The 48,074-nt window shown below is 62.0% G+C and carries 52 protein-coding genes and 3 tRNA genes; 29 read left to right on the top strand and 26 right to left on the bottom strand.

What is annotated here, in order from left to right:
- A partial coding sequence (locus tag NKI85_RS29360) for a GTP-binding protein (protein ID WP_245464554.1) occupies positions 1 to 103 on the bottom strand: 103 nt, incomplete at its 3' end.
- Positions 104 to 380: 277 nt separating this feature from the next.
- On the opposite strand from NKI85_RS29360, the gene NKI85_RS29355 reads away from it, so the two are divergent.
- The 4 genes from NKI85_RS29355 to NKI85_RS29340 all read left to right on the top strand — a co-directional run bounded on the left by NKI85_RS29355 (position 381) and on the right by NKI85_RS29340 (position 3,816).
- On the top strand, positions 381 to 1,580 hold the full coding sequence (locus tag NKI85_RS29355) for a glycosyltransferase family 87 protein (RefSeq protein WP_352526423.1): 1,200 nt from the start codon (positions 381 to 383) through the stop codon (positions 1,578 to 1,580).
- Positions 1,581 to 1,674: 94 nt separating this feature from the next.
- A complete protein-coding gene (locus NKI85_RS29350) occupies positions 1,675 to 2,562 on the top strand; it encodes a DMT family transporter (protein ID WP_352779656.1) in 888 nt (295 codons plus the stop codon).
- Between the two features lie 35 nt (positions 2,563 to 2,597).
- Positions 2,598 to 3,053: a GFA family protein gene (locus NKI85_RS29345; protein ID WP_352526427.1), complete on the top strand. Its 456-nt coding sequence runs from the start codon at positions 2,598 to 2,600 to the stop codon at positions 3,051 to 3,053.
- 103 nt (positions 3,054 to 3,156) lie between these two features.
- Positions 3,157 to 3,816 carry a peptidoglycan recognition protein family protein gene (locus tag NKI85_RS29340; RefSeq protein WP_352526429.1) on the top strand — a complete coding sequence of 220 codons (660 nt, stop codon included), beginning with the start codon at positions 3,157 to 3,159 and terminating at the stop codon, positions 3,814 to 3,816.
- Positions 3,817 to 3,865: 49 nt separating this feature from the next.
- Here NKI85_RS29340 and NKI85_RS29335 read toward each other — a convergent pair whose 3' ends face one another.
- On the bottom strand, positions 3,866 to 4,123 hold the full coding sequence (locus tag NKI85_RS29335) for a GlsB/YeaQ/YmgE family stress response membrane protein (RefSeq protein ID WP_352526431.1): 258 nt from the start codon (positions 4,121 to 4,123) through the stop codon (positions 3,866 to 3,868).
- A 160-nt stretch (positions 4,124 to 4,283) separates the two neighbouring features.
- On the opposite strand from NKI85_RS29335, the gene NKI85_RS29330 reads away from it, so the two are divergent.
- The gene (locus NKI85_RS29330) at positions 4,284 to 4,742 is read left to right on the top strand and encodes a YidB family protein (RefSeq protein ID WP_352526433.1); all 459 of its coding nucleotides are present in this window, start codon (positions 4,284 to 4,286) and stop codon (positions 4,740 to 4,742) included.
- A 79-nt stretch (positions 4,743 to 4,821) separates the two neighbouring features.
- Here NKI85_RS29330 and NKI85_RS29325 read toward each other — a convergent pair.
- A tRNA-Gly gene (locus tag NKI85_RS29325) sits at positions 4,822 to 4,895 on the bottom strand.
- Positions 4,896 to 4,962: 67 nt separating this feature from the next.
- Positions 4,963 to 5,047 (bottom strand) — tRNA-Tyr (locus tag NKI85_RS29320).
- A gap of 201 nt (positions 5,048 to 5,248) precedes the next feature.
- Here NKI85_RS29320 and NKI85_RS29315 point away from each other — a divergent pair.
- Positions 5,249 to 6,103, top strand: a complete 855-nt coding sequence (locus NKI85_RS29315) for a TrmH family RNA methyltransferase (protein WP_352779653.1) — start codon at positions 5,249 to 5,251, stop codon at positions 6,101 to 6,103.
- 13 nt (positions 6,104 to 6,116) lie between these two features.
- Complete coding sequence (locus tag NKI85_RS29310) at positions 6,117 to 6,533, top strand: hypothetical protein (protein ID WP_352526435.1); 417 nt, start codon at positions 6,117 to 6,119, stop codon at positions 6,531 to 6,533.
- On the opposite strand, the gene NKI85_RS29305 is transcribed toward NKI85_RS29310, so the two are convergent.
- The 3 genes from NKI85_RS29305 to gcl form a co-directional block, all read right to left on the bottom strand.
- Positions 6,530 to 7,453 carry a 2-hydroxy-3-oxopropionate reductase gene (locus NKI85_RS29305; RefSeq protein WP_502896007.1) on the bottom strand — a complete coding sequence of 308 codons (924 nt, stop codon included), beginning with the start codon at positions 7,451 to 7,453 and terminating at the stop codon, positions 6,530 to 6,532. The genes NKI85_RS29310 and NKI85_RS29305 overlap by 4 nt on opposite strands.
- A gap of 126 nt (positions 7,454 to 7,579) precedes the next feature.
- Positions 7,580 to 8,377, bottom strand: a complete 798-nt coding sequence (gene hyi, locus NKI85_RS29300) for a hydroxypyruvate isomerase (RefSeq protein WP_352526437.1) — start codon at positions 8,375 to 8,377, stop codon at positions 7,580 to 7,582.
- Between the two features lie 25 nt (positions 8,378 to 8,402).
- On the bottom strand, positions 8,403 to 10,184 hold the full coding sequence (gcl, locus tag NKI85_RS29295) for a glyoxylate carboligase (RefSeq protein WP_352779651.1): 1,782 nt from the start codon (positions 10,182 to 10,184) through the stop codon (positions 8,403 to 8,405).
- A 203-nt stretch (positions 10,185 to 10,387) separates the two neighbouring features.
- On the opposite strand from gcl, the gene bhcR reads away from it, so the two are divergent.
- Positions 10,388 to 11,209, top strand: a complete 822-nt coding sequence (bhcR, locus tag NKI85_RS29290) for an HTH-type transcriptional regulator BhcR (protein ID WP_352526441.1) — start codon at positions 10,388 to 10,390, stop codon at positions 11,207 to 11,209.
- Here bhcR and NKI85_RS29285 read toward each other — a convergent pair whose 3' ends face one another.
- The 3 genes from NKI85_RS29285 to NKI85_RS29275 form a co-directional block, all read right to left on the bottom strand.
- A complete protein-coding gene (locus NKI85_RS29285; protein WP_352526442.1) occupies positions 11,210 to 11,569 on the bottom strand; it encodes a hypothetical protein in 360 nt (119 codons plus the stop codon).
- 426 nt (positions 11,570 to 11,995) lie between these two features.
- Positions 11,996 to 12,301 (bottom strand): BA14K family protein, encoded by a 306-nt coding sequence (locus NKI85_RS29280; protein WP_352779648.1) that lies wholly within the window; start codon positions 12,299 to 12,301, stop codon positions 11,996 to 11,998.
- A gap of 197 nt (positions 12,302 to 12,498) precedes the next feature.
- Positions 12,499 to 12,666 carry a hypothetical protein gene (locus NKI85_RS29275; protein ID WP_352779646.1) on the bottom strand — a complete coding sequence of 56 codons (168 nt, stop codon included), beginning with the start codon at positions 12,664 to 12,666 and terminating at the stop codon, positions 12,499 to 12,501.
- A gap of 156 nt (positions 12,667 to 12,822) precedes the next feature.
- Between NKI85_RS29275 and NKI85_RS29270 the strand changes: the two genes are divergently transcribed.
- From NKI85_RS29270 to NKI85_RS29255, 4 genes are all read left to right on the top strand, one after another.
- A tRNA-Thr gene (locus NKI85_RS29270) sits at positions 12,823 to 12,898 on the top strand.
- A 143-nt stretch (positions 12,899 to 13,041) separates the two neighbouring features.
- On the top strand, positions 13,042 to 13,416 hold the full coding sequence (locus tag NKI85_RS29265; protein WP_352526444.1) for a YybH family protein: 375 nt from the start codon (positions 13,042 to 13,044) through the stop codon (positions 13,414 to 13,416).
- A gap of 124 nt (positions 13,417 to 13,540) precedes the next feature.
- Positions 13,541 to 13,780, top strand: a complete 240-nt coding sequence (locus NKI85_RS29260) for a hypothetical protein (protein WP_352526445.1) — start codon at positions 13,541 to 13,543, stop codon at positions 13,778 to 13,780.
- Positions 13,781 to 14,055: 275 nt separating this feature from the next.
- Complete coding sequence (locus tag NKI85_RS29255; protein ID WP_352526447.1) at positions 14,056 to 14,256, top strand: hypothetical protein; 201 nt, start codon at positions 14,056 to 14,058, stop codon at positions 14,254 to 14,256.
- Positions 14,257 to 14,377: 121 nt separating this feature from the next.
- On the opposite strand, the gene NKI85_RS29250 is transcribed toward NKI85_RS29255, so the two are convergent.
- Positions 14,378 to 14,944 (bottom strand): DUF2569 family protein, encoded by a 567-nt coding sequence (locus tag NKI85_RS29250; protein ID WP_352779644.1) that lies wholly within the window; start codon positions 14,942 to 14,944, stop codon positions 14,378 to 14,380.
- An 88-nt stretch (positions 14,945 to 15,032) separates the two neighbouring features.
- Positions 15,033 to 15,647 (bottom strand): TetR/AcrR family transcriptional regulator, encoded by a 615-nt coding sequence (locus NKI85_RS29245; protein ID WP_352779642.1) that lies wholly within the window; start codon positions 15,645 to 15,647, stop codon positions 15,033 to 15,035.
- 91 nt (positions 15,648 to 15,738) lie between these two features.
- Between NKI85_RS29245 and NKI85_RS29240 the strand changes: the two genes are divergently transcribed.
- Genes NKI85_RS29240 through NKI85_RS29220 form a run of 5 tightly spaced genes read left to right on the top strand, consistent with a single transcriptional unit; the run spans position 15,739 to position 20,305 of the window.
- Entirely contained in the window at positions 15,739 to 16,845 is a 1,107-nt protein-coding gene (locus NKI85_RS29240) for a polyamine ABC transporter substrate-binding protein (RefSeq protein ID WP_352526453.1), read from the top strand.
- Between the two features lie 13 nt (positions 16,846 to 16,858).
- On the top strand, positions 16,859 to 17,698 hold the full coding sequence (locus NKI85_RS29235; RefSeq protein WP_502896008.1) for an ABC transporter permease: 840 nt from the start codon (positions 16,859 to 16,861) through the stop codon (positions 17,696 to 17,698).
- Positions 17,699 to 17,700: 2 nt separating this feature from the next.
- Entirely contained in the window at positions 17,701 to 18,483 is a 783-nt protein-coding gene (locus NKI85_RS29230; protein WP_352526455.1) for an ABC transporter permease, read from the top strand.
- Positions 18,480 to 19,544, top strand: a complete 1,065-nt coding sequence (locus tag NKI85_RS29225) for an ABC transporter ATP-binding protein (protein WP_352779639.1) — start codon at positions 18,480 to 18,482, stop codon at positions 19,542 to 19,544. Before NKI85_RS29230 ends, NKI85_RS29225 begins: the two co-directional genes overlap by 4 nt.
- Before the next feature lie 2 nt (positions 19,545 to 19,546).
- Positions 19,547 to 20,305 carry an MBL fold metallo-hydrolase gene (locus tag NKI85_RS29220; protein ID WP_352526458.1) on the top strand — a complete coding sequence of 253 codons (759 nt, stop codon included), beginning with the start codon at positions 19,547 to 19,549 and terminating at the stop codon, positions 20,303 to 20,305.
- Between the two features lie 73 nt (positions 20,306 to 20,378).
- Here the strand turns inward: NKI85_RS29220 and NKI85_RS29215 are convergent, their stop codons facing one another.
- Positions 20,379 to 20,543: a hypothetical protein gene (locus tag NKI85_RS29215; RefSeq protein WP_352526460.1), complete on the bottom strand. Its 165-nt coding sequence runs from the start codon at positions 20,541 to 20,543 to the stop codon at positions 20,379 to 20,381.
- A 279-nt stretch (positions 20,544 to 20,822) separates the two neighbouring features.
- On the opposite strand from NKI85_RS29215, the gene NKI85_RS29210 reads away from it, so the two are divergent.
- Positions 20,823 to 21,596, top strand: a complete 774-nt coding sequence (locus tag NKI85_RS29210) for an NAD kinase (protein ID WP_352779637.1) — start codon at positions 20,823 to 20,825, stop codon at positions 21,594 to 21,596.
- A gap of 142 nt (positions 21,597 to 21,738) precedes the next feature.
- On the opposite strand, the gene NKI85_RS29205 is transcribed toward NKI85_RS29210, so the two are convergent.
- Positions 21,739 to 22,290 (bottom strand): outer membrane protein, encoded by a 552-nt coding sequence (locus NKI85_RS29205; RefSeq protein WP_352526462.1) that lies wholly within the window; start codon positions 22,288 to 22,290, stop codon positions 21,739 to 21,741.
- A gap of 296 nt (positions 22,291 to 22,586) precedes the next feature.
- Between NKI85_RS29205 and NKI85_RS29200 the strand changes: the two genes are divergently transcribed.
- Entirely contained in the window at positions 22,587 to 24,164 is a 1,578-nt protein-coding gene (locus NKI85_RS29200) for a DEAD/DEAH box helicase (protein WP_352526464.1), read from the top strand.
- Positions 24,165 to 24,254: 90 nt separating this feature from the next.
- Here the strand turns inward: NKI85_RS29200 and NKI85_RS29195 are convergent, their stop codons facing one another.
- Positions 24,255 to 25,148, bottom strand: coding sequence for a LysR family transcriptional regulator (locus NKI85_RS29195; protein ID WP_352526466.1), 894 nt, complete (start codon positions 25,146 to 25,148; stop codon positions 24,255 to 24,257).
- 123 nt (positions 25,149 to 25,271) lie between these two features.
- Between NKI85_RS29195 and NKI85_RS29190 the strand changes: the two genes are divergently transcribed.
- Positions 25,272 to 26,156 carry an NmrA family NAD(P)-binding protein gene (locus NKI85_RS29190; protein WP_352526467.1) on the top strand — a complete coding sequence of 295 codons (885 nt, stop codon included), beginning with the start codon at positions 25,272 to 25,274 and terminating at the stop codon, positions 26,154 to 26,156.
- Between the two features lie 48 nt (positions 26,157 to 26,204).
- Positions 26,205 to 26,477, top strand: a complete 273-nt coding sequence (locus tag NKI85_RS29185) for a DUF2798 domain-containing protein (RefSeq protein WP_352526469.1) — start codon at positions 26,205 to 26,207, stop codon at positions 26,475 to 26,477.
- Positions 26,478 to 26,567: 90 nt separating this feature from the next.
- On the opposite strand, the gene NKI85_RS29180 is transcribed toward NKI85_RS29185, so the two are convergent.
- The 6 genes from NKI85_RS29180 to NKI85_RS29155 all read right to left on the bottom strand — a co-directional run bounded on the left by NKI85_RS29180 (position 26,568) and on the right by NKI85_RS29155 (position 34,026).
- Positions 26,568 to 27,215: a YiaD family glycine zipper/OmpA-like lipoprotein gene (locus NKI85_RS29180; RefSeq protein WP_352526471.1), complete on the bottom strand. Its 648-nt coding sequence runs from the start codon at positions 27,213 to 27,215 to the stop codon at positions 26,568 to 26,570.
- A 174-nt stretch (positions 27,216 to 27,389) separates the two neighbouring features.
- A complete protein-coding gene (locus NKI85_RS29175) occupies positions 27,390 to 27,758 on the bottom strand; it encodes a GFA family protein (protein WP_352526473.1) in 369 nt (122 codons plus the stop codon).
- A gap of 185 nt (positions 27,759 to 27,943) precedes the next feature.
- Positions 27,944 to 28,330, bottom strand: a complete 387-nt coding sequence (locus NKI85_RS29170; RefSeq protein WP_352526475.1) for a hypothetical protein — start codon at positions 28,328 to 28,330, stop codon at positions 27,944 to 27,946.
- 480 nt (positions 28,331 to 28,810) lie between these two features.
- Positions 28,811 to 29,942, bottom strand: a protein-coding gene (prfB, locus tag NKI85_RS29165) for a peptide chain release factor 2 (protein ID WP_156948021.1) whose coding sequence is annotated in 2 segments (ribosomal slippage) — positions 28,811 to 29,875 and positions 29,877 to 29,942 — 1,131 coding nt in all. Because the reading frame shifts where the segments join, the coding sequence is not laid out codon by codon here.
- Positions 29,943 to 30,093: 151 nt separating this feature from the next.
- Positions 30,094 to 32,550 carry a penicillin-binding protein 1A gene (locus NKI85_RS29160; RefSeq protein WP_352526477.1) on the bottom strand — a complete coding sequence of 819 codons (2,457 nt, stop codon included), beginning with the start codon at positions 32,548 to 32,550 and terminating at the stop codon, positions 30,094 to 30,096.
- Between the two features lie 213 nt (positions 32,551 to 32,763).
- Positions 32,764 to 34,026, bottom strand: a complete 1,263-nt coding sequence (locus NKI85_RS29155; RefSeq protein WP_352526478.1) for an N-acetylmuramoyl-L-alanine amidase — start codon at positions 34,024 to 34,026, stop codon at positions 32,764 to 32,766.
- 648 nt (positions 34,027 to 34,674) lie between these two features.
- Here NKI85_RS29155 and NKI85_RS29150 point away from each other — a divergent pair.
- Positions 34,675 to 37,665 (top strand): ribonuclease E/G, encoded by a 2,991-nt coding sequence (locus NKI85_RS29150; protein ID WP_352779633.1) that lies wholly within the window; start codon positions 34,675 to 34,677, stop codon positions 37,663 to 37,665.
- A gap of 95 nt (positions 37,666 to 37,760) precedes the next feature.
- Here the strand turns inward: NKI85_RS29150 and NKI85_RS29145 are convergent, their stop codons facing one another.
- Both NKI85_RS29145 and NKI85_RS29140 read right to left on the bottom strand, forming a co-directional pair.
- Complete coding sequence (locus NKI85_RS29145) at positions 37,761 to 38,708, bottom strand: glutaminase (RefSeq protein WP_352526482.1); 948 nt, start codon at positions 38,706 to 38,708, stop codon at positions 37,761 to 37,763.
- An 11-nt stretch (positions 38,709 to 38,719) separates the two neighbouring features.
- Positions 38,720 to 39,868, bottom strand: a complete 1,149-nt coding sequence (locus NKI85_RS29140; protein WP_352526484.1) for a pyridoxal phosphate-dependent aminotransferase — start codon at positions 39,866 to 39,868, stop codon at positions 38,720 to 38,722.
- A 145-nt stretch (positions 39,869 to 40,013) separates the two neighbouring features.
- Between NKI85_RS29140 and NKI85_RS29135 the strand changes: the two genes are divergently transcribed.
- From NKI85_RS29135 to aat, 6 genes are all read left to right on the top strand, one after another.
- Positions 40,014 to 41,408, top strand: coding sequence for a M48 family metalloprotease (locus NKI85_RS29135; RefSeq protein ID WP_352779630.1), 1,395 nt, complete (start codon positions 40,014 to 40,016; stop codon positions 41,406 to 41,408).
- 70 nt (positions 41,409 to 41,478) lie between these two features.
- Positions 41,479 to 42,282 (top strand): DsbA family protein, encoded by an 804-nt coding sequence (locus tag NKI85_RS29130; RefSeq protein WP_352526487.1) that lies wholly within the window; start codon positions 41,479 to 41,481, stop codon positions 42,280 to 42,282.
- A 163-nt stretch (positions 42,283 to 42,445) separates the two neighbouring features.
- A complete protein-coding gene (gene aroQ, locus NKI85_RS29125) occupies positions 42,446 to 42,880 on the top strand; it encodes a type II 3-dehydroquinate dehydratase (protein WP_352526489.1) in 435 nt (144 codons plus the stop codon).
- Positions 42,881 to 42,906: 26 nt separating this feature from the next.
- Positions 42,907 to 43,365, top strand: a complete 459-nt coding sequence (accB, locus tag NKI85_RS29120; protein ID WP_352526490.1) for an acetyl-CoA carboxylase biotin carboxyl carrier protein — start codon at positions 42,907 to 42,909, stop codon at positions 43,363 to 43,365.
- 19 nt (positions 43,366 to 43,384) lie between these two features.
- A complete protein-coding gene (gene accC, locus NKI85_RS29115; protein WP_352526492.1) occupies positions 43,385 to 44,728 on the top strand; it encodes an acetyl-CoA carboxylase biotin carboxylase subunit in 1,344 nt (447 codons plus the stop codon).
- 15 nt (positions 44,729 to 44,743) lie between these two features.
- Entirely contained in the window at positions 44,744 to 45,361 is a 618-nt protein-coding gene (aat, locus tag NKI85_RS29110; RefSeq protein ID WP_352526493.1) for a leucyl/phenylalanyl-tRNA--protein transferase, read from the top strand.
- Positions 45,362 to 45,373: 12 nt separating this feature from the next.
- Here the strand turns inward: aat and NKI85_RS29105 are convergent, their stop codons facing one another.
- From NKI85_RS29105 to NKI85_RS29095, 3 genes are all read right to left on the bottom strand, one after another.
- Positions 45,374 to 45,742, bottom strand: a complete 369-nt coding sequence (locus tag NKI85_RS29105) for a hypothetical protein (RefSeq protein ID WP_352779627.1) — start codon at positions 45,740 to 45,742, stop codon at positions 45,374 to 45,376.
- Positions 45,743 to 45,833: 91 nt separating this feature from the next.
- A complete protein-coding gene (locus NKI85_RS29100) occupies positions 45,834 to 46,310 on the bottom strand; it encodes a DUF2155 domain-containing protein (RefSeq protein WP_352779625.1) in 477 nt (158 codons plus the stop codon).
- Positions 46,311 to 46,435: 125 nt separating this feature from the next.
- A complete protein-coding gene (locus NKI85_RS29095; RefSeq protein ID WP_352526498.1) occupies positions 46,436 to 46,834 on the bottom strand; it encodes an NADH:ubiquinone oxidoreductase subunit NDUFA12 in 399 nt (132 codons plus the stop codon).
- Positions 46,835 to 47,092: 258 nt separating this feature from the next.
- Here NKI85_RS29095 and NKI85_RS29090 point away from each other — a divergent pair, with 258 nt between their 5' ends.
- Positions 47,093 to 48,013, top strand: coding sequence for a PAS domain-containing protein (locus tag NKI85_RS29090; RefSeq protein ID WP_352779623.1), 921 nt, complete (start codon positions 47,093 to 47,095; stop codon positions 48,011 to 48,013).
- Positions 48,014 to 48,074 lie beyond the last annotated feature (61 nt).

The raw sequence follows: 48,074 nt of genomic DNA, 5'->3' as shown, positions 1-48,074 counted from the left end.
ACTTGGTGATCGCCGCCGTCAGCGACGTCTTGCCATGGTCAACGTGACCAATCGTGCCAATGTTCACATGAGGCTTAGTGCGCTCGAATTTACCTTTTGCCATAGTCTCTTTCCTTGGACGGCCTGGACCTTCAGTTCAGTCGAATGCGGGGCGATTACCGACTAAGGCCGAAAAACACAAGTGCCTTGTGGCTGAGCGCGGCTTACTCGATTCGAACCCATGATCCGATTTCGGGGATGTGGCGGGGATATGGGAATGGCAGGACGGAAATGTAAGACGGGCACGACCCAAGGCCAGTCGCACCACAAATCTTTAATGACACTCTCTTAATGACACTGGGGCAAAATGGCGCCTGGGCACTTGCGGGTAAATGAGCGTCATGCGGACTGCCACCATCACGACAGGACAAAACCTGCACCGTCTGATCTATCTGGCCATATGCGGCTTGATCTGCACTTACATCTGCGTGCTTGGCATTTCGATATTGATCGGCAACTGGCTGTTCGACGAAAACGGGCAGCCCCTGGCGACCGACTTCATCGCATTCTGGGGGGCTGGCAAGCTTGTCCTGCAAGGCCATGCCGCCGATGCCTATAATTGGGACCTGCACAAAAGCATCTCGACCGCCGAAAGCGGTGCTACCTTCGACGGCTATTTTTCATGGCAGTATCCTCCGACTTTCCTGATCGTGACCGCCGCATTGGCGTTGCTATCCTATCCCGCTGCATTGGTTTCATGGATGTCGATCGGGATAACGCTCTACACCGCCGCCATACGGCTGATCGGGGGCACGCGCGTTGCGATTCTGGCAGCCATGGCCTGGCCCCCCGTGCTTTGGAATACCGCGGTCGGCCAAAACGGCTTCATCACCGCTGCCTTGCTTGGCGCAGCCATCGCCTCGATCGAAAAACGCCCCGCGCTCGCCGGCCTCTGCTTCGGCCTGCTCACCTACAAGCCGCAATTCGGTCTGATGATCCCACTTGCCCTTATCGCTGGAGGCTTTTGGCGAGTCATCGGTTGGGCCGCTGTTTCCACCACCGTCATGATCGTGCTTTCCATCGCCCTCTTCGGCACCGAGATTTGGTCCGATTTCCTCGACACCGCCGCCAAGGTCAACAGCACCATTCTCGTCGATGGCAGGGCTGACTTTTCCAAGCTTCAAAGCCTCTACGGTTTTGTCCGTGCGCTTGGGTGGAGTTGGACGCTCGCATGGACCGCGCAGGGCTTGCTCATCGCAGTTCTGAGCGCCGGCATCATTTGGATATGGCGTCAAAAGGCGGCGTTCGACGTCAAGGCAGCAGCGCTCGCGACGGCGACGATTCTCGCTTCGCCCTACGCCTTCATCTATGATTTCGTGGCGCTCGCCATCCCGCTGGCGTTTCTGGGAAAATCAGGATTTTCGGCGAAAGAAAGCGCTGTCGTGATCGCTGCCGGCATTCTGCTCGTCTCGGGCCCCTCGGAACACCTGGCCACCGCCTTTCTCTCGGCGCTGCTTGTGTTGGGCCTGGTGGTCGGCCGCGCATGGCAGGCTTTTCCTCGCCCGACACCCTTGGCTTCGCAGCTGGAGCGCTCAGCGTGAATTGAAGTCATAAATCCGTTCGCTTGCCGTTGGAAATCCGTTCGCTTGCCGCTGGCCCATTGCCGCTGTGGGGCCGGTCTGATTTCGTGGGCCGATGCATTTCATCCCGACTGCCATCCGAGGCCCGCTGTTCATGGTCGTTTCGACCGGGTCCTACATCGTGAACGACACGATGATGAAACTCGCAACCGCGGGACTGCCGCCCTACGAGGTGCTGTTCCTGCGCGGGGCTGCCGCAACATTGTGGGGCATTCCGCTGCTGTTCATGCTGGGCTATGGCAAGCAGATCCCCCTGATCCTCGACGCGAAGGTGTTGCGCAGGAACCTGCTCGAACTGGGTGCTATCCTTTGCTACGTGGTGGCGCTTGCCAACATGCAGATCGCCGATTCGACCGCGCTCGGGCAGATCACGCCCTTGCTGATGCTGGTCGGCTCCTCGATCCTGTTTGGCGAACGGATCGGCGGGCTGCGTTTGGCGCTGATCGGCCTCGGTTTCATCGGCGCGGTGATGGTAGCACAACCGACGATGCAAGGGATTTCGGTCTACGCCCTGCTGGCGCTAGGCAACGCCGCTCTGTCCGCCGCGCGCGATCTGGCGGGACGCAAGGTCGCCGCCGACGTGCCGGGGATGGTCGTCGCCATTTCCGCGGTGGTTGTGGTGCTGACCGGCGCCGGCGTTGCGCATTTGGTTTCCGAGCATTGGGTGGTGCCTGAAACCCGTCACCTGCTGCTGATGGCGGGGGCCGGACTGTTCCTGATCTTCGGCCACTTTTTCATCTTCATGGCCTATCGCGTCGGGCCGACCAGCGTGGTGGCGCCGTTCTACTATTGCTTCACCGTCTGGGCGGTGATTTCAGGGCTGGTTGTATTCAGGCAGCTCCCGAATGCGCTGGCCATCTGTGGCATCCTGCTGGTGGTGGCCAGCGGGTTGACCATCGTCTCGCTCGACGAGCGCAAGCGCCGGTTGACCGTCGTCGCCTAGAGCGGAAAACGGCGCAGGGACAATCGGAGAAGCGCATGGCAAGCCCGGACAACGAAAACAACCAAAATGCAACCAACCGCACGCTCGCCGGAAAATGCTTGTGCGGCGCCGTTCAGTATGCGGTGGCGGACGCGTTCATCTATGCCGCGAACTGCCACTGCTCGAACTGCCGGCGCACCACCGGTTCGGCGTTCAAGCCGTTCGCCGGCATCGAGCGCGACAGGCTGAGCCTGACCAGGGGCGAGGACAATCTCACGAGCTTCGGCGACGAAACCGGCCATGACGCGCATTGCAGGACCTGCGGCTCGTTGCTCTATTCGGTGGTCCGCGACGGTGCCTTCGTGCATGTCGCCATGGGAACCCTCGTCGATGAGCCGACTATCCGCCCGACGCAGCACATCTTTGTCGGCTCGAAGGCGAAGTGGTTCACCATCACCGACGATCTGCCGCAATATCAAGAACACGTGGTCGCCGGAGATGCCAGCGAATAGCTGACCGTTAGAAACGCTCAACCAAATTATCGTTTCGTTTTCGCGTCCGCCGCCAAAGAACCTATACTGTGCTCCATCACTGAACTGTGTCGCGGGGATTTCTGTGGCATTGCCGCCCGACTGGTTGCCCAATGTTGCGATGAGGCGCGTCATTTGCCATTGGACGGCGGGCTCGCATTCGGCCGGTGATACCGACAAGGATGCGTATCACATTCTCGTCGAGGGGAATGGCCATCTGGTCAGGGGTCGGCCTTCGATCGGGCTCAATTCGGGTCGGGTAAAACCGGGATATGCCGCTCACACGCTCAACTGCAACCGCGGCTCGATCGGGGTTTCGCTCTGCTGCATGGCCGGGGCGGAGGAAAGGCCGTTCGATGCCGGCCGCTATCCGATGACGAGGACGCAGTGGGACGCGATGACTGCGGTCGTCGCCGAACTCTGCAAATATTACCGCATCAAGGTCACGCCCAAAACGGTGCTCTCGCATGCCGAGGTCGAAAGCAAACTGCGCATCGAGCAACGCGGAAAATGGGATTTCACCCGGCTGCCCTTCGATCCGGCGATCAGCGGCGCAAGCGCCTGCGGCGACCGGCTGCGCCAGGACGTGACGGCGGCAATGGGCTCGATGCCAAATCTGCCAGTGAGGATTGGACGCGATGCCATATGGCAGCGTTTGCTTGAGGAATTGTGGCCGATCATGGTGAGGGGGCTGGAAGCCGGCCTCAACACGCTGGTCCGCGAAATCCTCAAGAGGATCAGATAGGCGGTCGGCATTCGGGTGAATGCCGACGCAACTGCCGATCTGTCGGTTTCTAAAGAGTCCGGTTGCCGGTGAACTGGTGATAGGCCCACAGAACGATCACCGATCCCAGCACAGCGACAAGCAGGCTATAGATGTTGAGGCCGGTAACACCTGACGCGCCAAACGCACTGAAGATCAGTCCGCCGACAATGGCGCCGACGATTCCGAGCACGATATCGAGCACCAGGCCCTGACCAGTTTTATTGACGATCTTGCTGCCTATGAAGCCGGCTATGACGCCGAGAATAATCCAGCTTAATATTGACATTTTTCCTCTCCGTTCCCCGCGCCCCGATTACTTCCACATCATTAAGCAAAGCTCAAGCCAACTTGAAATTCATGATTACGGAAAGCTCAAACCGGCTTGAAATTCGCCATGGATGCGTCATTGTCGAGGACGGACGGGCAATTTGACATGGAGATCCACAATGGGACTGTTTGACAATGCCGTTCCCGGCGGCAACGTTACCAAGCCGCTGATGATCGCGCTCGGCGCGCTTCTTGTCGGAAAATTGCTGAGCGGCAGAAGCGCCGACCAGCCTGAGCAGGCACAAATCCCTGCGCCTGTCCCGCCCGATACAACCGCATCCGCCGATGGCGGCCTGCTCGGCGGACTGGGCGGCCTGCTCGACAGATTGAAAGATGCAGGCCACAGCAACGTCGCCAATTCGTGGGTCGGCACCGGGCAGAACCAGCCGATCAACCCCGGCGATCTGGGCAATGCGATCGGGCCGCAGGTCATCCAGGAGATCGCGCAAAGGACCGGCCTCGATCAGCAGGAGCTGCTCAAGCAATTGTCGGCGGCTTTGCCCGGCATCGTCGACAGGCTGACGCCGAACGGGCAAGTGCCGCCGCAGCACCAGGTCGCGTCGCTGTTCAACAGCTAAGGCAGTCGGAGCGCTGCACGTTCTCGGAACGCACGGCGCTCCACTTGATCTCTTGGAATCATTTGATCTCTTGGAAATCTGGAGCGGGTAGCGGGAATCGAACCCGCATATTCAGCTTGGAAGGCTGCTGCTCTACCACTGAGCTATACCCGCGCCTTTCAGTTAAGCATCGGATCCGCTCCGACGCTCGCTCTGCGTTTCAGGGCTTCCGGGCCGGCAGTGGTGGAGAGGGTTGGATTTGAACCAACGTAGGCATAGCCAACGGATTTACAGTCCGTCCCCTTTAACCACTCGGGCACCTCTCCAGTCTGCCGCCGGAGCCATGCAACGAGGCATCGACGCGTTGCGGCTGCCTGAGCAGCCCTTCCGCGAAGCGCCTTATGGCGGCAGCGCCCAAAACTGTCAACCGCAACATCCCGGCAAAAAGCGCTGAATTTCACACCTCGCCTGACAAGCAGCTTGTACGGCTGTATCCATGGCCGGACGACACGGCTATAGAACCGGCCATGAGCAACGACAACAAACCGAAGACCCCGAAAGACACCCACTACGCCAAGCTGCGCCGTGCGCATCGCGACGAGAAGAGCGGCGGCGCGCCGGCGTTCAGGCCACGCCAGCCGCTGCCGCCCGGCGAGACCGCCGCGGATGGGCTGGTGCGGCTCTACGGGCTGCACACGGTGCGGGCGGCGCTCGACAATCCGCGCCGCAAGATCAAAAAAATGCTGGTGACGCGCAACGCTGCCGAGCGCCTGGCAATCGCCGATCTTGCCGCTTTGCCCTTCAAGGCGGAGCTGGTCGAGCCGAAGGACATCGACAAGGTCACCGGCTCGGATGCCGTGCATCAGGGCGTGCTGATCGAGGCCGAGCCGCTGAAACCCAAGCGGCTCGATGCGCTCGGCGACACCAGGCTGGTGCTGGTGCTCGATCAGATCACCGATCCGCACAATGTCGGCGCGATCCTGCGCTCGGCCGTGGCTTTCGGCGCCGGCGCGCTGATCACCACAGCGCGCCACAGCCCGCATGAGTCCGGTGTGCTGGCGAAATCGGCCTCCGGCGCGCTGGAGCATATCGATCAGATCGAGGTGAAGAACCTCGCCGATGCGCTCGGCCAGCTGCACGAGGCCGGCTTTCAGACCATCGGGCTGGATTCGGATGGACCGGCGGAACTCGAAAACAGCTTTGCCGGCGACAAGATCGCTCTGGTACTCGGCGCCGAGGGCAAGGGCCTGCGCCAGAAGACGCGCGAGACGGTGACGACACTCGCCCGGCTCGACATGCCCGGCGCCATCCACTCGCTCAACGTGTCGAACGCCGCGGCGGTGGCGCTTTATGCGGCGAGGAAATTTCTTTCGGCGGATTGATCGAGCGATCGGTATGTTCAAAGCGTTCTCAAACCAGGGAGAATGGCTCGCGCTTCTCGCGAGTACAATCGGCACATTAAGAACACTCACTCCATCGGAGTTCTACGACGAGGCGAACGACCGCTACCACGCCGTTAGAGATGACATATTGCAGCTTGTCTACGGCCTTGAGAATCCAGCCGATTTTGGAAAATTTCTCGACGTCAACGCCGGCCCGGAGAGTTGGTTGCCGGAGAACGCCGAAGCCCTGACCTCCATGGACGTCACAGAGATCCATTATCGGGTCGCCAGCAACTTGGCCGATGAAAGGTGGGTTGACGGAGCTCTTGGCAAAGCGTTCGAGAACGGCACGCTTGTCCCAGCCCTTGAGCAGATAGCTGCCAATATCGGTAAGTTCAAATTGACTGGCAGCAGCCAGCAAACTCTCTAACCAATCTGGAAGTTCGCCATTCTTTCCAAAGCCCTGACGAGCGCCGAGTGATCTTCCTTAGCGCCGCCGTTGGCGGCACAGGAGTTGAACAATTGTTGCGTGTTTGAGGTATTCGGCAACGATACCCCAAGTGCCTTCGCGCCTTCCAGCGCCAAGTTGAGATCCTTCTGGTGGAGTTCGATGCGGAAGCCGGGCGCGAAGCTGCGCTTGATCATGCGCTCGCCATGCACTTCCAGAATGCGCGAGGCGGCCAGCCCGCCCATCAGCGCCTGCCTGACCTTGGCCGGATCGGCGCCGGCTTTCGAAGCGAAAACAAGCGCTTCGGCGACGGCCTCGATGGTCAGCGCGACGACAATCTGGTTGGCGACCTTGGTGGTTTGGCCGACGCCGTTCGGTCCGACCAGCGTGATGTTCTTGCCCAGCTTCCCGAAGATAGGCCTGGCGCGTTCGAAGGGCCTTTCCTCGCCGCCGACCATGATGGTCAGCGATGCCGCCTTGGCGCCGACCTCGCCGCCCGACACCGGCGCGTCGAGATAGTCGCAGCCGAGATCGTTGATCTTTTTGGCGAAAAGCTTGGTCTCGATCGGCGAGATCGAGCTCATGTCGATGACCAGTCTGCCTTTTGTCAGCCCTGACGCGACGCCATTCTCGCCGAACAGCACATCGGCGACCTGCGGCGTGTCGGGCACCATGGTGATGACGATGTCGGCGGCACGGGCGACGGCGCTGTGGCCGGTGACGGTCTTCAGGCCTTTGGCGACGAGATCGGCCGGCGGCTTCGAGCGATGGTCGCTGGCGACGACTTGATAGCCGGCATCGAGCAGATGCCCCGCCATCGGCGCGCCCATGATGCCCAACCCGATGAAGCCGATGGTTTCCATTGTTGTTCTCCCGAATGATTGTCTGAGGTGCCCCCTCATCCGGCCGCTGCGCGGCCACCTTCTCCCCAAGGGGAGAAGAGGTCGCGAACGCCGGTGCCAGCCTCTTCTCCCCAGCGGGGAGAAGGTGGCCGCGCAGCGGCCGGATGAGGGGGCCTGTCTTGCCCGCTACGCCGCCGCACTTCCCTGCCCGGCCAACTCCCGCAACCAACCCAGCCCGGCCTCCGTGCCGGCCTTCGGCTTATATTCCGCCCCGACCCAGCCGGAATAGCCGATCCTGTCGATGTGGTCGTACAGGAAGGGAAAATTGATCTCGCCCGTCCCCGGCTCATGACGGCCGGGATTGTCCGCAAGCTGGATATGGGCGATGCGGTTGAGGTTTGCCTCTATGGTACGGGCGAGATCCCCCTCCATGATCTGCATGTGATAGATGTCGTATTGCAGGAACAGGTTCTTCGAGCCGACGCGGTCGATCAGCGCCAGGGCCTGGTCCGAATAATTCAGGAAGAAGCCCGGAATATCATGGGTGTTGATCGGTTCGATCAGCAACCTGATGCCGGCCTGCTCCAGCTTTTCCGCCGCGAAAGCCAGGTTCTCGGCGAAGACGTCTTCCAGCAAGCTCCGTTCGATGCCTCGCGGCGCAATGCCGGCCAGGCAGTTGACCTGGTCGCAGCCCAGCGCATGGGCATAGGTGATCGCTTTGGCAACACCTTGCCGGAACTCCGGGATTCGGTCCGGCAGGATCGCGATGCCGCGCTCGCCCTTGGCCCAGTCGCCGGCAGGCAGGTTGAACAGCACCTGCGTCAGGCCGTTCTTCTTGAGTCTCGCCGCGACTACATCCGGCGCATGGTCATAGGGACCGATATATTCGACGCCCTTGAAGCCGGCGCGAGCGGCGGCATCGAAACGGTCGAGGAAATCGTGCTCGGGAAAGAGCATCGAAAGGTTGGCTGAAAACCGTGGCATGGCAGCTGTTCCTTATAAAATGATTTTAGTCGAGCATGACGATCGCGGTGGGGGCGTCTTCGTGATGTTCGGCAAGCTCTTCGAATTCGGTTATCTTGTCGATTTCCGTGCCCATCGAAATGTTGGTGACGCGCTCGAGAATGAATTCGAGCACCACCGGAACCTGGTGCTCTTTCATCAGGCGCTGCGCCTCCTTGAAGGCACCGGCGAATTCCTCCGGCCGGCGCACCCTGACCGCCTTGCAGCCCATCGCCTCGGCGACAGCGATGTGGTCGACACCGTAGCCAGCCTCGGGATCGCCCTGTCGATTGACGTTCTCGAAGGCGAGGCTGACCTCGAAGTCCATCGAAAAGCCGCGCTGCGCCTGGCGGATAAGGCCGAGATAGGCATTGTTCACCACGACATGGATGTAGGGCAATCTGTGCTGCGCGCCGGCCGCCAGTTCCTCGATCATGAACTGGAAATCATAGTCGCCGGAAAGTGCTACAATGTTGCGGTGTGGATCGGCGGCGCGAACGCCAAGTGCTGCCGGCAGCGTCCAGCCGAGCGGGCCGGCCTGGCCGCAATTGATCCAGTTGCGCGGCTTATAGACATGCAGGAATTGCGCACCGGCGATCTGCGACAGGCCGATCGTGGCGACATAGGTGGTGTCGCGGCCGAACGCCTTGTTCATCTCCTCATAGACGCGCTGCGGCTTCAGCGGCACCTGGTCGAAATGCGTCTTGCGCTTCATCGTCTTCTTGCGCTGGCGGCATTCGCCGGCCCAGCCGGACCAGTCGCGCAATTTCCCGGCCGTCTTCCATTCCGTGGCGACGTCGAGCAGCATTTTCAGCGCCGCACCGGCATCCGAGACGACACCGAGATCCGGCGCGAAGACACGGCCGATTTGAGTGGGTTCGATGTCGACGTGGATAAATTTCTTGCCCTTGGTGTAGACGTCGACCGAACCGGTGTGGCGGTTGGCCCAGCGGTTGCCGATGCCGAAAACGAAATCGGCTTCGAGCATCGTCGCATTGCCGTAGCGATGCGAGGTCTGCAGCCCGCACATGCCGGCCATCAGCCGGTGGTCGTCGGGGATCGCGCCCCAGCCCATCAGCGTCGGAATGACCGGCACACCGGTGACTTCGGCGAACTCTATCAGCAGGTCCGACGCGTCGGCATTGATGATGCCGCCGCCGGCGACGATGACAGGCTTTTCCGCCACGTCGAGCATCTTCAGCGCCTTCTCCGCCTGGCTGCGCGACATTGCCGGCTTGAACGGCACCAGCGGCTCATAGGCATCGATGTCGAACTCGATCTCGGCCAATTGCACGTCGACCGGCAGATCGATCAGCACCGGTCCCGGCCGCGACGAGCGCATCAGGTGGAAAGCTTTCTGCAGCGCCATCGGCACCAGATAGGGTTCCATGACGGTGACCGCCCATTTGGCGACGGGTGCCGCGATCGCCGCGATGTCGACGGCCTGGAAATCCTCCTTGTTGAGACGCGCCCGCGGTGCCTGGCCGGTGATGCAGAGGATCGGGATGGAATCGGCCGCGGCCGAATAGAGCCCGGTGATCATATCGGTGCCGGCCGGGCCCGACGTGCCGATGCAAAGGCCGATATTGCCCGATCTGGCGCGGGTAAAACCTTCGGCCATATGCGAGGCCGCCTCGACGTGACGAGCAAGAATGTGGCGGATCGTGCCCCTCGCCTTCAGCGCCGAATAGAACGGATTGATGGCAGCACCCGGCACGCCGAAGGCGCAGGAGATGCCTTCTTTTTCGAGAACGAGAACTGCTGCGTCGACCGCGCGCATCCTGGTCATGTCAGCCTCCACGAGATTGTTGATGACCGCAGAATGCCAGTGCGCCGACTATTTTTCAATTTTTTCAAAATATTTTTTCGTTTTTAAGAAACCCTTGCTGTTGGCTGATTTCATTGTGCTTTCTGTTTTCCATAGACTGGGCTGCGCAACCCGGTGAAAAACTTTTTCATTGCCTATTTGGCGAAATCGGCAAGAATGGCGCGATGGAAACGACTGAAAAACGCCAGCGCGGGCGGCCGCGCTCCTTCAATGGGCCGTCCGAGGCCGCTTCGGTGCAGTCGCTCGATCGGGCACTGCGCATCCTGGCCATCGTCGCCGACGGCAGCGGCCTGTCGCTGAGCGAGATCGCCGCCAGTTCCGGTGTACCGGCGTCCACCGCCTATCGCATGCTGACGACGCTGGAAAACCACGGCATGGTCGAGTTCGACGGTACCGACCAGCTGTGGTCGATCGGCGTCGAGACCTATCGCATGGGCGCGGCGTTCCTGCGCCGCCGCAAGCTGGTCGACCGCGCCCGCATCGTCATGCAGGAGCTGATGGAGAAGACCGGCGAGACCGCCAATCTCGGCGTCGCGGAGGACGATTGCGTCGTCTTCGTCAGCCAGGTCGAGACGCATCAGGCGATCCGCGCCTTCTTCCGGCCGGGCACGCGCAGCTCCTTCCACGCGTCGGGCATCGGCAAGGCGGTGCTGGCGCATCTCGAGCCGGAGCGCGTCGCCACCATCCTGCGCCGGGCCGGGCTGGAGCGCTTCACCGAAAACACGCTGTCTGATATCTCGGCGCTCGCCCGCGATCTGGTGACGATCAAGCTGCGCGGCTGGTCGGTAGACGACGAGGAGCGGCATCCGGGCATGCGCTGCGTCGCCGCGGCCATCTTCAACGAGTTCGGCGAGCCGATCGGCGGCGTTTCGGTATCCGGTCCGACGGTGCGGGTAACCCCGGAACGGTTGGCCGAGATCGGCCCGTTGGTGCGCGACGCGGCGGCGGAAGTGACGAGGATGATCGGCGGGCTGAAGGCGGGCTGATCACGCGGCTCCGGGCAGCGCGCTTTTTGTCGATATTTCGAAGAAATCGAGCAGGATCGCCAGCCCCACGCCACATCCCGTGAAAATGAGGCCGGTCATAAAGAAGCGGCTGGCACGCTCGTAGACGCGCCGCTGCAGGGACTTTGTGTCGAGCAGCATCGCCAGCGCCCGCATCTGCAGCCCGATGCCGATCAGGATCGGTAGCACGGCGAGCAGATGGTAGGTTTGCCATGGTATCGGGTTGGCGGCCCAATGCGTGATGAAGCCCAGCGAGAACGCCAGCAGGATGCCGACGGTGGTTATTGTGCCGTTACGGAAAACCGTCTCGATCGGCTCTTCGTTCGGATCATGCTCGCCCAAGCGCCCTCTCCCTGTTTCGGCATCGGGTGCAGATTAGGCTGTTGGGAAATCCCTGTACATCGGCAAGAGCGTTGGCGAAGGCCGAAGCGGCATCCGATCTCCCCGTGAGTGGGCGATGTCCGGCAGGACAGAGGGTGACGGAGCGCGGCCTCATTCCAGCTTGGGTTCCTCGCCCCATGAAAGTGGGGAGAGGTGGCTCGGCGAAGCCGAGACGGAGAGGGGAACCGCGCTCTACGAAGCCCCTCTCCGGACGCTTCGCGGCCACCTCTCCCCCGCTTCGCGGTGAGCGAGGAACCCAAGTCCTAAGAGGTCGGAGGGACAGCCCCTCTGCCCTGCCACTCAGACAAAAGAAAAAGGGGCAGTGGGTGCCCCTTCTTTCGGTTGCCTGAAACGGTTCACCTCTTCTCAAGCTGGCAATAATGGCTCTCAAAGCCGGCAGCGATGGCGATAACCGTCATAGCCGACATAGGTGTCGGAGTAGGGTTCGTAGCTCTGGTAGCGATTGAAACAGCGCCGGACGTGCCATGAGCCGCCGTCTTCCTCGATGTAGACAGTGCGCGGCTGGGCGAGCGCGCTGCCGAGCAGGAAGCCGCCGATACCTGCGGCAATGCCGATGCCGAGATGCTTGTTGTAGTGCTTGTGATGGGCAGCCGAAGGCTGAACGGTGCCGGCCAGCATGGCGGCGGCGACAGTGGTGGCGACGAGGCCCGAAACGATGGTGCGCTTGAACATGATGATCTCCTTGCTGCGTTGTGAGAGGCGATCCATCCGCCTCTTGACCATCAGTCGTTGCGACAAGGAAAAAGGTTCGAAGGCCTTTTGGATTTTTCCCGTACGAGGAAATCGCTTGGTCGAAGCAAGGTGGCGGTCAGCCGTGCGACCACGGATGATCGAGCCGGTCGGCAGCTCGCCAGAACAATCGGCAGGCCTCAGCCCATGCCGGTGATGTGGCGCAGCCAGAAGGCGAGCGCGATGAAGCCGATGATGGTGGTGACGCCGGTCCAGTCGATATTGGCGCGCTTCAGATCCTTGACGAGCTTCACCAAGAGAACCCAGGTCACGACGACGAGCGGGAGAGTGATGACAAACCTGATCATGCGACAGCCTCGCTGATGCGATTGCACCTTCGATCAATATAGGAAGCGAATTGGCCGTTTTCAGGACGCCTTGGCGGTAGAACCGGCGCGTTCGCCGGAACCGAAAAACGGAGTTTTGTCTTTACTGGCGCAGCAGATATGCTACCGGAGCGCCGTGCCCTTGTAGCTCAGCTGGTAGAGCAGCGGTTTTGTAAACCGAAGGTCGGCGGTTCGATTCCGTCCGGGGGCACCAGCGCTCAAAACACTTACCGGCGACTGACCAATGGGGTACCGTCCAGGTATGGACGCTTGGCCACGGCCTCAAAGCAATTCTGTAGTCCGCCTCGTTATCCAGGAGCCCACGGCCAAGGAAGATGTCGCCCCAAAGGAAGTGCCATGTCGATCCACGATGAATTGCAAAACTTTTGGGAAACCTACGCCGCCGCCTATCGCGTTGGCGACGCCACCGCTTGCGCGGCTATGTTTGCGCTTGATGGGGAATTGTACTCGCCCTATGCGCCTCCCGCCTGCGGCCGTGCCGCGATAGAGGCGCTTCATCGCATTTGGACTGGAGGTGCGGGCACCGACAAACGACTCACGGTCCTAAAGGCGGGCAGTTCAGGTGATCTAGCCTGGTGTCTGGCCGCTTATTCCGAAGGCCAAGCCACGGGAGACGGCACATCACTCGACGTTTTTGAGCGCCGGGCAGACGGAAAATGGTTGATCCGCATGTGCAGCCTGAACAGCAACGACCCTCATACAGAGGACTGAGACCGGTCCATTCGTCGAAGGTCGATATCTGGTCATCCCCGATTTCCACAGGGTCGGGCCATAAGGATCGTTGGCACATCAATTCAAACGCATATAACTGCATCGGAAACCATGGGAGTTTCCGTTGGAGCAGAAACGCACGACCGCCCCCTTCATCAACGGCATGTTTGGTGGCCTTATCGTCTTTGCCTTCGCGTTCGGTTTCCGTTTCCTGACAAGTCCCGATCCCGATCCAACATCAAGAGCAACGACAAGCCTTTCAGTACTGGCCTTTGCCATTTGTTTCGGCGCGGCCTTTCTCCGCGAGCACCGACGCCAGATTGCTGCCGCCAGAGAATTTCTAAGCCGCCCAAGATCGTATTAGGGGCGTATGTGTCGGGACCGTCCTCGTCGGGATGACCAGAAACTTTCCGTGAAATTGCTGGCATAGTCTGGCACCAGATAGCGCTTCGGCATCTCATACCAGGAGACGCCGAGCCCGGGCGTGTCTCGCCGTTACAGAGCCGTTATTTCGGCCCCCTCTTCCGGCCCCGGCGATCTAATACCATTCGATTAAATTGTCCCTTCTTATATTAGCACTCGCTCAATTAAGCGCGCCGACAATGCCCGTGCGGCGGGCCAAAACCAGAGGGTGATGTCATGCGAAGTGATTTCGCCGCAGCGCGCGAGCTTTTGGAGTGCGCACAAAACCGCCTCTGCGGTGCGGACGAAACCAGCCGACGCGTCAACGAGGCACTCGACGCGCTGATTGAAGAAATAGCCATCGCGGAATTCCAGAAGGCGCCACTGACCATCGTGCCGTTCCCGCGTGCACGGTCACCTAAAGCGCCTCGCGCCTGAACGGCCTTCTGCGACGCGCTTTAGCGCTTGTTTCCATGCCTGTGCGGTGGGAAGCCCGCCGCGAGAACTGCTTCATGAGCCGCCAACGATTACTCGGGCAGCCAGGTTTCAAGCCGACGATCTACAACGCACTCGCGACTTGGCCAGATGCGCCCGCCTTGGTGAACGTGTTCCTCACCCTCACTGACTTGTAGACGTAGGCGACCCAAATGCCTGTCAGCACGAAAGTGACTATGGGCAATACCAGCGCATCTCCCGCAAGCACCAGGCTCACAGGGGCGCCCATAACCGCCGAGATCCACATCGTGTCCAGAATAAACACGATTGGTATTGCAAGCCACTGGTACAGGAACAGCTGTTTGAAGCGATAACTCCGCCGCAGCATGGCAACGAACACAACTAGCTGGAGCACCAGAAACGCCAGCAACAGGGCAATCTCGCCGTAAGCCGCCAATGCGCCGTTTGGCAGCGTCATGAGTTGTCGGTAGCCGTCACTCGACGAACCCAATACGGCGAGCGTACGCAGCGAGGACAAGGCCTGAACGATCGCAAGCAGCATTAGCCAGCCTCCAATCCCCACAAGCCCCGTTGGATTCTGTGAGGGCTTTGTCGCAGACCGGACAGCGACAAAGACAGGCACTCCAATCAGCAAAATCAATATTACCCAGTGCCAGACCGAGAAACCCATTTACCCCTCCCTCCCCAATGCAGGTTATGGTTGTACCATCTTTTTAGGTTTACTCAAGGTGGTATGTTGTCCCGGCGAACGTTTGCGGTCAAGCCGCAATTGCCGCTACTAATATCCGGTTCTGCCTCCTAATCGCGGCGCGCAGCTCGGCAATCCTCGCCTCCTCGCGCTTCACGAACTCGATGAACATCATGTTCATGTTGTTGAAGATGAGTTCGCCGAGCGCCGGCCCGTCGATGTCGCGGCGCGCCAGACCGAGCGCCTGCAGCCTCGCGATCAGGGCGCGGATCTGCTCGATCAGCGCGCGGTCGAGCGCGCTATAGGCCTGGCCGAACGGGCTGTCGGGCAATTGCGTCGAGATCGCCATCGCCTGTCGCCACATCTCCTTGCTGAGGTAGTGCAGCGAATGCTCGATATAGATGCCGAGCAGCTTATCCAGCGCGTCGCCGACATTGGCCGGCGGGTTGGCGACGACCCCGCGCCCGGCATTGAGCACCTCGTTGACTTCCATCGAAACGATGGCGCCGAGGATGTCGCCCTTGTTCTGGTAATAATTGTAGATCGTGCCGACCGACACCTCGGCCTGCGCGGCAATCGTCTCGATCTTGGCGCCCTCATAGCCGGCATCGCGGAAAAGCTCCGCCGCCGCCTCGATGATGCGGCGGTGCCGATCCGCCTTCTGCCTTGCCCGCAATCCGCTCATATCGGCTGTTTGCCACAAAATCGGAATTGACTCAATTTTAGAATTGGTTCAATTTTTTCCCACAAGCCAAAAAGGCAAGGGAGAACACTCGATGTCCATCAATCTGAAGACTCCGTATCCAACTATCGCGAACCCGCTTTCCGCTCTGAAGAGCCGTCTCCATGCCGCCTGTGCTGCGACAGCACTGCTGCTGGCGACGGGCAGCCTCGCTCAGGCTGCCGATCTCAACGCGCTGATCTGGTGCGATCACGCCGATCCGGCTCTGTTGCAGCCTTTCGAAGAGGCGAATGGCGTCAAGGTCAATGTCAAGGAGTTCGAAGGGACCGGCGCTGGCCTGGCTATCGTCGAGCAGTCGCAGCCCGGCGACTGGGACGTGATGGTGATCGACAGCATCGACATACCGCGCGGCGTCGAAAAAGGCCTGTTCGAACCGCTGCCGGAAGACAAGCTGCCGCTGTCCGACCTCTTCCCGCAAGTGAAGATGGACAGTTCCACCGTCGTCGACGGCAAGCGCTACGGCATCACCGAAAAGTTCGGCTACAACACGATCGGCTACAACAAGACCAAGGTCGATCCGGCCGACATGCAGTCGATGGCCGCGCTGACCGGCGATAAATACAAGGGCAAGATCGCCATCTACGACTATTACCTGCCGGTCATCGGCATGGCCGCACTGGCGATCGGCAAGAAGACGGCCGAGCTGACCGAGGCCGATCTTCCCGCCATCAAGGACGTGCTGTTAAAGATGAAGGCCAATGCCAAGCTGGTCGGCGAAGTGACCGCCAGCCAGACGGCGCTGGCGACCGGCGAGGTCGACATTCTGGTCGGCGGCGGCGAATGGGTGACGGCGGGGCTGGCCAAGGAAAATCCTGCGCTGGACTTCTCGATCCCCAGGGAGGGCGCTGTGCTCTGGTCGCAGTCGCTGGCAATGTTCAAGGATTCCAAGAACAAGGAGCTGGCGCTTAAATTCATCCAGTACATTATGAGCCCCGAAGGCCAGGCGCGGCTCGCCACCTCGTCCTGCTATTGGGGCATGCCGGCCAACACCAAGGCGGCGCTGAACGACGAGCAGAAGAAGATCCTGCGCTTCGACGAGCAGCCGGAATTCCTCGCCCGCGCGCAGTCCTATCCGGCGCCGAACGCCGATCTCGACAAGAAGATGCAGGACGTCTGGACCGAAATGCTGCAGGCGCAATGACCGGCTGCCGGCCGTGAGCGCTGCCGCAAAGAGCTCCCTGCCCTGGGCGCTGGTCACGCCGGCGCTCGGCTGGACGTTGCTGTTCTTCGTGCTGCCCTTCGTCGCCATGGCGGTATCCAGCCTGACGGCGCATGAAGGCGGCGGCTTCACACTGTCCAACTACAGCCAGTTCTTTGCCAATCCGTCCTATTGGCAGGCGATGGTGAACTCGCTGCAGGTCACGGCCATCGTCACAATGATCTCGGTGCTGCTCGCCTATCCCTTCGCCTGGATCCTCGCCGAACAGGTGCCGGAACGCTGGCAGCGGCTGGCGCTGATGCTGGCGGTGCTGCCGTTCTGGACCTCCTACGTCGTGCGCTCCTATTCGTGGCTGCTGGTGCTGGCGCAGAACGGCGTCGTCAACCGCGCGCTGACCGGCTCCGGCCTGTTCGGTGAGCCGCTGCAACTCGCCAATACGCGATTAGCCACCGTCACCGGCTTCGTGCATTTCTTCGTTATGCTGTTGACGCTGACGATCTTCGCCAATCTGAAACAGCTGAGTCCCAGCTACCGCAAGGCCGCAGCCGACCTCGGCGCCGGGCCGGTTCGGACTTTCCTGCATGTCGTTCTGCCGCTGACGCTCCCTGGCATCATGGTCGGCGCCTTCCTCACCTTCGTGCTCTGCATCGGCGACTACATCACGCCGCAGATCCTCGGCGGCAACAACGAGCTCTTGATGCCGCAACTGGTGATGATGCAGATCGGCCGGCGCGGCGACTTTCCGCTCGCCTCGGCGCTGTCGATCATCCTGATGGCGGTCGTCACCATCGCCTATCTCGCCTGCGCCCGCTGGCTGAAGATCGAGCGAGCCTGACCATGCGCGCGCTCATCCGCGTCGTCTCCGCCCTCTACGCCATAGCCATCTATGGCTTCATCTTCCTGCCGGTGGTGGTGCTGGTGCTGTTTTCGCTGCAGGCGACCTCGTTTCCGATCCCGCCCTTCACCGGACCGTCGCTGCGCTGGTACGATGCCGTGCTCGCCGACACGCGGCTCACCTCAGCGCTGGTCAACTCGCTGCTGGTTGCGGTCCTCTCCTCGGCTGTCGCCGTCACGCTCGGCTTCCTCTCCGCCTGGGGTTTTGCACGCTTCATCCTGCCGGGCTCGGGCCTGATGCGCGGGCTGATCACGCTGCCGCTGACGGTCAGCTATCTCATCATCGGCATGGGGCTGCTGGTGCTGTTCAACTGGGCCGGCATACCGAAGTCTCTACTTGCCGCCGGCATCGGCCATGTCGTGATCAACCTGCCGCTCTGCTTTGCCATCATCTACAGCCAGATGGGCGACCACCAGATCAACATCGAGCGCGCCGCGCGCGACCTCGGCGCACCCGAATGGAAGGTGCTGCTGCTGATCACAGTACCGGTGATGGCGCCCGCCATCTTCGCCGGTTTCTTCCTGTCGATGACCTTCTCCTGGGACGAGTTCGTGATCTCGTTCCTTTTGACGCGCTTCGACACGACGCTGCCGGTCGAGATTTGGAATCTTCTCCGCTCCGGCCTCAATCCCAAGACCAACGCCGTCGGCTCGCTGGTCTTCGCCGTTTCCATCGTGCTGGTGGTATTGTTCGAGCTGATGCTGTTGCGGAGGAAGCCGGCATGACCGCGCCACTGGTCGATATAAGCTCTGTCTCGCATCGCTTCGGCCAGCACACCGTGCTGAAGAACGTCTCGCTAACGATCGAGCCGGGCAGTTACACCATCCTGCTCGGGCCTTCCGGCTCCGGCAAGACGACGCTGCTTTCCATTCTCGGCGGCTTCGTCACGCCGAGCGAAGGCAAGGTGCTGATCCGCGGTGAGGACTGCACCGCCGTACCGCCGGCGAAGCGCCCGACGACGACGGTGTTCCAGGATTATGCGCTGTTCCCGCATATGAGCGTCGGCGGCAATGTCGGCTTCGGTCTGCGCATGCAGGGTGTCGATGGCGCAAGCCGGGCAGCAAGGGCGCGCGAGGCGCTGGCGCTGGTCGGGCTCGCCACCGCCTTCGACAAGAAGCCGCACCAGCTTTCCGGTGGTCAGCGGCAGCGCGTCGCATTGGCCCGCGCGCTGGTGGTCGAGCCCGCGGTGCTGTTGCTCGACGAACCGCTCGGCGCGCTCGACCTCAAATTACGCCGACAGATGCAGGACGAATTGAAGGCGATCCAGAAACGCGTCGGCACCGCCTTCATCCATGTCACCCACGACCAGGAAGAAGCGATGGCGCTGGCCGACCATTGCGTGGTGATGAATGACGGGCGGATCGAGGATGAAGGACCACCCGAACGCGTCTATGCGCGGCCGGCAACGCGTTTTTCCGCGACCTTCATGGGCGAAAGCACGCTGATATCGGGAACGGTGACCGAGACGAAGAACGGTAGGAACACCGTCGCAACGAAGCTTGGACCACTATCGCTCCCCGGCACAATCCCGGCGGGCTCGAAGATTGCTTTGGCCGTCCGGCCTGAGCATCTTGTCCTCGGCGCGACCGGCGGCGCCGTGGCGCTCGGCACGGCCAAGGTGAGCGACGTGGTCTTCCAGGGTAGCTTCAAGCGCGTGCTGGGGGCGTCCACGACCGACCCGGCGCTGAGCCTCATTGCCAAGGTCGCCTCCGCATCGGCCGTCCAGCCGGGCGACGTGGTCGCCGTATCGTGCGATGCTGGCGACATCATCCTCCTCACAGACTGAACATGAGCACGCTTCCAATCATCGACGCTCCCAACTGGTACGAAACCATCCGCATGGGCGATGGTGTGACGCTGATCCACGAGCCATGGATCAAGCCGTTCTTCCGCTGCAACATCTGGCATGTGCACGGTCGCGATCGCGATCTGCTGTTCGACACCGGCCTCGGTCATTTCAGCTTGCGGCGCCACGTGCCGCTGGTAACAGAGCGCAAGCCCGTTTGCGTGGCGAGCCACACGCATTTCGACCATATCGGCTGCCATCACGAATTTCCGAACCGCTGCGTGCACCCGGCCGAAGCCGAAATCCTGGCCGACCCGCGCAATGAATGGACGGTCGCCGATCGTTACGCGACCGACGCGATGTTCGACGGCATGCCTGAGGGCTGGGATGCGGCGCGTTACCAGATCCTGCCGGCGCCGGCCGGCCGGCTGCTCGAGCAAGGCGACATCGTCGATCTCGGCGACCGTGCCTTCGAGGTGATCCACACGCCGGGCCATTCACCTGGCGGCATCGCGCTCTACGAGAAGAAAACCGGCATTCTGCTTTCCGGCGACATCATCTATGACGGCCCGCTGATCGACGATGTCTATCATTCGCTTGTCGACGATTATGTCGCAACACTGCTGCGCATGCGCGACCTCGATGTCTCGGTCGTGCATGGCGGCCATTTCCCGAGCTTCGGCAAGGTGCGCTACCGCCAACTCATCGATGAGTATCTCGCGCAAAAGCGACAGGCCGGCTGCCACCTGCTTGGCCGATAACCTATCAGGGCGCAGCCCGTCGTCGGCCTCCGCACTGTTTCATGATTGTAGAGGCACGTTTCGCCGCAGGCGATCAAAGCGCCCTTTGCGGACAGGGTGTTCCCGCCGCGTCGCCGCAGCGTGAAGCCGTGGGCTGCGGTCTAAAACTCTTTTCCTCCGACTGGCGCACCAGTTCGGCGAAAGCCAGGGCAAAACTTGCCAGCATCAGGAAGACGATAATCAGGCGTGCCAGCGGCAATAGATCGGCCTCGACTGGTTAGCCCCCACGCCGCCCATCCACTGCCGGCTAACATGATCGATCCGGCTTTACGAGAGCTTAAGCGCGGTCTTAACCATCACATTCCTTCGTCCCGCGACACGATCCGCGAGTGCGCCTTGTTTGGCCGCCATCGCAAGGCACCTCCCTCCCTTTGCAGAAATGCCCGCCCATGCTAACCCGGCGCTGGCGCGGCCCAGCAACCGGTCGCCGCCAACCGGTCTCCAATCGGTCGTCGCCAATCGGTTGTCGTTGAGAGCCATGAGCAAAACCGCCAGCCGTTTCGCCTTCGTCTCATCCGGCACCGCCGACGCCAACGCGGCGCTGGAAAGCCTTTCGGCACGCTACGGCCAAGCATCCGTCGAAGATGCCGGGATCGTCGTGGCGCTCGGTGGCGACGGCTTTCTGCTGCAGACCCTGCGCGAGACGATGAGCACGGGAAAGAAGGTCTACGGCATGAACCGTGGCACCATCGGTTTCCTGATGAACGAATACCGCGCCAGCGGTTTGACGGGGCGCATCGCGGCTGCCGTCGCCGAAACGATCCGCCCGCTGGAGATGCAGGCGGTGACGGCGGAGGGCGAGACGATTTCGGCGCTGGCGATCAACGAGGTCGCACTTTGGCGCCAATCCTATCAGACCGCCAAGATCCGCATCACCGTGGATGGGCAAGAGCGGCTGGAGGAATTGCATTGCGACGGGGTGATGATCGCGACGCCGGCCGGCTCGACCGCGTATAATCTGTCCGCGCACGGGCCGATCCTGCCGCTCGACGCTCCGCTGTTGGCGCTGACCCCGGTCAGCCCGTTTCGTCCGCGCCGCAGGCGCGGCGCGCTGCTCTCCAACAAGGCGATCGTGCGTTTCGACATTCTGGAGCCGGAAAAGCGGCCGGTGAATGCCGCCGCCGACCACACCGAGGTCAAGGCGGTGACGACGGTCACGGTGAGGGAATCGCCGACGGCGACGGCGACGCTGCTGTTTGATCCCAACCATTCGTGGAACGAGCGCATTCTCGCCGAACAGTTCAGGTATTGAACAGACCGTGCAAATAAAAACCCGGCACGAGGCCGGGTTCCTATTTGACAACACAAGACTGTTGCGGCGGCCGATCGTTGCGATCAGAACTTGTAATTCAAGCCGATGACTCCGGTGTGTATGCGGACCTTTGCTTCGACATTCAGGCCGGTGTCGACAGTATAATCGCCCTTGCCCAGATCGGAAATATTTGTATTCGCCCTTGAGCGACCAGTGATCGGTAAAGGCATATTCCAGGCCCGCCCAGGGTCCAGCCTGCTCTGGTTTTCGAGGTGCCGTTGGTCCCGATCGGACCGCTTGTGCTAATCTCAACAGTGCCGAAGCCGAGACCGCCGGTACCGTAGATCAGCAGCCTATCCATCGCATAGCCAATTCGGCCACGCAGCGATCCGAGCATCTTTACATCGGAATCGCAAGAGAAAGCGGCGTTCGGACAGGCCGTGCCCCCATCGATGTGGGCGGCGGAGATGTCCGCCTCGACGCCATAGACTATATTTCCGCTCTGGAAATTGTAACCGGCCTGGACGCCGCCCAGGGCGCCGCTGCCATCATGATCAGCCGTCCCGCCAACAGTATATTCCCAGTCTACTTTGCTGCTGCCACCGCCGACATGTGCGCCTAGATAGAGGCCCGTCCAGTTATACGTTGATGCGACCGGCAATTCCACGACATCGGCCGCGATCGCCGGAGTCAAGGCCGCTGCCAGAAACGCAGCGGAGACTTTGGGGTGTGGTCAGAATGAATGCACCCTGGCGTTGCTGATCTGCAACACCTGCGCTGGTGCGAGAATGTCGCCTTCCTGAAGAGCGGGCCATCGACGAGCGGTAACCATCGCGATTAAGGTTAGGACTTCACAATCGCGCCAATGCCGCCCGTTTGTGTTGACAAATCGTGGGCTTGCGCCTACCTGCAATACTAATCTTGCAGGCGCGCGGCGCTTGCCGCGACTGCTTATGTTGCGCCCCCGAACCAGCCAAAGAACAGCCAAACTTGTCCTCAGACACCCAGATCGCTCAAGAAGCGTTGACCTTCGCAGACCTCGGCCTGTCGCCGAAGGTCCTTTCCGCAGTTACCGATGCCGGCTACACCGAGCCGACGCCGATCCAGGCGGGCGCCATTCCGCATGCCTTGCTCGGCAAGGATATTTTGGGCATCGCCCAGACCGGCACCGGCAAGACGGCGTCCTTCGTCCTGCCGATGCTCACCCGGCTGGAAAAGGGCCGTGCCCGCGCCCGCATGCCGCGCACGCTGATCCTCGAGCCGACGCGCGAGCTTGCCGCGCAGGTCGAAGAGAATTTCGTCAGATACGGCAAGAACCACAAGCTCAACATCGCGCTGCTGATCGGCGGCGTGTCCTTCGACGAGCAGGACAAGAAGCTCGAGCGCGGCGCCGACGTGCTGATCGCGACGCCAGGCCGCCTGCTCGACCATCGCGAGCGCGGCAAGCTCCTGCTCAATGGCGTCGAGATCCTCGTCATCGACGAGGCCGACCGCATGCTCGACATGGGCTTCATCCCCGATATCGAGCGTATCTGCGAGATGATCCCGTTCACCAGGCAGACGCTGTTCTTCTCGGCGACAATGCCGCCCGAAATCACCAAGCTCACCGAGAAATTCCTGCACGCGCCGGTGCGCGTCGAGGTGTCGAAGGCTGCGTCGGCCGCCACCAACATTATTCAGCGGCTGGTGAAATCCGGGCCAAAACCCTGGGACAAGCGCGAGACGCTGCGCAATTTGATGAAGGCCGAGGATGCCGAGCTGAAGAACGCCATCATCTTCTGCAACCGCAAGGTAGAGGTGGCGGAGCTTTTCCGCTCGTTGCTGAAATATGATTTCGACGCTGGCGCCCTGCATGGCGACATGGACCAGCGCGCGCGCATGCAGATGCTGGCCAATTTCCGTGACGGCAAGCTGCGCTACCTCGTCGCTTCGGACGTCGCGGCGCGCGGCCTCGATATTCCCGACGTCAGCCATGTCTTCAATTACGACGTGCCAATCCACGCCGAGGACTACGTCCACCGCATCGGCCGCACCGGCCGCGCCGGACGCTCGGGCAAATCCTTCACCATCGCGACCAAGTCGGACACCAAATACATCGACGCCATCGAACGGCTGATCGGCACCAAGATCGAGTGGCACGACGGCGACCTGTCGACGGTCGTCGCCAGCGAGGGCGGCGAAGATGAGGCTCCGCGCCGTGGCCGCGGCGCGCCACGCCGCGCCGGGCGCAAGGACGACGCTAAGGACAGGGGCGAGCGCAAGCCGCGTGAACGCCACGCCAAGCGCAGCGAGGAAGCGGCGCCGGAAGCGGTTAGCGAGGAACAGCCGGTCGTGGCCGAAGCCGCGGTCGCAGACACCGGCGAGCGGCACGCCCGCAAGGAGGCGATCCGCTCCGAAAACAGCGAGCGCAAGGCTTCGCCCGATCGCAACGAACGGCGCGCGCCCGAACGCGGCGACACCAGGCCGCAGCGCGAGCGCCCTGCCCGCCAGCGGCAGGAAGACAATGACGCGACCGTCGGCTTCGGCGACGACATGCCGGCCTTCATGCGGATCGTCGCCAAGGTCTGAGACTGCAACGCCTGCGCGTCGCGCGGACGCGCAACTCCTTCCAGATGACACCCTTCCGGGCAAATTTCCGGGGCTGTGCATCGCTTCGCCCTAAAGGTTCTTGAGCTCCAGGCGGGACGCCAGCAGATCCAGAAAAGCGCGGACTTTGGCGGAGGAGGATCTGCCTTCCGGCCAGACGGCGTGTATCGGCACCGGCACCGGCTCGAATTCGGTTAGAACCAGCTCCAGGCGGCCATCGTCCACCAGGTGTTTTATCTGCCAAAGCGGCGAGTAGCCCAGACCCAATCCGTGAACCGCGGCTGCATAGATCGATATCATCAAATTCGACCGGAAAGTGCCCGCGACCTTCACCGGCCGAGGCTTGCCTTCAATCTGAAACATCCATTTGCCCGGGCGGCCGTCAGCGGTTCGTACGATGCAATTATGCTCAGGCAATTCAAGCGGATGGGCCGGTCGGCCGCTTTGCAGAAAGTAGGAAGGCGCGCCGAACACGACGCGCCGCAACGCTCCCAGCCGCTTCGCCCGCAGACTGGAATCCGGCAAATTGCCGATCCGGACTGCCAAATCGAGGCCCTCGGCATCAAGATCGACAAATTCATCGGAAAGCTGGAGGTCAACCTCAACCCGGGGATATGTCCGCATATAATCGGCGATGACCGGCACGAGGAAATCCGGGCCGAACAGAACCGGGGCACTCACGCGCAGAGTGCCTGACGGCTCCGATCGTCGGTTGGCCGCCTGAAGCCTGGCTTCGTTTATTTCCTCGATGGCGGGTTTGATGCGCTGGAAAAAAGCCGCTCCGGCTTCGCTCGGCGTCGAGCGGCGCGTCGTTCTGTGCAGAAGCTCAACCCCGACAGCATGCTCCAACGTCGCCAAGGACCGGCTGACTGACTGCAGCGAGCGGTTCAGCCGCCGTGCGGCAGCCGTCAAGCTGCCGTGCTCGACAATGGCAATGAAGGCTTCAAAATCGTCTATCCGGCTCATCGCAGGGTTTCTCCCGAAAATCGGGAGAAACTATCGCAAAATCGATCAATTGTAACGCAGTTCGCTACATTTTATCTTCCCTGCAACAGGTCCGAAAGGCAGATTTGAGGGAAGGAGATCGTCATGCGAACATCCAGTCCAACCGTCCTGGTCGTGGGCGCCGCAGGCCGCGTTGCCGGTTTGGTGGTGCCTGAACTCGTCCGCCGCAATGCCAGGGTTCGAGCGCTTGTTCGTGACGCCGCGGCCGCCGAAAAAGCCCGGAAAGCCGGCGCATCCGAGATCGCGACCGGAGATCTGCGCAACCATCAGAGCCTTGAACATGCCGTCGAAGGTGTCGACGGTGTCTTCCACATCGGACCGGCCTTTACTCCCGACGAAGCCGCTATGGGGGTTGCCATGGTTGAGGCGGCGGCGCGAGCAGGCGTTCGGAAATTCGTCTTCTCGTCGGTAATCCAGCCCACCAATACGAGACTGGAAAACCATGCGAGCAAGGTGCCCGTCGAAGCTGCCCTCTATTCGACGAACATGGACTACACCATTCTGCACCCTGCCAATTTCATGCAGAATATCGCGGCGGCCTGGCCATCCGTCGTCGAGCATGGCGTTTTCTCGGAGCCGTTTCCAAAGACGGCGAGGCTGGCTCGCGTCGACTATCGCGATGTGGCTGAAGTGGCGGCGATCGCACTGACCGAAGCGCGTTTGTCCTATGCGACACTTGAGCTGTGCGCCGACGGTATGCACAGCCGCGAAGAGGTCGTTGCCATGATGAGCGAAGCGCTTGGCCGGCCCATTTCAGGAGGCGAGCCGACATTTCAAGACTGGGCGGCGAAAGCCCGCCTTCCCTATACTGACCGCCAGTTGCAGATGCTGGCCAAAGTACACAGCCACTACGCCAAATACGGACTCGGCGGGAACAGCCTGACGTTGCGCGCCGCCCTTGGCCGCGAGCCGCGTTCGCTGCAAAACTTCATTCGGGAACTGGCGCTGCAGATGGCATATGCCGCCTGATCGTCCTCACAAAAGCGCTTACGCACATTTTCTGATTGGGAGATTTCGATGCAAGCATCACCGGACCGAACCTTCAAGTTGAGAAAGCTGCCGCCCTCCTACGGCGCAGTGGTGATGCCGTTCGTTCTTTCGATCCTGATGTCCTCGATTGTCTCGGCGGTTTCGACGGCAATCGGCGCAGGCTGGACGAACGGGTTTATAGCGGCCTGGAGCTATGCATGGGGCGCTTCATGGCTTGTTGCGTTTCCCAGTCTGCTGATTGTGCTTCCGATCGTGCGCCGGATCGTTGCCGCGATTGTCGATCAGCCGGCGCGGTCCTGACATCACGAACGAAGGACCGCCGGCTGCCGGCGGTCCGGCATAACCATAGGACGGCCTCTTGCGGGGCCGCTCTCGGTTCATGCGCTTCCCTCAGGTGAGTGGCGACAGCTGGATCTCGACGCGGCGGTTCTGAGCCCGGCCGGCAGCGGTCGCGTTGGAGGCGATCGGACGCGTCTTGCCGAAGCCGGTGACGGCGAAGCGGCGGGAATCGACGCCCTGCCCGGACAGATAGTTGGCGACAGCCAGGGCGCGGCGCTGCGACAGGTCGAAATTGTGCTCGTCGCCACCGGTCGAGTCGGTGTGGCCGAACACGTCGACCGTGGTCTGCCGGAACTTCTTCAGCACAAGGCCCACCGAATTCAGCACCGGATAGAAACCGGGCTTCACCGCGTCCTGGTCGACGTTGAAGGTGATGTCGGACGGCATGTTGAGGATGATCTGGTCGCCGGTGCGGGTGACGCTGACGCCGGTGCCCTCAAGCTGCCGGCGCAGTTCGGCCTCGTTCTGGTCCATGGTGGCGCCGATGGCGCCGCCGGCAAGCGCACCGATGCCCGCGCCGATCAGCGCATTGCGGCGGTCGTTGCCGCCGGCAAGCATGCCGAGCCCGGCACCCGCCAGCGCACCGAGACCGGCACCGGCAGCGGTGTTGGAAACCTTCTGCTCCCCGGTGTAGGGATCGGTGGTGCATGCGCTCACGAGCACAGCCGTCGCCACGACGGCGAGCACGATTTTTTTCATATGGTGGTCCCTCTCCATTCCACGGCCGCGTAACGGCGCACCGCATCAGCCCTTCCAGCGACTTGTAACATGAAATGCGGCGAAAAACGGAACAGCAAAAGCCGCTGCTGCAGCTTTCCCCGGCTCAATTCCACACGGCTGCAGCGGCTCGCGCGACCACCGCAATTCGACCGGCTACCAGAGATTCTTGCCGTCGATGACCACCACTTCGACCTTGTCGAGATCGAAATCGTCGAACAGCCGCGAATTCACGCTGATCTTCGGATTGTCGAAATTCGGCTCGCCTGTCGACCAGTCCGGCGTTTCGGTGAAGGTGCCGCAGCCGCAGGTGACGCAAAAGCCGTGTTTTACGGTTTTCGATCCCCATTGGTAGAAAGAAACATTCTCCGGCGGGCTGGTAAGCCTGAATTGCGAGGGGGCGTAATAGGCCCACAACGAACCGCGTTTCGAACAGAAGGAGCAGGTGCATTGCGTCACCGTCTGCGGCGCTTGCGAAACCTCGAACGTCGTCGCCTTGCAGTGGCAGCTCGCCTTGATGGTCATGAACGATCCTCCCAATTGCCCGCCGCCCCTACGGCAAAGGCAACATAAAGAAACGGTCCTGACAACTCTCTGTCAGCAGACCTGTCGTCTGCAATGCGCAGGTTCCCAATCGATGCATGTCGATGCCAAAACCGCTGCACACGCTTGGTCAAGCCCAAGGGCAGGCCTCGGCGACATACATCAAACTAAAAGGACGATGGTGGCACGAACAGGCAGATGGTCCTTCCGTCATTGGCGCCGGCAACGGAGCACCAGTGATATTCGCCGTCGGGCGAATTCTTGATGCGTTTGTCGCTGTAGGCCACGACTTCCCCCGTCCCCTTGATGACATAGCCCTCGGGGCGTTCGCTGATCGATGTCTGGGAGACCTCGCGGCAGTCATAGCCAGAGCAGCAGGAGAACGGATAGCTCCAACCTTGCGGCATAGCCGCGGTCGGCTTGGCATCATGCGCCAGAGCAGGCGCCGCAAATGGAATGGCGGCAGCAATCAAAACCACTGCCGCGACAAGTGAATTCAGGAGTCGGCGCGCCGTGCGGGCGACTGGGGCCGGTCTGGTTGTGAGAGCAGGCATGAGCGCAGTTCCTATCAACGGTTGTCAAGCATTTCGCTTGCCCGTTCCCGGAACGTGTCTTCCCAGTGGCCGGATCGTCAGGTCGCAGATACGCCGCGTCCGGCCATAAATGCTTTTTTCCCCCCAGCCATTGAATGCTGTGCTGATTCCTTTGTTGGCGCAAGGAATTGCTGTCGCAAACCGAACGCCGACCTCTGCAGCCGGAACCAGCCTGCCGCACTGATTGACGAGACCTGGCCTGATCAATCCCCGGCAGCGGGATCGCCAATAACGGCATTCGGCTCGCAGTGGTTCCGGGCTGGGCGCCGGCAGGCCTGAAGCATCCGCGTCAAAAAGCGGAAACCAACTTTGGGAAATTCGATGAAAAACAAAGTTGTAGAAGGACAGGTAAGTTCAAGTTGAGAGCCGGTCACTCTCGCGCGATGGCCGTAACTCTCGCGTGATGAACCCACATTCCTGCCGGATTGGTGCCCGGCGGCCTCAGTCGATGTCTGCCACCGTCTCGCCAGCGCCACCCTCGATCCGCTGCGACAGCGAGGCTTCCATGAAATCGTCGAGGTCACCGTCGAGCACGCTCGACGGGCTGGTGCTCTCGACGCCGGTGCGCAGATCTTTCACCAGCTGATAGGGCTGCAGCACGTAGGAACGTATCTGGTGGCCCCAGCCGATATCGCTCTTCGACGCTTCCGTGGCGTTCGCCACCGCTTCGCGTTTCTTCAGCTCTTCCTCGTAAAGCCGCGAGCGCAGCATTTCCCAGGCCTTGGCCTTGTTCTTGTGCTGAGAGCGCTCCGCCTGGCAGGCGACCGCGATGCCGGTGGCGAGATGGGTGATGCGGACCGCCGAATCGGTGGTGTTGACGTGCTGGCCGCCTGATCCCGAAGAACGATACGTGTCGATACGGACGTCGGATTCGGAAACGTCGATGTCGATCGTATCGTCGATGACGGGATAGACCCAGACGCTGGCGAAGGAGGTATGGCGGCGCGCATTGCTGTCATAGGGCGAAATACGCACGAGACGATGCACGCCGGATTCCGTCTTCAGCCAGCCATAGGCGTTGTGGCCCTTGATCAGCAGCGTGGCGGACTTGATGCCGGCTTCTTCGCCGTCATGCACTTCCAGCACCTCGACCTTGAAGCGGCGGCGCTCGGCCCAGCGCGTATACATGCGCAGAAGCATCGAGGCCCAGTCCTGGCTTTCGGTGCCGCCGGCGCCGGCATGGACTTCGAGATAGCTATCGTTGGCGTCCGCCTCGCCCGACAGCAGCGTTTCGATCTGCCGCGCCTTGGCCTCGCCGCGCATCGAGCGGATCGCCGCTTCGGCCTCGGCGACGACGCCCTCGTCGCCCTCTTCCTCGCCAAGCTCGATCAGGCCGATATTGTCTTCCAGCGCCTGGGTGAGGCCTTTGACCGCGGCAATGCCTTCCTCGAGGCCCTGGCGCTCGCGCATCAACTTTTGCGCTTCCAACGGCTCGTTCCAGAGGCTCGAATCCTCGGCACGGACATTCAGGTACTCAAGCCGCTTTATGGCTTGGTCCCAGTCAAAGATGCCTCCTCAGCAGGGTTATCGCCTGCCTGATCTCGTCGACAATATTTTGCGTTTCCGCGCGCATGGCTGGCTGTTCTGTCCTGTTGCTGAATGGCGGCTTGGTGGCGCGATACATAGGGACGGCACCGTCCCCTGTAAAGCACCGGCCCCTGTAAAGCGGAATGGGCCGTCTCGACCATGATCGTCAAGCCGGGCCCGACCGAATGTAACGATTGTCAGTAGAGCCCGCCGCCGCCCGACTGGATGGCCTGGTTGGCCTGCGGCGACAGCGCCCCGCCGGTGGCGTTGGAGCCGTCCGCACCCATGCCGATCACCCAATAGCTGTCGGCGGGACCGGTACCCGGCTTGAAGGCTTCGATGATGGTTCCGGCGTCGCCCGCGCTGGCCCGCATGCCGGTCTTGCGATTGATCGCAATCAGCTTCATGCCTTCGGGAACCTTGAAGTCGACATTGGGCGTGCCGTCCAGCGCCACGCGCATAAAATCCTTGAAGATCGGCGCAGCAAGGCCGCCGCCGGTCGCGCCTTTGCCAAGACCTTTCGGCTGATCGTAGCCCATATAAAGGCCGACAACGAGGTTCGGCGTATAGCCAATGAACCAGGCATCCTTTTCGTCGTTGGTCGTTCCGGTCTTGCCGGCGATGTGACGACCGAGCTCGTTGATGGTGGCGCCGGTACCGCGTTGCACGACGCCCTCCATCATCGATGTGATCTGATAGGCGGTCATCGGATCGAGCACCTGCTCGGAATTATCGACCAGCTCCGGCTCGGGCTGGTTCTGCCATTCGGCAGCGTTGCAGTTTTCGCAGCCGCGTTCGTCCTGCCTAAAGACGGTCTTGCCGTAGCGGTCCTGGATACGGTCGATCAGCGACGGCTTGATCGACTTGCCGCCATTGGCCATGATCGAATAGGCCGACACCATGCGCATCACCGTCGTCTCGCCGGATCCCAGCGCCATCGGCAGATACGGCGCCAGATGGTCGTAGACGCCGAAACGCTCGGCATATTCCACGACCAGCTTCATGCCCATATCGTTAGCAAGCCGCACCGTCATTAGATTGCGCGATTTCTCGATGCCGGACCGCAAGGTCGCCGGACCAGCCACCGTTCCGTCGTAATTCTTGGGCGTCCAGGTCGTGTTGCCGCTCTGGATGGTGATCGGCCCGTCCATGATCACCGACGCGGGCGTGTAGCCATTGTCGAGGGCGGCCGAATAGACGATCGGCTTGAACGACGATCCCGGCTGGCGCATGGCCTGCGTCGCCCGGTTGAATTCCGACTGCGCGTAAGAGAAACCGCCGACCATGGCGAGGACGCGTCCGGTATGCGGATCCATGGCGATCAGTCCGCCTTCCACTTCGGGAACCTGGCGCAGGCTGTAGCTGTTGTCCGAACCCTCGTTCTTCTGCACGAAAATCACGTCGCCCGGCTTCAGCACGTCCGCCGGCGACCTCGCCTTGACGGTCTTGCCGTTTACCACGTGGCGCATGGCAAAGCTCATGTCTTCCCGGCTGACGGTGCCTTCGACGCGGTCCTTGACGATTTCGCCGGAGATCTGGCGCGTCGGCTGCAGGCCGATGGACAGGCCGGTGGCCGAGCTGTCGAGCACGACGGCAAGCGACCATTCCGGCACGTCCTCCAGTCGCTTGACGTTGCCCAGTGGCACGCCCCAGTCGCCGGAAACGTCGATGCTCGTGACCGGCCCGCGGTAGCCGCGCAGCGTATCGAACTTCATAAGACCGTTCTGCATGGCCTTGCGGGCAATCAGCTGCATCTTTGGATCGAGCGTCGTACGGACGGAAAGGCCGCCCTCGTAGAGCGCATTCTCGCCATAGCGCGCGATGATCTGGCGACGCACTTCCTCGGTGAAATATTCCCCGGCGAAGAGATAGTTGCCCGTACGGCGCGGCGTGACGCCGAGCGGCTCGGCCTTGGCCTTCTCGCCTTCTTCATGCGTGACGTAACCGTTTTCGACCATCTGGTCGATGACCCAGTTGCGGCGCTCCAAGGCGCGATCGGCATGCTTGAAGGGATGGTAGTTGTTCGGCCCCTTCGGCAGAGAGGCGAGATAGGCGGCCTCGGCCACGGTGAGCTCGTTCACCGATTTGTCGAAATAGGTGAGTGCAGCACCGGCGACGCCATAGGCGCCGAAGCCGAAGAAAATCTCGTTGAGGTAGAGCTCGAGAATGCGATCCTTCGAGTAGGCCTGCTCGATGCGGAAGGCGAGGATCATCTCCTTGATCTTGCGCTCGTAGGTCTGGTCTGAAGACAACAGGAAGTTCTTCGCCACCTGCTGGGTGATCGTCGAGGCGCCGACCTGGCGCTTGCCCGAGCCAAGATTCTGCAGGTTGACAATGATGGCGCGGCCAAGGCCGGTCACGTCGATGCCGGGGTGATTGTAGAAATTCTTGTCCTCGGCCGACAGGAAGGCCGCCTTGACACGATCCGGGACCGCCTGAATCGGCAGATAAAGCCGCCGCTCGCGCGCATACTCGGCCATCAGCGCGCCATCCGACGCATGGATGCGGGTCGTCACCGGCGGTTCGTATTTGGCCAGCACCTCGTAATCGGGCAGGTCCTTCGACAAATGGCTGATATAAATTGCCACGCCCGCCGCGACCAAAAGGGCCAGCGTCGTGCCGATGCCGAAGAAATAGCCAATGAGACGAATCATACCCGCTCCAGTCCTTGGTTCGGGAATTTCCTAAACGAAGCCGCCCTTCGCGCAAGCTTTCGGGACGATCCCAACCCGTAATCGCAAACCCATGTCGCGACCATGTGGGCAAAATACGGCAGCGTGGAATTTCGGTCTCGAATGCCGAAAATAAAAGCACTGGGTGTTGTCGCCGTGCAACGCTGCCTCAGGTTGTGGGCGATGGCGGGCATTTCAGCCTCCGGCCCCCGTTCCGCTCCTGGCCGAAGCGAACAGCGCAACGGCGTTGGTTATGCTCTGGGTGGCCTTGCTGCGCCAATCGGCGCTGAGCAACTGCGCCTCGTCCTTGGCGTTCGACAGATAGCCGAGTTCGACCAGCACGGACGGAACGTCCGGCGCCTTCAGCACCTTGAAGCCGGCAGAACGCTGCGGGTTGTTAATCAGGCCGACGCTGGTGGAAAGCTGGCCGACAAGAGTGTGGGCGAAGCTCATCGAAAAATTATGCGTCTCGCGGCGGATCAGGTCGATCAGGATATCGGTCACTTCCTTGTTGTCGTCCTTGATCTCCATGCCGGCGAACTGGTCGGAAAGATTTTCACGGTCGGCAAGCGCCTGCGCCTGCGGGTCGGAAGCCTTGTCGGACACGGTGTAGACGGTTGCGCCGCGAATGCCCTTGACGCTGATCGTGTCGGCATGGATCGAGATGAGCAGGTCGGCCTCATGCTGGCGGGCAATGCGCACGCGGTCGTCGAGCCGCAGGAACACATCGGTCTCACGCGTCAAGAACACGTCGTATTTGCCGCTGGCGGCGAGCTTGTCGCGCAGTTCCATGGCAAAGGCGAGCGTCACGTTCTTCTCGACCGTACCGTTCAGGCCTTCGGCGCCGCCGTCGATGCCGCCATGGCCCGGATCGATGACGACGGTGAAACGATGGCCCGGATTGGAGACCGGCCCAGTACCGACCCTGCCGGCCTTGTCGGCGGAGACCGTCGAGCCGGTGGTCAACGCCTGATTGGCAAGCGCTGCATCGAATTCCCGCTGCGATGCCGCTGACATGTCGACGGCGATGCGGTAGCCGTTGCCGTCATCATTCTTTAGCACGTCGAGATTGTCGACGGCGAACGGTCCCTTGCCGGTGAGAATCAGCCGCGATTTCCCCTTGCCGAGATCGCCATAGCGCACGGCGCGGACAAGGCCGCGCGGCTTCACATCCTTGGCATTGAGGGCGAATCTCGTGGCCGGCAGATCGATGACCAGACGATCGGGGCCGCGCAGCAGGAACCATTTGATATCGGGCTCGCGGTCGAAATTGATGACAATGCGCATCTTGGTCGCATCGCCGGCCATCTTGTAGCTTGTCGCGCCGAGCGGTGCGTCGGCAGCACGCGAAAGCGGCGAAAAGACCAGGCAAGCCAGGATCAGCGGCAGCAGGCAAGCGGCGCGGAAGAACCAGCCTCCATTATGACGGCCCTTGTCTGCGAAGCCTGCCAGTCCCATCTTTCTACCAGTCGCTCCCGTTTGGCGTCATGACCGATTGACTGTCGAAGTGACGGTCAGGCCGCGAACTCGATTAACGATTGGTATCCAGAGAAGGTTAACCAAGCCTTTTCATGGAAGGCGTGAGACCTCTGCTTCCCCTGCGGAACGGCTTTTTGCCGGCATCGGGAATCGGGGTTGCCTTCCAACCCGCCAAATCATAAAAGCGATGGTGGATCACTGCAATCCTGGAACCGTCCTCCTCCGCAGCTTCCTGCTACAGGTCAGACGCAAGACGGCTCCTTTCGCTTCAGGCGAAGAAGGCATCGGTGATCGCGACGATTTTCGCAGGCGTGCTCCCGTGGCGGGGGAATCGCCTGCGTGAGCAAAACGGCCGGGATTGTCCCGTGCCGGCTCTGTATGAGCAAACAAGCTGGTCCGGTTTTTCCCGGGCTTTGGTTCAAAAGGTTCTGCTGGTTACGATGGCTTCAAGCGCAATCATGGAAAGGTCCGCAACAAACCGCGCCACTACGGCTGCGGGCGGCACCGCCATGGCGCTCAGGCAGCGGCCGGCGGACGTTCAATTGTCCGGCACCCATGTTCCAGGTCCACGGCAGCGGGCATTGCCCCGCAAGCTGCGGCCGACGGCTGCCGGGGGGAAACGAAATAATGCCCAACAAAATGCTGATAGACGCCTCCCACCCGGAGGAAACACGCGTTGTCGTCGTTCGCGGTAACCGTATCGAAGAATTCGACTTTGAATCCCAGGACAAGAAGCAGCTCAAAGGAAATATCTATCTCGCCCGCGTAACGCGCGTCGAACCCTCCCTTCAGGCAGCCTTCGTCGAATATGGCGGCAACCGTCACGGTTTCCTCGCCTTCAGTGAAATACACCCCGACTATTACCAGATTCCGGTCGCCGACCGTCAGGCGCTGCTGCGTGCGGAAGCACAGGAAGCCCAGGACGAAGAGGACGAGGAAGCCGCCGAAGGCGAGGACCGCCAGAACCGCGACCGTGGCAAGCGCGGACGCCGGCGCGGCGGCAAGAGCCGCGACCGTGGCGAGCACAGGCGCGAGGCAGGCGCGGCCGACGGTGAGAATGGCGAGAACGGCGAAGATTCCGTCGCAGAAAACCTGGATGCCGCTACCGACAATGGCGACACCATGTCCGACACTGCCGGACAGAGCGAGGATGCCACCGGACAGAGTGATGAAGTCGTCGATCGCGGCGAGACCGAGCCGTCCGAAGGCGGATCGAGTTCCATCGCCGCCAGCGTCGATGCCGACGTAATCTCCGAAGCCGTCCCACAAGTCGAGACAAGCGGGGCCGAGACAAGCGGCGAAGCGACGTCCGAAGACAATGACCGTGGCATGCTGGAAGAGGTGCAATCCTCGCATCCGGACGATCACGAGGTCGAATCGGTCGGTGCCGAGGACGCGCTGGAAGAAGTGCGCAACCGCCGCAAGCCGGTCCGCCGCCAGTACAAGATCCAGGAAGTGATCAAGCGCCGGCAGATCCTGCTGGTGCAGGTCGTCAAGGAAGAGCGCGGCAACAAGGGCGCGGCTCTGACTACCTATCTGTCGCTGGCCGGCCGCTATTCGGTGCTGATGCCGAACACGGCGCGCGGCGGCGGCATTTCGCGCAAGATCACCAATGCGCAGGACCGCAAGCGGCTGAAGGAAGTGGTCGCCGATCTCGAAGTGCCGCAAGGCATGGGTGTCATCCTGCGTACGGCCGGCGAAAGCCGCACCAAGGCAGAGATCAAGCGCGACTACGAATACCTCATGCGGCTTTGGGAAAACGTCCGCAATCTGACGCTGCAATCGACGGCCCCTGCCCTGGTCTATGAGGAAGGCAGCCTGATCAAGCGCTCGGTGCGCGACCTCTACAACAAGGACATCGACGAGATCCTGGTTTCCGGCGAAGAAGGCTACCGCGAGGCCAAGGACTTCATGCGCATGCTGATGCCGAGTCACGCCAAGGTGGTTCAGCCGTTCCGCGACACGACGCCGATCTTTGTGCGCAACGGCATCGAAGCGCAGCTCGACCGCATGCTGCAGCCACAGGTGACGCTGAAGAGCGGCGGCTATATCATCATCAACCAGACGGAAGCGCTGGTCGCCATCGACGTCAATTCGGGCCGTTCCACCAAGGAGCACTCGATCGAGGACACCGCACTCCACACCAATCTGGAAGCCGCCGAGGAAGTCGCCCGGCAATTGAGGCTGCGCGATCTCGCCGGCCTGATCGTCATCGACTTCATCGACATGGAGGAGAACCGCAACAACCGCTCCGTCGAGAAGCGGCTGAAGGATCACCTCAAGAACGATCGTGCCCGCATCCAGGTCGGCCGCATCTCGCATTTCGGCCTGATGGAGATGTCGCGCCAGCGCATCCGTGCCAGCGTTCTGGAATCGACGATGAAGCCTTGCCCGCATTGCGGCGGCACCGGCCATGTGCGCTCCGATTCGTCGGTCGCGCTGATGGTGGTGCGAGCGATCGAGGAATTCCTGCTCAAGGATTCGCGCAGCCACATCACGGTGCGGACGCCGGCGGCGACGGCGCTTTATGTGCTCAATCACAAGCGCGGCACACTGGTGGAATTCGAGCACCGCTTCGGCGTGACCATCACCATCGAAGCCGATGACACAGTCGGAGCGCAGCATTATGCCATCTTCCGCGGCGCGCTGGCCGACAAGCCGGAAGGCTTTGTCGAGGCCCGCGCGTTCCCGGCCTATGTCGAGCCGGAAGAACCCGAGGACGAGATCGTCATCGAGGAGGAAGACGAGGCACCGGTGCAGGCTGAGCAGCCACGCACTGCCCAGCAGCCGCAGCAGCCAAGGTCCGGCGAGGACGGCGAAGGCCGCGATCGCAAGCGCCGCAAGCGCCGCAGGCGGCGCGGCGGCAAGGACCGCGAACATGGGGATCGTGAACACGGGGACCGCGAACATGGCGATCGCGAGCACGGCGAGCGCGAGCTTGGCGCTCCTGTGGAAGGTGCTTCCATCTCGGTGCCGACGGACGACGCCCTCGTAGCCTCCAGCGATCAAGGCGCCGAAGCGGAACGTGAAGCGCCGGCCGGTGTTGCCGAAACGGTGGAGGCGGCGGACGACGGTCACGGCAAGAAACGCCGGCGCGGCAAGCGCGGCGGCAAGCGCAATCGCCGTGAAGACGGCGAAGACGGCGTCGAAGCCAGCGCCGGCGAGCCGGCCGACATGGCAGAAGGTGCCGTGTCGGAAGCAGAGCCCGTGACCGGCGAGCCGGAAGGGGCGCCGCCTGCCGAAGAGCTTGCGGCGCGTGCTCCGGCGAACGACGACACGCCGAGCGCCGAAAAGCCAAAGAAGCCGCGCCGTGCCGCCAAGCCGAAGAAGGCTGCGGCGGAAGAAGTTGCCGAGATTGCGGGCGCCGAGACATCGGCTGCCGAGGCCGCGTCGGTGGCTTCCGACGAGACCCCTGCGTCGGTGTCGCAGGAGACCGAAGTGGCGGCTGCCAAGGAAACGCCGAAGGGCCGGCCGTCGCGGCGCAAGCCCGCACCGGTGGATGCTCCGGTCGTGCCGGTCGTCTCCTCGATCGTCCCCGACGAGGCAAAGACTGAGGAGCCAAAAGCCGAGGAGAAGCCGAAGCGTGCCGGCTGGTGGCAGCGGAAGGGCTTTTTCTAAGCCTTTCCGTAGCTTATCTTGATTTTCTGACAAAGAATCCCGCGCAGCCCAATCGGCGGCGCGGGATTTTTCTTGTCCGATTCCGGGCGACAACACTATGGCGCGAAGATCGACCAGTTCATCGTTTTCGCCAGTTTTTCCAGCGCGATCGAACCCAGCCTGGAATTGCCGTTGGCGTTGAGGCCAGGCGACCACACGGCAAGCGAGGCGACGCCCGGCACGATCCCCAATATGCCGCCGCCAACACCGCTCTTGCCGGGAATACCGACGCGGAAAGCGAAGTCGCCGGAGCCGTCATAGTGGCCGCAGGTCAGCATCATCGCGCTGATGCGGCGGGCGCGCTCGGCTGAGACGACGGAATGCCCGGTCGCCGGATTGTTGCCGCCATTGGCGAGAAAGCGCCCGGCCAGAGCCAGTTGCCGGCAGCTCATGGCGATCGCGCAATGGTGGAAATAAACACCCAGCGCCAGCTCCGGCGCGTGGTAAAGATTGCCGAATGATTTCATGTAGTTGGCAAGCGCGAAATTGCGAAAACCGGTGGCGCGTTCGGAAGCCGCGACCTCGCGATCGATAATGATCGTATCGTCATCGGCCAGGAACTGGATGAAGCGCAGGATCTCGCCGATCGCCTCGCGCGGCTGGTGGCCGGCGAGCAGGATGTCGGAGACGACGATGGCGCCGGCATTGATGAACGGATTGCGCGGAATGCCGTTCTCATGCTCGAGCTGGACGATCGAGTTGAACGGGTTGCCCGAAGGCTCGCGTCCGACCCGCTGCCACAGTGCGTCGCCGACATTGCCGAGCGCCAGCGTCAGCGTGAACACCTTCGAAATGCTCTGGATCGAAAACGCCTCGTCGGCGTCGCCCGCGGTCAGCACGCGGCCGTCATTGGTCACCGCGGCAATACCGAATTTTTTCGGGTCGATCTTGCCCAGCTGGGGAATATAACTGGCAACGTCGCCGCGATCAGTACGCTCCGCCATTTCGGCGGCCACCTCGCGCAACGCCTGTTCAAGTTGGGGCGCCTGTTCAAGCTCCGGCATCGTCGCCCCCGCTACTTCAGCCAGCGTTCGATACGCGCCATCGCCTCGACCATGTCGTCGTGGCTGCCGGCGTAGGAAAAGCGCATCGTGCGATGGCCCTGCAACGGATCGAAATCGCGGCCGGGTGTCGCCGCCACATGCGCCTCGGCCAGCATCCGGCGCGCAAACGCCATGCTGTCATTGGTGTGCCGGGTGACATCGCAGAAGGCATAGAAGGCGCCGTCCATGGGCGCGGCCAGCGCAAAGCCGAGTTCCGGCAGGCGTTTCATCAGCAACTCGCGGTTCCAGGCGTAACGCGCCTTCACCGCTTCCAGCTCTTGCGTCGCCTTGAACGCTTCGATCGCGGCAATCTGTGACAGTTCGGGCGGCGAGATATAGAGGCTCTGGGCGATGCGTTCGACCGGCCGTACGAGTTCCTGCGGCAGCACCATCCAGCCGATACGCCAGCCGGTCATGCAATAATATTTCGAGAAGGAGTTGATCACCGTCACATCCGCGCCGAAAGAAAGCGCCGTCGTGTCGGGCGCTGCATAGGCCAGCCGATGGTAGATTTCGTCTGAGATCACAGCGATGCCGAGCTCTTGCGCCATCTTGACCAGCGCCTCGAGATCGCCGGCCGGGATGACCGCGCCGGTCGGGTTGGCCGGACTGGCGAACAGCACGCCCTTCAGCGGTTTTTCGCGGTGCGCGTCTTTCAGGTGCTCGGCATGGAGATAGGCGGCGCCGTCGAGTTCGATCTCGGCGATGTCGATGCCGAGCGCAGCCAAAATGTTGCGATAGGCCGGATAGCCGGGCGCGGCGATGGCGACGCGGTCGCCTGGATCGAACATTGCCAGGAAAGCAAGGTTGAAGGCGGCGGACGATCCGGTGGTGACGGCTATCCGCTCGGGCGAAACATCAAGCCCATAATGCTCGCCATAATGCGCCGCGATCGCCTTGCGCAAGCCGGCGAGGCCCAGCGCGTCGGTGTAGCCGATGCGGCCTGCTTTCAAGGCATTGGCCGCCGCTTCGCGAACCCCGGCCGGCGCCGGGTCGGAGGGCTGGCCGACAGCCATGGAAACGACCGGCACGCCCTTGGCCTTCAGCCGATTCGCCTCGGCCAGGATGTCCATGGCGTGGAACGGCTCGACCGCGCCGCGGCGCGAAAGCGAAACAACCATTTTTCAATCCACCACACTTGTCCGCACGTGCCGGCCATGCTCGCCGCGCCGCACAAATGCCCGATTGATGTGGGGATCACAAGTTCGGTAAGTTTAAGGTGCCGACTTTTCATCCTTCGCCCGCTCGTCTACCAGTGGACCTGCCATGTTGAGCCGACCCAAATCGACGATCGCCAGGACAGCGCGCTCTTTCGCGACGCTTTCGCTTGCCGCGGTGGTCGCTATAGCCGGCTCGGTCAATGCGTTTGCGCAGAATGTGCCGGTGGTGCGCGATGCCGAGATCGAGGCGCTGGTGCGCGATTACGCGCGGCCGATCTTCAAGGCAGCAGGCTTGTCAAACGATGCCATCAACATCGTGCTGGTCAACGATCAGAGCTTCAACGCCTTCGTTGCCGGCCGTCGTCTGTTCATCAACACCGGCGCGCTGATGACGGCCGAAACGCCCAACGAGATCATCGGCGTCATCGCCCACGAGGCCGGCCATATCGCCGGCGGGCACCAGCAAAAATTGCGCGAACAGCTCGAGCGCGCCAAGACGATGGCGATCCTGGCGACGCTGCTTGGCGCCGGCGCCATGGTGGCCGGCGCCACCAGCAACAGCCGCGGCCTCGCCGGGGCCGGCATGGGCGTGATGGCCGGCGGCGGCGAGATGGCGCAACGCAGCATCCTCGCCTATCAGCGCACCGAAGAGATGACCGCCGACCGTTCGGCAATCGCTTATCTCAATGCTACCGGCCAGTCCGGCATGGGCATGCTGAAGACGTTCAACCGTTTCCAGAACGCATTGTCGCTCTCGGGCGCCCATGTCGATCCCTACAGGATCAGCCATCCGATGCCGCAGGAGCGTATCGCCAATCTCGAAGTGCTGGTGAAGCAGAGCCGTTACGTCGACAAGGTCGACCCGCCGGCACTGCAGCAGCGCCACGACATGATGCGCATCAAGATCGCCGCCTATATGCAAGGCCAGGCAGCGGCGTCGCGATTGATGCGCAAGAACCCCGGCAGCCTCGCCGCGCGCTATGGCGACGCGCAGATGACTTATCTTTTCGGCAATCTGGCCTCGGCGCTCACCAAGACCAACGCGCTGATCAAGGAACAGCCGAAAAATCCCTATTTCCAGGAATTGCGCGGCGACATCCTGATGAAGGCGAACAGGCCGAAGGATGCCGCGGAAGCTTATGCCAAGGCGGTCAGCCTCGATCCGGCGCGATCCGGGCTGCTGCCGGTCTCCTACGGCCAGGCGCTGATGGCCATCGGCACGCCGGATTCGCTGAAGAAGGCAGTGGCGCAGATCAACACCGGCCTCGGGCGCGACCGCGAAAACGCCGCCGGATACCGCTATCTGGCACAGGCCTATGGCGAACTCGGCAATATCCCGGCCGCCGAGCTCGCGACCGCCGAAGGGCATTTCTATTCCGGCGACTACAAGAACGCGAAGATCTTCGCCATGCGGGCGCAGCAGAGCATGAAGCGGGGCGAGCCGGGCTGGCTTCGCGCGCAGGACATTATAAACTACGCACCATCAGGTAAGAAGAAGTGAACCTTTCGGACGCACGCTGCGACACAGCCGAACCGAGCGGACCCGAACACAGGCAAGAGGATCGAGGATCATGAACAAGGCAATCCTGCTGGGCACTACCGGAGTGGCAGCCGCTCTCGCCATGCTGGCGTTCGGCTTCGTCGCCGGAAATCCGCAGACGGCGAAGGCCGGTACGGCGCAGCTTGCCCAGACGGCATCCTCGGAAACCAAGCTCGACCGCACCGAAGTCGAAGGCATCGTCCGCGACTATCTCCTGAAGAACCCGGAAGTGCTTCTCGAGGCCCAGCAGGCGCTCGAGGCCAAGCAGAAGGAAGAGCAGCGGCTCGCCAGTCTCGGCGTCATCAAAGACGCCAAGGACCAGATCTTCAACTCCGCCTTCGACGGTGTTGTCGGCAACCCGAACGGCAAGGTCACCATCGTCGAGTTCTACGATTACAATTGCGGCTACTGCAAACGCGCCATCGAGGATATGCAGGCGCTGACCAAAGCCGATCCGGACCTGCGTTTCGTGCTCAAGGAGTTCCCGATCCTCGGCCCGGATTCGCAGAAGGCGAGCGTCGTCTCGATGGCCTTCCATTTGATGAAGCCGGAGAAATACGGCGAATTCCACAACGCGCTGCTCGGCGGCCAGGGGCGCGCCACCGAGGCAGCGGCGATCAAGGTGGCGCTGTCGCTCGGCGTCGACGAGGCGGCGCTGCGCGAAAAGATGAAGGACCCGAGCATCACGGAGGCCTTCTCCAAGACCTATGATCTCGCCACCAAGCTCGCCATCACCGGAACGCCGTCCTACGTCGTCGGCAACGAGGTTGTGTTCGGCGCGCTTGGACAGGAAGTGCTGGCCGAAAAGATCGAGGCGGTAAAGGCCGCGCTCTGATTAGCTTCCGAGTTTCGATTAGGCTGGGGGTTTCTGGCGCGGGCCGTTTTCCGGCTGTTGTGGACGGCGAAAGAACGCACTTGCGCTCTTTTCGCCAGCGTCTATGCCCATTATAGAGGGTCCGGCGCGCCGGCTTAGCCGCGCCGGGAAAGGTCGGCATTTTTTGAAAACGGTTTTCGTCCTGAACGGCCCCAATCTCAACGCGCTCGGCAAGCGCGAGCCGGGCATCTATGGCGGTAAGACGCTTGCCGCGATCGCCGACGACTGCAAGCAGGCGGGTGCCGCACTTGGGCTGGAGATCGATTTCCGCCAGTCGAACCATGAGGGCGACCTCGTCGACTGGATCCAGGAGGCCGCCGACAAGGCCGTCGCAATCGTCATCAATCCGGGCGCCTACGGCCACACCTCGATTGCCATTCACGATGCCATCCGCGCCGTCGCGCCGCTGCCGGTCGCTGAGGTGCATCTCTCCAACATCCACGCGCGGGAACCATTCCGCCACGTCTCCATGGTCGCGCCGGTCGCTGTCGGCATGATCTGCGGGTTCGGGCCGCTCGGCTACACGCTGGCGCTGCAGGCGCTGGCTGCACGCCTATGACCGGCCAACAAACAGAAGGCTCGAAAATGTCGATAAAGAAGAACGGTGTTGACCAGCAGTTGATCCGCGATCTGGCGGGCATACTGAACGACACCAACCTGACCGAGATCGAGGTCGAGCTGGGTGACCTCAAGGTGCGCGTGTCGCGGCAGGCGCCGGCGGTCCATGCGGTCGCCGCAGCGCCGCCGGCCTATGCGCCGGCAGCCGCGCAGCCTGCGGCAGCCGCCGCACCGGCAGCGGCCGAAATGTCGAAGAACGCCGTCGCCTCGCCGATGGTCGGCACCGCCTACCTGTCACCGTCGCCCGACGCCAAGGCGTTCATCGAAATCGGCCAGAAGGTCAAGGAAGGCCAGACGCTGCTGATCATCGAGGCGATGAAGACGATGAACCAGATCCCCTCGCCGCGCGCCGGCACGGTGACGGCGATCCTGTTCGAAGATGCGCAGCCGGTCGAATATGGCATGCCGCTCGTCGTGATCGAGTAGAGCCGGGAACAGGCGAAAGATGTTCCAGAAAATCCTCATCGCCAATCGCGGCGAAATTGCCCTCAGGGTGCTGCGCGCCTGCAAGGAGCTCGGCATCCAGACGGTGGTGGTGCACTCGACCGCCGACGCCGACGCCATGCATGTGCGTCTCGCCGACGAGAGCGTCTGCATCGGTCCGCCGCCGTCGCGCGACAGTTATCTCAACATCCACCAGATCGTCGCCGCCTGCGAGATTACCGGCGCCGACGCGGTGCATCCCGGCTACGGTTTTCTGTCGGAGAACGCCAAGTTCGCCGATATCCTGGCCGCGCACAACATCACCTTCATCGGCCCGACCGGCGACCATATCCGCATCATGGGCGACAAGATCGAGGCCAAGCGCACGGCAAAGCGCCTCGGCATCCCCGTGGTGCCCGGTTCCGACGGCGCGGTCACGGAGGAAAAGGAAGCCAAGCGCATTGCCGCCGAGATCGGCTATCCCGTGATCATCAAGGCGTCGGCCGGCGGCGGCGGGCGCGGCATGAAAGTGGCGCATAGCGAGGCCGACCTCGAGGTCGCGCTGCAGACGGCACGCTCGGAGGCGGGTGCGGCCTTCGGCGACGATGCCGTCTATATCGAGAAGTATCTGCAGAAGCCGCGTCATATCGAAGTGCAGGTGTTCGGCGACGGCGCCGGGCGCGGCGTGCATTTCGGCGAGCGCGACTGCTCGCTGCAGCGCCGCCACCAGAAGGTCTGGGAAGAGGCGCCCTCGCCGGCGCTCAATGCCGAGGAGCGCGCCCATATTGGCGGCGTCTGCGCAAGGGCGATCGCCGATCTCGGCTATTCCGGGGCCGGCACCATCGAATTCCTCTATGAGAACGGCGAGTTCTATTTCATCGAAATGAATACGCGCCTGCAGGTCGAGCATCCGGTGACGGAAGCGATTACCGGCATCGACCTCGTGCACGAGCAGATCCGCGTCGCCTCGGGCGGCGGGCTTTCGGTGCGCCAGGAAGATATCCGCTTCCACGGCCATGCCATCGAATGCCGCATCAATGCCGAGGATCCGCGCACCTTCACCCCCTCGCCCGGCACCATCACCCATTTCCACACGCCGGGCGGGCTCGGCATCCGTGTCGATTCCGGCGTCTATTCCGGCTACAAGATCCCGCCCTACTACGACAGCCTGATCGGCAAGCTGATCGTGCACGGCCGCAACCGCGTCGAATGCATGATGCGGCTGCGGCGCGCACTCGACGAATTCGTCGTCGACGGTATCAAGACGACGCTGCCGCTGTTTCGCGACCTCGTCGGCAACGCCGACATCGCCAACGGCGACTACGACATCCATTGGCTGGAAAAATACCTGGCCGAAGGCGAGTGACACAGGGGCGACGCGATGACCCGTCCCTACGCACCCGGCTATCGCATCCCGACCGACCTTTTGCTCAAAGCCTATGCCTCCGGCGTCTTCCCGATGGCCGAAAACGCCAGTGACCCCGAAGTGTTCTGGGTGCGGCCGGAGACGCGCGGTATCATCCCGCTCGACGGGTTCCACATACCGAAGAGCCTGAGGAAGACGATCCGCAAGAACCCGTTCGAGTTCCGCATCGATTTCGATTTCGAGGCGACGATCGACGCCTGCGCCGAAAGACGCGAGGAACGGCGGTCGACCTGGATCAACGCGCCGATCCGCGAAGCCTATGTCGAGCTGCATCGGATGGGCCATTGCCATTCCGTCGAGGCCTGGCACGACGACCGGCTGGTCGGCGGCCTCTACGGCGTATCGCTCGGCCGCGTGTTTTTCGGCGAGAGCATGTTCGCCAGGGAGACCGACGCCTCGAAGGCTTGCCTCGTTCACCTCGTCGAACGATTGAAGGCGCGCGGCTTTGCGCTGCTCGATACGCAGTTCACCACCGAGCATCTCAAACGTTTCGGCGCAATCGACGTGCCGCGCGGCAAGTACGAGAAGATGCTCGCCGAGGCACTGAAGGGCGAGGCTGTGTTTTTTCCGTGATCCAGCGGCCGGTCAGCCTTTCGCTGCGATCTCCAGCGGCGTCTGTGCGTGGAACATCATCTTCCAGCCATTGACGCGGTGGACATAGCCGGTGCTGACCAGCGCCGCATAAGGTTCGCCATTTTGCCGCGTCGCCCGCGCCTCGTAGGTCAGCATGACGATGTCGCTGCCCGGCTCGATGATGCCCTTGAGGTCGATGTCGAGATCGCGCCAGCGGTTCGGGTCCGTCGCGGTTTCGGCAAGATCGCTATTGCTCATCGCTTGCGCCATTTGCGGGAAGGCCACCAGGCACTCGGTGTCGGCATTGGCCTTGAAATAGGCCGTGTCGCCGGTCCAGAATCCCTTTTCGATGTCGAGAAGCTCGTTCTTGTTGGCCATCATCACGGCAACCTCCTCCGTAGACAGGCCCCAACGCACGGACAACAAGGCGGTTCCGCAAGGCGCGGTGTATCCGCCGCCGGGCTGACAGACTCTAGTTGGTTTTGGGGGCAGCGGGCGCCGGCACGTCGGACTTCTGCTTGCAGCCCTTCAGCCAGATATCATAGACGGCGTGCTCGACGGCGTTGATCCCGGGGCTTTCGGCAAACATCCAGCCGGTGAAGATACGGCGGATTTTCCGGTCGAGCGTGATCTCGTCGACCTCGACGAACGAATCCGTCTTCGGCTCTTCGTTTTCCGGCCGCGAGTAGCAGATGCGCGGCGTCACCTGCAAAGCACCGAACTGCACCGTCTCGTCGATATAGACGTCGAAGGTGATGATACGGCCGGTGATCTTGTCGATTCCGGCGAATTCAGCAACGGGATTGGTGACGCGGTCGGATACTGCGGGTGCTGCAGGCGCCACCGGCGCGTCCGGCGGCGCCAACTCCTGCGCAGCAGCAAGCGTAGCCGTCGAAGCGACGACGGCCGCGGTTAGTCCGCCTGTCAAGATTCGGCTGAACATGTTCATGCAAAGTCCGGTGGTTTGCGCCCGGGTGATTCTCTTAACGCCAAGGCTAGTTGCTGCTGTCGGATCAGCAAACAGCTAAACAGCAATTGTGGCGACAAAGGACCGTGCCGTATCTCGGCGATCGATCACGAACCGGGCGTCCAGGCGTCGTAATCGCCCGTCACCTGCGGGCGATGCTGATTGGTCAGCACCGAGCCCTTCGGGCGATAGGCTGCGGGGCTGCCGGTGAGGTTCGGCAAATGCTGCTTTTGCCAGTCGCGCGGCTTGTAGTCTTCGCTTGGCGGCGCGACGTCGACCCGGTGATGGATCCAGCCATGCCAGCCGGGCGGGATCGCCGAGGCCTCCGAATAGTTGCGGTAGATGACCCAGCGGCGGGTGCGGCCTTCTGAGTCGACGCCGCCCTCATAGTAGACGTTGCCGACTTCGTCCTGCCCGACCATCTTGCCGTGCCGCCAGGTATGGAAGCGCGTTCCCAGCGTCTGGCTGTTCCACCAGGTGAAAAACTGCAGAAGGAAAGTTTTCATCCAAATCCTCGTGGCAAGTCCTTGTAGCAAGTCCTCGCGGCGGCTGCGGCGGCGCCTGTTCCTGCTTATGGCGTCATGGCATTACGAAGGCAAGGGTCTTGCCGCAACTGACGAGCAAATGGCTGGCGGGGAAGCGATGCGTTTTTGGGATCTTCGCGACCGCCCGAAGCAGATGAAATGGGTTGTTGGCAACCTTACGCGGCGTTATTCTAGGAGTTGATGCTTCGTCGCCTCAAGGGCGGCAAATGAGAGGGGCTCATGTCATCGCTGGCGGGCACGGCCGGTCGCGCATTGCCGCAGGTCGTTGAGGCGATCTACGATTCGATTGCCGATGTCGACCGCTGGCAGGCGACACTCGAGGCCATCTGCAGCCTGGCGGAAGGCCAGCTTGCCATGCTCGCCGTCATCGATACGATCAGCAGCTCCGCGCGGTTTTCGGTATCCTGCGGCGATCCCGCAGTTCTTGAGCCGTTGAAGCATGACTACGGCTCGCAAGTGCCGTTCTATGCGGCGGTTCCCAAGATGGAGATCGACGTGCCGTTCACCGTCGATTCGATCTACGCCCTGCAAGGTCCGGATACGCGACAGAGATGGCTCGAAAGCCGCATCGTGCGCGAATGGGTGCAACCCAACCGGCTGGACGATTTCTTCTGGGTGGCGTTGATGAAGCGGCCGACCCGGATCGGCACGCTGATGGTGGTTACCGACAAGGACAGGCGCCAGATTTCCAGCGAGGATCTCGAGCTTGTCTGCCTGCTGGCGCCGCATGTGCGGCGTGCGGTGACCATCGGCGACCTGTTCGAAGCCGAGCGGCGCAAGGCCGAAATCTTCCGTTCCATCATCGAAAGCCTCGACCATCCGGTGCTGATCGTCGCTGAAGACATGACCATCATCTTCGCCAACCCGTCAGCCGAAGCGCTGCTCGCCGAAAACATTTCGGTCGCTTGCGTGCGCGGCCAGCTTTCCTTCACCTACGCCAACGCCAATGCCGCGATCGGCCGCGCCGTCCAGCTCGGCACGCGCGACGAATTCGCGCTCGGACCTTGCGGCATCAACATTCCCCTGGCCAGGACGGTCGTTCCGGCGGTGGCCCATGTCATGCCGCTGGCGCGGCGTGAAATCTCGGCGCGCATATCGCAGCGCGCCGCCCCCGGGCTGTTGAAAGCCCCGGCCCGGTGAGCACCCAATAAGGGGCGGGGCCCCCATTGGGGGGGGGTGGGGCGGGCCCCCGGGGCAAGGG

The organism is Mesorhizobium sp. M0571 (assembly GCF_040320985.1).
GTDB lineage: Bacteria > Pseudomonadota > Alphaproteobacteria > Rhizobiales > Rhizobiaceae > Mesorhizobium.
This window is presented reverse-complemented; position numbering and strand designations above follow the sequence as displayed.

What these genes read in the sequence shown, in the direction of transcription:
- NKI85_RS29355 (WP_352526423.1), top strand. Translation starts at nt 381, where the DNA reads ATGCGGACTGCCACCATCACGACAGGACAAAACCTGCACCGTCTGATC.
- NKI85_RS29350 (WP_352779656.1), top strand. Translation starts at nt 1,675, where the DNA reads ATGCATTTCATCCCGACTGCCATCCGAGGCCCGCTGTTCATGGTCGTT.
- NKI85_RS29345 (WP_352526427.1), top strand. Translation starts at nt 2,598, where the DNA reads ATGGCAAGCCCGGACAACGAAAACAACCAAAATGCAACCAACCGCACG.
- NKI85_RS29335 (WP_352526431.1), bottom strand. Translation starts at nt 4,123, where the DNA reads ATGTCAATATTAAGCTGGATTATTCTCGGCGTCATAGCCGGCTTCATA.
- NKI85_RS29330 (WP_352526433.1), top strand. Translation starts at nt 4,284, where the DNA reads ATGGGACTGTTTGACAATGCCGTTCCCGGCGGCAACGTTACCAAGCCG.
- NKI85_RS29315 (WP_352779653.1), top strand. Translation starts at nt 5,249, where the DNA reads ATGAGCAACGACAACAAACCGAAGACCCCGAAAGACACCCACTACGCC.
- NKI85_RS29310 (WP_352526435.1), top strand. Translation starts at nt 6,117, where the DNA reads ATGTTCAAAGCGTTCTCAAACCAGGGAGAATGGCTCGCGCTTCTCGCG.
- NKI85_RS29305 (WP_502896007.1), bottom strand. Translation starts at nt 7,453, where the DNA reads ATGAGGGGGCACCTCAGACAATCATTCGGGAGAACAACAATGGAAACC.
- hyi (WP_352526437.1), bottom strand. Translation starts at nt 8,377, where the DNA reads ATGCCACGGTTTTCAGCCAACCTTTCGATGCTCTTTCCCGAGCACGAT.
- gcl (WP_352779651.1), bottom strand. Translation starts at nt 10,184, where the DNA reads ATGACCAGGATGCGCGCGGTCGACGCAGCAGTTCTCGTTCTCGAAAAA.
- bhcR (WP_352526441.1), top strand. Translation starts at nt 10,388, where the DNA reads ATGGAAACGACTGAAAAACGCCAGCGCGGGCGGCCGCGCTCCTTCAAT.
- NKI85_RS29280 (WP_352779648.1), bottom strand. Translation starts at nt 12,301, where the DNA reads ATGTTCAAGCGCACCATCGTTTCGGGCCTCGTCGCCACCACTGTCGCC.
- NKI85_RS29275 (WP_352779646.1), bottom strand. Translation starts at nt 12,666, where the DNA reads ATGATCAGGTTTGTCATCACTCTCCCGCTCGTCGTCGTGACCTGGGTT.
- NKI85_RS29265 (WP_352526444.1), top strand. Translation starts at nt 13,042, where the DNA reads ATGTCGATCCACGATGAATTGCAAAACTTTTGGGAAACCTACGCCGCC.
- NKI85_RS29255 (WP_352526447.1), top strand. Translation starts at nt 14,056, where the DNA reads ATGCGAAGTGATTTCGCCGCAGCGCGCGAGCTTTTGGAGTGCGCACAA.
- NKI85_RS29250 (WP_352779644.1), bottom strand. Translation starts at nt 14,944, where the DNA reads ATGGGTTTCTCGGTCTGGCACTGGGTAATATTGATTTTGCTGATTGGA.
- NKI85_RS29245 (WP_352779642.1), bottom strand. Translation starts at nt 15,647, where the DNA reads ATGAGCGGATTGCGGGCAAGGCAGAAGGCGGATCGGCACCGCCGCATC.
- NKI85_RS29240 (WP_352526453.1), top strand. Translation starts at nt 15,739, where the DNA reads ATGTCCATCAATCTGAAGACTCCGTATCCAACTATCGCGAACCCGCTT.
- NKI85_RS29230 (WP_352526455.1), top strand. Translation starts at nt 17,701, where the DNA reads ATGCGCGCGCTCATCCGCGTCGTCTCCGCCCTCTACGCCATAGCCATC.
- NKI85_RS29225 (WP_352779639.1), top strand. Translation starts at nt 18,480, where the DNA reads ATGACCGCGCCACTGGTCGATATAAGCTCTGTCTCGCATCGCTTCGGC.
- NKI85_RS29220 (WP_352526458.1), top strand. Translation starts at nt 19,547, where the DNA reads ATGAGCACGCTTCCAATCATCGACGCTCCCAACTGGTACGAAACCATC.
- NKI85_RS29210 (WP_352779637.1), top strand. Translation starts at nt 20,823, where the DNA reads ATGAGCAAAACCGCCAGCCGTTTCGCCTTCGTCTCATCCGGCACCGCC.
- NKI85_RS29195 (WP_352526466.1), bottom strand. Translation starts at nt 25,148, where the DNA reads ATGAGCCGGATAGACGATTTTGAAGCCTTCATTGCCATTGTCGAGCAC.
- NKI85_RS29190 (WP_352526467.1), top strand. Translation starts at nt 25,272, where the DNA reads ATGCGAACATCCAGTCCAACCGTCCTGGTCGTGGGCGCCGCAGGCCGC.
- NKI85_RS29185 (WP_352526469.1), top strand. Translation starts at nt 26,205, where the DNA reads ATGCAAGCATCACCGGACCGAACCTTCAAGTTGAGAAAGCTGCCGCCC.
- NKI85_RS29180 (WP_352526471.1), bottom strand. Translation starts at nt 27,215, where the DNA reads ATGAAAAAAATCGTGCTCGCCGTCGTGGCGACGGCTGTGCTCGTGAGC.
- NKI85_RS29175 (WP_352526473.1), bottom strand. Translation starts at nt 27,758, where the DNA reads ATGACCATCAAGGCGAGCTGCCACTGCAAGGCGACGACGTTCGAGGTT.
- NKI85_RS29170 (WP_352526475.1), bottom strand. Translation starts at nt 28,330, where the DNA reads ATGCCTGCTCTCACAACCAGACCGGCCCCAGTCGCCCGCACGGCGCGC.
- NKI85_RS29160 (WP_352526477.1), bottom strand. Translation starts at nt 32,550, where the DNA reads ATGATTCGTCTCATTGGCTATTTCTTCGGCATCGGCACGACGCTGGCC.
- NKI85_RS29155 (WP_352526478.1), bottom strand. Translation starts at nt 34,026, where the DNA reads ATGGGACTGGCAGGCTTCGCAGACAAGGGCCGTCATAATGGAGGCTGG.
- NKI85_RS29150 (WP_352779633.1), top strand. Translation starts at nt 34,675, where the DNA reads ATGCCCAACAAAATGCTGATAGACGCCTCCCACCCGGAGGAAACACGC.
- NKI85_RS29145 (WP_352526482.1), bottom strand. Translation starts at nt 38,708, where the DNA reads ATGCCGGAGCTTGAACAGGCGCCCCAACTTGAACAGGCGTTGCGCGAG.
- NKI85_RS29140 (WP_352526484.1), bottom strand. Translation starts at nt 39,868, where the DNA reads ATGGTTGTTTCGCTTTCGCGCCGCGGCGCGGTCGAGCCGTTCCACGCC.
- NKI85_RS29135 (WP_352779630.1), top strand. Translation starts at nt 40,014, where the DNA reads ATGTTGAGCCGACCCAAATCGACGATCGCCAGGACAGCGCGCTCTTTC.
- NKI85_RS29130 (WP_352526487.1), top strand. Translation starts at nt 41,479, where the DNA reads ATGAACAAGGCAATCCTGCTGGGCACTACCGGAGTGGCAGCCGCTCTC.
- accB (WP_352526490.1), top strand. Translation starts at nt 42,907, where the DNA reads ATGTCGATAAAGAAGAACGGTGTTGACCAGCAGTTGATCCGCGATCTG.
- accC (WP_352526492.1), top strand. Translation starts at nt 43,385, where the DNA reads ATGTTCCAGAAAATCCTCATCGCCAATCGCGGCGAAATTGCCCTCAGG.
- aat (WP_352526493.1), top strand. Translation starts at nt 44,744, where the DNA reads ATGACCCGTCCCTACGCACCCGGCTATCGCATCCCGACCGACCTTTTG.
- NKI85_RS29105 (WP_352779627.1), bottom strand. Translation starts at nt 45,742, where the DNA reads ATGATGGCCAACAAGAACGAGCTTCTCGACATCGAAAAGGGATTCTGG.
- NKI85_RS29100 (WP_352779625.1), bottom strand. Translation starts at nt 46,310, where the DNA reads ATGAACATGTTCAGCCGAATCTTGACAGGCGGACTAACCGCGGCCGTC.
- NKI85_RS29095 (WP_352526498.1), bottom strand. Translation starts at nt 46,834, where the DNA reads ATGAAAACTTTCCTTCTGCAGTTTTTCACCTGGTGGAACAGCCAGACG.
- NKI85_RS29090 (WP_352779623.1), top strand. Translation starts at nt 47,093, where the DNA reads ATGTCATCGCTGGCGGGCACGGCCGGTCGCGCATTGCCGCAGGTCGTT.